Genomic DNA, 57,671 nt, shown 5'->3' with positions numbered 1-57,671 from the left:
GACGAGCCTATCACCTACAGCTCATCGGCGGACACAGCTTCGGGAAAGGCCGAAGAGGAGAATAGCGAATCGTGGTGGTAACCAAGTACGCCTTATGGAGGAAAAACAGCTGTATCCGATGACCCCCGAGATGGCGGACCTATTCGAAGAAGACGATGCAGAGGACATCTCAGACGGCGGGTTAGATCCGGAAGAGGACAGATACGAACATTTCAGGACTGTAGCGGATCCGGGGCAGACGCTTATTCGTATCGACAAATTCCTCGTCGACAGGATGAACAATGCCACACGCAGCCGTATCCAGCAGGCGGCCGAGGCCGGTGCCATATTCGTCAACGGGCGGCCTGTAAAGAGCAACTACCGGATCAAACCGGGCGACGTGGTCACGCTGGAACTCCTACGGCCGCGACGGGAATTGGAGATCATACCCGAAGAAATCCCACTCGATATAGTGTATGAGGACGATGTATTGCTCGTGATCAATAAGCCTGCCGGATTAGTGGTACACCCCGGCCATGGCAATTATACGGGCACGCTGGTCAATGCACTGGCCTACTACCTCCGAGAGGATCCCGAATACGACCCCATGGATCCAAGTCTGGGACTCGTACACCGTATAGACAAGGACACGAGCGGCCTTCTGGTCGTTGCCAAGAGAGCCGAAGCCAAATCGGATTTGTGCAAGCAATTCTATTATAAGACGACGCATCGCTCCTATCGTGCACTGGTATGGGGGCGTTTCGACTACCCGATCGGGACCATTACCGGCAATATAGGACGCGACCTGAAAGACCGCCTGCAAATGGCTGTATTCCCTCCCAATGGAGATATTGGCAAACCGGCCGTAACGCATTATCAGGTCTTGGAAGAGCTGGCATACGTCAGCTGGATAGAATGCCGTCTGGAGACGGGACGTACTCATCAGATCAGGGCACATATGAAGCACATAGGCCATACGCTGTTTGCTGACGAGCGTTATGGTGGCGATCAAATCCTGAGAGGAAACAATACGGCCAATTACCGCCGATTCGTGCAGAACTGTCTGGCTATCTGCCCGCGACAGGCACTGCATGCCAAGACATTAGGCTTCCGCCATCCTGTAACAGGTGTAGAAATGCTGTTCGACTCCGATCTGCCTGCCGATCTTACTGCTTTGCTTGAGCGTTGGCGTACGTTTATCACCTGCATATCCGCAGGACAGGATTATATCTGAACCGATTCGACTGATCCCCCATTACTAATAGTACAATAGCTTTTCCCCTACATATTAAATAAACAGAATGATGAAAAAACCAATTGTAGCTGTCGTTGCTGGCGGTTATTCGGGCGAACATTCCGTTTCGCTCAAGAGTGCTGCCGGCATTCTTTCCTGGCTTGGAAGCGAGCCTTTCTCCACCTTTCTTGTGCTGATCGAGCGCGATCGCTGGTCGGTGCGGGTATCGGAGCAAAGAGCGGTTCCCTTGGACAAGAATGATTTCAGCTTTGATCTTGACGGCGAACGAGTACGGTTTGACTATGCTTTTATCACCATACACGGGACTCCGGGCGAGAACGGTCTGCTTCAAGGGTATCTCGATATGATCGGCATTCCGTACAATACGGGCGACACGCTTGTCGAATCGCTGACGTTCAACAAATACGTCTGCAATCGTTTTCTCTCCGGCTTCGGTATACGCATTGCCGATTCTGTCCGACTGACTCGGCGGGATCCTCTGCCCGATGTAGCGAGTCTGACAGCACGTATGGGGCTTCCTCTTTTCGTGAAACCCAATGTGGGAGGGTCCAGCATCGCCACTACCAAGGTGGTGGAAGCAGCACAGCTCCATCCGGCAATAGAACAAGCCTTCTCTGAGGGTGAAGAAGTGATGATAGAGCGTCTGATATGCGGTACCGAAGTTACCTGCGGAACATTCCTCAGAGGCAAAGAAGTCGTTTCATTGCCTGTTACGGAAGTTGTCGCACATAATGAGTTTTTCGACTTCGATGCCAAATACAACGGTGCCGTCGAAGAAATCACACCGGCAAGAATCAGTGATGAAGCCACTCAGTTGATACAAACCATGACAGCGCGCATATACGAACTTCTCAACGCTCGGGGCATCATACGCGTGGACTATATCATCGAAGCAGACGGTATCCCTACGCTGCTGGAAGTAAACACGACACCGGGCATGACCCCTACAAGTTTTATTCCCCAGCAGATTCGGGCTGCCGGAATGGATATGAAAGAGGTGCTTTGCACTATCATTCGGGATGGACTGAACGACAGCAGTAACGGACAACTTCACAACCAATAACTATGGATACGACACTATTTGAGGACATCAGGCCATACTGCGATCAGGAGGTACCGGCCGTAATAGAACGTCTGCTGAGCTCGGCCGAATATCGGTATGTGTTCGGCAAAATGATGCCGGACGTAAAGCCGCAGGAGTTCGAACAAATGATGTTGGGCTGCAAATCGGCCGGCGAATTCAAACACATCTTCGGCTATACAGCCGTTAAGGCGGTGGGTGAGAAAACGACCTTCAGCCTCTCGCTGAGTGGCAGGAGTCGTATCCCTGACAATGGAGCCTACGTTTTTATCTCCAACCACCGCGACATCGTATTGGACTCGGCTTTCCTCAACCTGCTGCTTGCTGAGATCAACTACAATATGCCGCAGATAGCCATCGGGGACAATCTGCTCGTGAAGCCTTGGATAGAAGACTTCGTACGGCTCAACGGGAGCTTTATCGTACGCCGTGGGATCAATATGCGCGAGCTGATAGCACAGTCGCAGAGACTATCGGCATACATCCGGCATACGATCACCCATACGAAAGACTCCATCTGGATAGCCCAACGCGAAGGACGGGCCAAAGATGCCGACGATCGCACACAGAGCAGTGTGCTCAAAATGCTTGCCATGAGTGGTGAGGACGGAGGGATCAAGAGTCTGCTCGACCTCAACATCGTGCCGCTCTCTTTGAGCTATGAGTATGATCCCTGCGATTACCTGAAAGCACGCGAAATGCTCTGCAAGCAACGCGATCCGTCATATAAGAAACCCGTCGGGGAGGATCTGCTCAATATGCAGACAGGTATTTTCGGCTACAAAGGACGTGTTCACTTTGCCATAGGTACTCCTCTGAGAGAATTGGCCGAAAGCATCCCAACAGACATACCGCACGCCCGGCAGTTCACAGAAGCAGGAAAACTGATCGATGCAGAAATCCATCGTCGCTACCGTCTCTATCCGGGCAATTATGTAGCATGGGATCTTCTGGACGGATGCGACCACGCCGGTACGCATTATAGCGAGGAAGAAAAAGAAACCTTTGTAAACTATCTGTCTGCACAAATCGCCAAAGTGGAGATGCAGGATAAGGACGAAGAGGAATTGAAACGACTGATCCTGACCATGTATGCCAATCCGGCAAAGGCCTATTATGCCGCTCGTGAGCCACAGAATACATAATTCGAGATCGACACCCTCCTCTCGCCCGAACCCCCGTACTATCATTTTAGCAGGCAGATGGTATCGATTTGGAGTTTATGCTACTTTTGCTTTCTAAAAAAATTGACATTCTCCTTTCTGAGTTGTCAAAAGAAAAAAATATCATTCAGTATGAGAAAGATGTCTACGCCTCCATCGTCTTTCCATACAGATCTAACCATGGGGGCAGAAAAGCAATAAAAAAACAAGACAATGAAAAAAGCATTACTATGCTTAGCGTGCGGTGCCATATGCTTGACTGCGATCACCGGCTGCGCCACTCTTTTCGGCAAACAGACGCATGCAGTGGAAATGGTTTCCAACCCACAGGGTGCCGAAGTTTATGTCAATGGGGACAGGATGGGACAAACGCCTTTGCAGCTCTCGCTCAAGGCTGACAAATCCTACACCGTGGAGTTTCGTATTCCGGGCAAACAACCGATCATACGTGTAATCAACAACCGCGTAGAAGCTAAGTGGGTGGTATTGGATGTACTGGGCGGTCTTCTTCCCGTGGCTATCGATGCCATTACAGGCAACTGGTACGGGCTGGATCAGAATAAGCTGAACGTGGACTTCACCATGCAAGAGCCTACAAAATAAGCAAACGTTTTTTCTATACGAAAAGGGCTGTACAGAGCGAAAAGATTCGCGGTACAGCCCTTCTTTATTTCTGTTCGTGGAGGAGTTGGCGAACGGCAGGAATCCAATCTTCCCCATTATCGGGGCAAAAGGTATGGAAGCCGAGACGCTTACCCATGGCTACGTTGGCCGGTCCATCGTCGATGAAAAGAGTTTCCTCAGGCTTCATACCGCTGTCGGCTATCATTTCGAGGAAAATATCTTCGTTGGGTTTGCACTTGCCCATCCGACAACTGGCATACACCTTATCAAAGAAGCTATCCAACGTTCGTCCCGAGGGGAGAAAACAGGGACTCATAGCCAGATCGAGGACATAAGGATTGGTATTGGAGAGGAGGAAGAGCCGATAATCGGATCGTAGCGAAGCGATATAGTCGAACTTCTCGGCCGAAACTTCCTCAAGGAAGCCCAGAAGGGCGTCGTACACCTCCTGATAAGTCAATTCTTTGCCGATGTGTCGGGAAAGCTCGGCCCGAAATTCCTCCTCACTCTTGCGCCCAGACTCCAAATCGAGGAAGAGCCCCTTTTGCAGATAAGGGTCGAGCATCTCTTCTATGTGTGCTACGCCAATGGCTTTGAATCGTCGGATACATTCTCCGCGGTTGAGATGGATAAGAACTCCGCCGAGATCGAATACGATGTTTCTAATCATAAATGTGCGCTATTATTGAAATGGAGAGGGCGGGCTGACGTTATCGTGTCTGCCCGCCCCCTTCGTTGTATGACGGGAATGTAATTACTTCTTCAGCCAACGATCCAGCCAGCCGAAGAATGTACGATGGAATAGCAGTGCATTCTGCGGTTGGAGTACCCAATGGTTTTCATCCGGATAGATCAGCATCTCGCTCGGGACACCCCGAAGCTGTGCCGCATCGAAAGCAGCCATAGCCTGTGAAGCAAGAATGCGGAAGTCCAGTTCGCCATGGATCATGAGAATGGGCGTATTCCAATTCTGCACAAACTTGTGCGGCGAAGTTGCATAGGTACGCTGAGCCACTACGTTATCTTTCTCCCAGAAAGGACCGCCTATGTCCCAATTAGCAAACCACATCTCTTCCGTCGTGGCGTACTGCATCTCCAGATTGAAGATACCGGCATGAGCGATAAAAGCAGCAAATCGCTTGTCATGATGGCCGGCCAACCAATAGACGGAGAAGCCTCCGTAGCTGGCCCCCACTGCTCCGATACGATCGCCATCGACGTACGGCTCTTTCTTCATTTCATCCACGGCCGTCAGATAGTCACGCATATTCTGGCCACCATAGTCGCCACTGATCTGCTCGTTCCATTTCTGTCCGAATCCAGGTACGCCATGACGGTTGGGAGCAATGACAATGTAACCCTGCTCAGCCATCAGTCGGAGATTCCAACGGAAGGACCAGAACTGGCTAACAGTGTTCTGCGGACCACCCTGACAATAGAGTATAGCAGGATATTTCTTGTTCTTGTCGAAGTTGGGCGGCAGCACTACCCACGTGAGCATATTGCCACCGTCGGTAGTCTTCATCCAGCGTTTTTCGCAGGTGATCGGAATGAGACGATCGAGGATAGCTTTGTTCTCTGCGGTGATCGCCTGTGCCGCGCCGTTCTTCAGATTTACGCAATAGAGATCGTCGGGAAGTTCGAAGGAGTGGCGTTTGGCCAGCATAACGTTGTTCCGCACGGAGAAGTCCGCATAGTCGTGCTGTCCTTGTGTGATCTGACGGATCTTACCGGTTCGGAGCGTAATCTCCCACAGATTGGTCTCCGCCTCCTTACAGGCAAGGAAATAGATACCCTTGCTGTCAGGCGTCCACTGGATCATATCCACATTGTAATCGAATGTGGGGTTTACGTAGTTGCGCTTTCCTGTGGCAAGATCCGCCACGAAAAGACGCTTCAGATCGCTTTCATATCCATCGCGCTCCATACTGATCCATGCGATGCTCTTGCCGTCGGGGCTGAACTTCGGATATGTGTCGTAGCCCATCATCCCCTCGGAAATATTGTGTGTGCGGCCGGAAGCCAGATTGTAGATATATATGTCTGAGTTGGTAGATAGAGAATATGCCATGCCCGTTTTCTTGCGACTGGCGTATGCTATGTTCTGTCCGTCAGGACTCCAACTGAAATCTTCGATACCCGACCATGGCTTCATCGGAGCTTCGTAGGGTTCGCCCTCCATAATGTCCTTGCCGGTAGTAATCATTCCATCCGTCACGTTCGCGATGAAGGGATGCGGTATGGTCTCCACCCATTCGTCCCAATGCTTGTACATCAGATCGGTGATGATACGTCCGGTAGCTTTGTCCAAATCGGGATAAATGTCTTTGGTACGCTTCCCGAATTTGATGTCCTTGGTGAAAAGCACCTGTTTCTCATCCGGAGAAAAAAGAAAACCGGTAATACCTCCTTCGATATTGCTAAGTTGGCGACGTTCTGTACCATCGGCATTCATGACCCAGAGCTGCATGCTGCTGCCCTCGTTGCTCATAAAAGCGATGCGCTTACCGTCGGCCATCCAGACCGGAGCGTATTCGTTGGACTCCGTGTCGGTTATCTGCTTGCGTCCCGAACCATCGAGATTGACAGTAAATAGCTCGCGAGTAGCCTTATTCGTTTTGACATCGGGGAAACTGACGGCATAAACAGCCGTTTTGCCATCGGGCGACAAAGCCATTTCGCTCACTCGCGACAGGGTCATAAATAGCTCCGGCGTCAGATGCTCTCCGGTGCCGGCTCCGGCTGATGGGGTCATAGCAGCCGAACCAATGATGCTTGCGGCCATCATCGAAAAGATTTTTTTGTTCATTGTGGTGATTTATTACTTGTATTACATTTTATTGTGGAACGAAAATACGAAAGAAACTCGTTATCCTCCCTTTTAACGAGAATTTGATCTATGAAGGGAGGCATGTTCGTCGGACAGAGCATACGGCCTGCATGTCGCCATTGATACAATCGCTATCGGTGCGGCAAGCCAATGGCTCAACATGCTACTATCTCTACGATACGGACCAAAAATGTTCTGATCGTGGTGCGTGTTTTCCTGAAAAGACGCGCGAGAAGTTTTTCGTTTTGGCTCCAAAAATTTTCACTTCCCGCACCAAAAGAAAAACTTTCCCGCGCCACGTTTTTTCAAACCACTTCCATCTAATTTTATGAACGATAAATCTTTTTGCCGGCAAGCCTCAGCTCGATCGTTTTTTTACATTCTCGAATAGAGGGAAATAAGAACTGGAACGTATACCGCGCTTTTCTCCTCTTTGGCTACCTCGCCATAGCTCTCCTTCCAAGCCCATCGGGCTGTATGAGAAAAGGGCTGTGCACAAATCCGGTGATTGCTGCACAGCCCCATGGGGGGATAGCCCCTATAGTCGTTTGAGTATGGTCCGATCAACTTTTTCGCGGAGTTGTTTTCCGTTCTCCGGGTACCCTGCCATAGCCGACCAATCGGCGGGAGAAGTAGGCACTGCGACTGAGCTTCTCTATTACGATCCCTCTCGAATTGCGACTGTGCATCATGGTAATATCATCACCATCGACGGATACGACCAAAGCGACATGCCCTACACGGCTGCTGCGCGCATTGCGACCCTTGAAAAAGATGAGGTCGCCCGGCTGCAGATCTTCGCGTCTGATACGGTCCGTGTACAAGCTTTGTGCAGCTGCACTGCGAGGGAGCTTGACATCGAACTTGGAGTAGAGGTAGGATACATAGCCGGAGCAGTCCATCGGCCATGGAGAGGGTCCACGATAGCGGTATGGCTTGCCAAGAAAGGTGCGACCGAGATTGATGAGTTTGTCTATAAAGGGAAATGCAGCCTTGTCCGCTGTTTGAGCTGCGAGGGAGTCTGCCGGGGACTCTCCTCTGAGAATCTTGTTATATAGCTGCAGGATATGTTCGGTACAGAACGGACTCTGCGCCTGAATATGCGAAGGGGAGAAAAAAAGGATGCCGATCAGCGTGAGAAGTGCTATTCGCACTGCGCGCTTTATTGTCATAACTATCTGTTTTTAAGTGACTAAAAGACTTTATTTGCCAAGATTCCGGCAAATCGCTTTCAAACAAAGATATATAAAAAGTAAAAAAAGATTAGCGCCACGCGCCAAAACGCAGTCGTAAAATATCCGCACATCACAGGACTGCAGGGCGAGAGAGGCTATTTCAGAAAAAATTCAGTTTTACCATGTTATATTTGTAAAAGAAGATCAATCGAAACAGGGCTATCCAGATGAAAATCCTCATTATCGAAGACGAACCGGAACTGCGCGAAACGATCCAAAAGTTTCTGCTCGGGGAGAGGTACGTGGTAGAGACAGCTGCAACGATGAACGAAGGCTTGGACAAGGTACTCGTGTACGACTACGACTGTATCCTGCTGGACATCATGCTGCCGGACGGTAATGGGCTTACTCTCTTGAAAGAACTCAAAAAAAGGGGGAAAACGGAGAATCTGATCATTATCTCTGCCAAAGATTCCATCGAAGACAAGGTAGAAGGAATAGATCTGGGAGCCGATGACTACCTGACCAAACCTTTCCACCTCTTAGAGTTGAATGCCAGAATTAAAGGACTTATCCGACGCAAGACAGCTCATGGAGCTATGGAAATCAAACTCGGAAATGTATCTTTGGTACCGGACAAGTTCGAAGTCTTGGTCGATGGCCATCCACTGGAATTGAAACGCAAAGAATACGACATCCTGCACCACCTGATGACCCGCCCTAACCGATTGGTGGACAAAGCGGCTCTGGCCGAGGCTGTCTGGGGAGACTATATAGACCAAGCGGATAATTATGACTTCGTCTATGCTCAAATCAAAAATCTGCGCAAGCAGATGAACGATGCAGGGGCCACTATCGAGATCAAATCTGTATATGGGTTCGGTTATAAACTCATAGAAAGGGACGAAGAGCGTTGAAACTATCTTATCGAATAGTACTGCGTTTGTCTGCTGTCTTCCTCGTGGTATTTACCGCTTGGGTGATAGCTTTCTATTATGTAATCGTCGATGAAATAAACGACGAGACGAATGATTCGTTGGAGAACTACTCCGAACACGTCATCCGCAACATTCTCTCCGACAACCCTCTTCCACCGGCCGAAAACGACCTCAACAACTCCTACTCGATTCGGGAGATTACCCCACAGGAAGCTATGCGCTTCGCTCACGACATTTACTACGATGAGATGGTGTACGTGAAGGCTCGCCGTGAAATGGAGCCCTGCCGTACGATGCATACGGTATTCGGCGACGGCCATGGCAAATACTATGAACTCAAGGTTTCCATGCCAACCATCGAAAAGAGGGATTTGCGCGAAACGCTGTTAGAGTTTATCATTTATCTCTATATCCTTCTTCTGATCGTTACCATCAGCGTCACCATGTGGATCATATCGCGTAGTTTCCGGCCACTGTACCGACTGATCAGCTGGATAGATCGCTTCCGCGTGAACGAATCTGTTCAAGAATTGGTAATGGCAAAAACGGATGTGACCGAATTCCGCAAGCTCAGTGAAGCCATGCTGCGTACTGCTCACCATAATGTGGAGGTTTTCGAGCAGCAGAAAGAATTTATCTCGCATGCCTCACACGAGCTGCAAACGCCTCTGGCCATAAGCCGTAACAAATTGGAAATGCTACTGCAAGATCCTTCTTTGAACGAACAGCAGCTCGAGCAGATTTATAAGGCCATACAGTCTATCAACCATATTGTACAGCTCAATAAAACCCTCCTTCTCTATAGCAAAATCGAAAACCATCAGTTCCCTGAGGTGGAGAGCATAGATGTGAATGAGCTGCTACGCAATTTGGTGGAGGAGTATGAAGCGATTTTTGCCAATCGAGGTATTCGCATCGTGTGGGGCAACAGTGAAGCGATGGTTCTATCGATGAACCCGACCTTGGCCAAAGTCTTGCTAAGCAACCTGCTCAAGAATGCATACCTACACAATCTTGAAAGAGACGGAGAGATCCATATCGATCTTACCTCTAAGCATTGCAGCATAGCGAATACGGGAGTGAAGGACGCTTTGGACGAGACCTTGATATTCGAGCGTTTCTATCACGATATGAAACAGGCTCATTCTTCCGGCTTAGGGCTTCCCATTGCACGCTCTATATGCCAACTGTACGGACTCCGGCTGTCTTATCGCTTCGAGAACGGCAAACACACTTTTTCCATCGACAAGGAAGTATAAGAAGGTGCTTGACGGGCCGGTCAGGAAAAATTTTTCTCAAAATCTTTCGTCATTTCAGTTTCTTTTCAGATTCATATAAGTTCTTTGTTATACACAACCAAGGATAATAAAGAATTTAGAGCAATGAAAAGACTGAAAATTTTTCTTCTAATAATTGTACTGGCTGGAATAAAGGCATTTGCGGCCGGCGATCGTATCATCCCTCTCAATCGCATTCCCCAAAAGGCACAGGCAGTCGTGGCAAAACACTTTGCAAGTGCTAAGGTAGCATACGTAAAGATGGACAACGACTTGTTCAGCAAGACCTATGATGTTGTCTTTGCCGATGGCAATAAAATCGAATTCGACAAAAAAGGAAATTGGAAAGAAATAGACTGCAAGTACTCGCGCGTACCCAGCGATTTGGTCCCTGTCCCGATATTGCGCCATATATCATCTCAGCATCCCGATCTCTATATCGTTCAAATCGATCGGGATAGCAGAGATTATGAAGTGGAACTAAACAACGGCATGGAACTCGTATTCTCTCTCAAAGGGGTTTTCAAGCGGTTTCATGATTGACAAGCATTCTATTCAATAATCAAATCAAAAATTTAGAGAAATGAAAGTATTCAAGTTTTTAGCATCGATGGTGCTGTTTGCAGGCTTATTTGCTGCATGTAACAAGGAAGACAACGATCTCATCAATTCAACTTCGGATGAAGCGGCAGTTTTAGCTACGATGTATCCCAATGCTCAGAATGTAAGATGGGAACAAGAAGGCGAATTTCGTGTGGCAGAATTCATGAACGAAGGCGTTCAGTCTGAAGCGTGGTTCTTGCGAAGAATCTGGCAATACACGGAGACAGACATTCCCTATAGTGCTCTACCTAAAGCAGTCCGAACTGCTTTTGAGGCAAGTGAATATGCCAAGTGGAAGGTAGAAGACGTAGATATGGTGGAGCGCAATGGCACCGAAGTATTCTATGTCATAGAAGTCGAAAAGGGCGAACAGGAGGTTGATCTGTATTATATGCCTAATGGCAAACTGATCAAAACGGTAAAGGCTCCTCATTCCGTATCGCCGAGCCAATATGCCAATCCGACTATTCCGACCGGAGTATTGAACACCATCAAGGCATATATAGCAGCCAATTATCCCAATGCCACCATTCTGGAATATGAAATAGAAGATGGCTACATAGAGGTGGATATTCTGGATGGTACGGTACATCGAGTTCTTATTTTCACGCTTCAGGGCGAGTGGGTAAATAGCCATGTGGATGATGGAGATGACGACTATGACTACGATGATGATGCATACGAAAACAACATTCCTGCCAACATCAAGGCTCTGATCATCAGCTATGTCAATCAGAATTACCCGGGAGCTATCATTCACAGTATCGAGCGTAACTCCAATGGTACTTATGATGTAGAAATTTATTACAACAATAAGGAGTACGACTTGCTGTTCGATGCTCAGGGCAATTTTGTAAGCGGAAACGTCGATGATCAGGATGATGATGACAATATCCCTGCTCATATCAAGGCTAAGATCGTAAATTACATCAAGCAGAACTATCCCGGTGCCTTTATCAAAGACATAGAAAGAATCGTAAATTACATCAAGCAGAACTATCCCGGTGCCTTTATCAAAGACATAGAAAGAAAGTCCAACGGCATGTACAAGGCAGAGATCGTCTACAACAATACTGAGTACGACCTGCTGTTCAATGCTCAGGGTAACTTTGTAAGCGCACACATCGATGGTTATGAGGATGATGATGACAACATTCCTGCTCACATCAAGGCTAAGATCATCAATTACATCAACCAGAACTATCCCGGTGCCATTATTAAGGACATCGAAAGAAAGTCCAATGGCAGATACGAGGCAGAGATTGTCTACAACAACAGGGAGTATGACCTGCTGTTCAACGCACAAGGCAATTTCATCAGTGCGAGTCTGGATGACAAAAAATAAAGTTATATGATCTCTGACGACGCTTCTTTCAGTGGCCGACAGCCCTGAACGAGGTTAGCATAAAGAACAGAGGGTGATCCAAATTATTCTTGGGTCGCCCTCTTCTTTTTGGCAGGATGAGTACACTTGCCGATAGCTTCAGCGCAAAAACAGTGGTCTCTGAAGGCAAAGCATCTTTTTCGTTTGCGTGATAATCTTACCTTTGTGGAGTCATTTTTTCCGGCATTACCGATCGGTTGGCCGGATTTTAATTTCATCAAATCATAGTCAATGGAAGACCCATTCCCTCCGTCGAGCCGTAGAAAGATTAACTGACAGGCATTGCTGTGCTACCCGATAGACGGAGGAGGTACGGCGCAATGCCGTAACACATAAAGAAGAGGAAGTACAGCAATGAGAAAATACCTTTTCGCCGAACAGGGTTTTGTGGAAAAGCCCGATTTCGGAACAGACTGCTGGGTATGTGTCGAAACTCCCGATGCAGAGGATATGAAGTTTCTGATCGACACGCTCAATGTTCCCGAAGATTTTTTGTCCGATATAGCCGATGCTGATGAACGCCCTCGCGTAGAGCATGATGGCGACTGGCATCTGACGATCTTGCGGATTCCGGTCGAAAGTCGCCTGAGCGGTGTACCCTACGTAACCGTACCGATGGGGATAGCTACCCGATCGGATGTAACGGTGAGCGTATGTTACCATCGTGCTCCCATGCTTGCCGACTTTCTGCTTCATACCCGACGCAAACGAATCAAAGTCCTCAACCGGACAGAACTGGTCCTAAGGCTCATCTATTCTTCTGCCGTTTGGTTCCTCAAGTACCTGAAACAGATCAACAATGAGGTGACTATTTCCGAGCGAGAACTCGAACGCAGTATTCGCAATGAAGACCTCATTCACCTGATGATGCTTCAGAAGACTCTCGTATACTTCAGCACTTCCATTCGCGGCAATGAAGCCGTACTCGGCAAAATAAGGACTTCGGGAGAAAATCGGATCGACGAAGAGCTGGTGGAAGATGTACGAATAGAGCTGCGACAGGCCTATAATACGGTGAATATCTATAGCGACATCCTTTCCGGAACGACGGAAGCTCTGAGCGGAGTGATTTCGAATAACCTGAATACAATCATGAAGCGCATGACTACGATTTCCATCGTACTGATGCTTCCTACGCTGATCGCCAGTTTCTATGGGATGAATGTGCCCATTGCCGGCAGTGAGTTTCAGTATTCTTTCTTCATCATTGTGGGCGTGTCCGTCCTGCTTTCGATAATAGCCTTTGTCGTTTTCAGAAAAATAAAATGGTTCTAACAATATGGCGATGCAATTAGAAATTTGTGCCAATTCGGCTGCCAGCTGTCGGCAGGCTGAGTTGGGTGGGGCTACTCGTGTAGAGCTTTGTGCCGGTATTCCTGAGGGCGGTACTACGCCTTCGGCCGGAGAGATGGCCGTAGCTCGCAGTCTGATAGCCATTCCTATCCATGTCATAATACGTCCGCGTGCAGGGGATTTTGTTTACTCTTCGGAGGAAATAGAAGCCATGTGCTACGACATTCGTGTAGCTCGTAGTCTCGGTATGGAAGGCGTTGTCTTTGGATGTCTCACACCGGAGGGGGACTATGATGAGGAAGCAAATTCACGTCTTTTGAAAGAGGCGCAAGGGATGCAGCTCACTTTTCACCGGGCTTTCGATGTCTGTGCTGCTCCGTTTGAGATGCTCGAAAAGCTGATTGCCGCCGGCTTCCACCGTGTACTTACGTCCGGCTGTGCCCCTACGGCATTGGAGGGTAAAGACATGATCGGAGCACTAAACAGACAAGCTGCCGGTCGAATCGGCATCATGGCCGGCTGCGGTATACGATTGGGCAATATAGAAGCGTTGGCTCGCCATACCGGAATCACCCAATTCCACAGCTCCTTGCGCCATGATATTCCGAGTAGCATGCGATTTCGGCGGCCTGAAGTCAGTATGGGCGGTATGGTGAAAATAGATGAATACAGCCGTCCCGAGACATCGGCCGACATGGTTCGTCAGGCAGTGGAGATATTACACGGAATATAAATACCTTATAAAAGAGAAATACCCCCTCTCAAGCCTGTAAAAAGGGTCAAAAAAGAATTCGGACGTCGTTTGCGCTGTGTAAATCAAACCAAAAACGGATTTTGAGCCTGCGCAGTTGGCCAAAGCCTTATCCTTGGGATGTCTCTGCAAGGACAAATGAATACCTTTGCCCCCGATGTTACGAGTATTAGTTCTTGACAACCGCGATTCGTTCGTTTACAATCTGGTACAGCTGCTTCGAGAATCTCCGAACTGTCGGTTCGATGTAGTCCGAGGAGACGCTATCCCTTGGGACAATTTGTCGGATTATCAAGGTATCCTGTTAAGCCCCGGGCCGGGGTTGCCTTCCGAAGCTTGCGGCCAAATGGAGCTGATCCAATCCGCAGCAAGCACCCACTCCATCTTGGGTGTCTGCTTGGGACATCAGGCTCTGGCAGAGTTCTTCGGCGGCCGACTACGGCGAATCGAACATCCTTTCCATGGGCATGACTCTCGAATACGACTGACCGAGCCGGACGAGCCTTTTTGGAAAGGTGTACCGAACAATGCCGTTGTCGGGCGTTATCATAGCTGGGCGGTGCAGGATACCGACTTGCCGGACTGCCTGATCCCCACGGCTTGGAGCGATGATGACGGTGTGCTGATGGCCATGCGCCACAAGCTACTGCCGCACTATGGCGTTCAGTTCCATCCCGAAAGCATTATATCCGATTGTGGAGAACGACTGATCCGGAACTGGCTGGACATAGTGGCAGAAATCCGAAAAACATAATCCTATCACATAATCCGAAAAATGAAGTATTTCCAAGAGGCAGATATTGCCGTGACCGTTTGTGACAAAACGGGCAAAATCATTGATATGAACGAACAGTCCCGTCAGGTAAACCTCAAGCCAGGTCAGGAGCTGATCGGCTCGAATGTATTGGACTGTCATCCCGAACCGGCTCGCTCCATGCTCGAAGAGATGATGCGTCAGGAGCGAAAGCACGTCTATACGATAGAGAAGAATGGGCGAAAGAAGCTGATCTATCAGATCCCCTGGTATGAAAAGGGGGAATATATGGGCTTCTTGGAGCTGTCGATGGTGATCCCTTTCGAAATGGATCACAAGATTCGTACACCGAAGCCGGCAAATGATTGAGATCCCTTATTTATAGAGAGCATTACTCATTTCCGATAAAAGCCAAGAGGGTGTTGCAACTTTTGTCTTGCAACACCCTCTTCATTTCCTATGGATCATGGCCATAGGCCAAACAGATGAGCCACTACTCTTTCACGACTTTCTTTACTACTTCTCCTGCATTGGTTTTCACTCTTAAGAAGTAAATTCCGGCCGGCAGGTGAGACAGGTTGATCACTCTCTCGAGTGCGGGGCCGTTAGGCTTTGAAGCATTAGCTCCTGCATCTTTACCGGAGAAATCGAAAAGCTCAAGAGTTTTGCCATGGACATCGAGAAGTTCAGCCCGATTTACACTCAGGTCGCCACTCTTAATTTTCAATTCGCCGTTCGTCGGATTAGGATAGAGGGCTATACTTTGCGCCAATACTTCTGCTATGCCGGTGTCTTCTGCTGTGCTGAATACAGCCTCAGGGCTTGCCGGCGAAGCAAAATGGGTGGACGTTTCGGCTTTACGCTGCCTGAAAGTGTACGATGTATTTGCCGTCAGGCCTTCAAACGTTGGAGACGCCTGCCATGCCCCTCCGTTGATATTGTATTCGCATCCTGCCAAGGCTGCAAGGGTAATACTGGAAACAGTATTGCTCTCCATGACAGGAGGAGCAGGTGCTGTTTGGTCGGCTTTTACAACCGGTTGCGTATCAGGAGAAGTGATCGTACCCGTACAGTTGGTAGCCGTTACTTGGACATTGATCACCTGATTGATGTCAGCTTCTACCAAAGAATAAGTGGCGGAAACGGCTCCTTCGATATTTGCGGTACCGCGTCTCCATTGATAGCTAAGCTGTCCCAAGTCCGAGACAACCGGTGTAGAGGTCAATCCCGTAGTATTAGCCGTTAATGTCTGTCCGAAGACGGCATTACCTTCGATCTGGACAGTACCGCCCAATACGGGTTTCGGATTATTCTCGAGCACTGTTTTTATCGCGCCATAGGCATTCAATCTTCTGCCCGAAGCCACGAGGCCATTGAGAGAAGAGAGATTGTCCGCACCATCGAGCAAAGATTTTTTCACCATCAAAGCAAATTCGGCGGGGTCTTCCTTGCAAGACTGTATCATCTCCTTAGGCATAGAGGCATACATCAGTGCAATGACGCCTGCCACCTGAGGCGTTGCCATGGACGTGCCGGTCATATACTGATAGGTGTTGTTCGGCGTCGTAGAATAAATAGCTGTACCGGGTGCACCGATATCTATATTATTGATGCCATAGCCCGCGCCCGGATTTTTTATGTCCGCCTGTGTAGTGTTGGTGACGCCGATCAAATAGTTGCTCGGACAGGTGGAAGGAACATCTCCTACGTTGTCCACATTTACATTCATATTGGGGCCGGCTCCGCAACTCAGGATCCCCACCTTGCCCATCTCATCGTACATCGAACACCAGATGGGATAGTTGTTGGGATTGCCATAATCAATACCGAAGGACGAATTGGTAGCTACGACAAAAGCTCCTTTCGCTCCATTCGTTTCGTTGTAAAGTGCCCGCATCTCCATAGCGTAGGAATAGGCTTCTACGACTATCGCTTCAGATCCGGAGCTGCCACGAATGGGCATTACTTTGACATTCCAGTTCACCCCACATACTCCTTTGGCATTATTCCCGACTGCGCCTACTATGCCACTGACGTGAGTCCCATGCGGATCCGAGTTGATATTGCCGTTATGCAAGAACGCATTCCAACCATTGTAATCGTCTTTATAGCCATTACCGTCATCATCTATTCCATTGTTTGGGATTTCGTGAGTGTTTTTGAAAAAACTTAGATCTTCATGGTTCAGGAAAGCTCCGCCGTCGATAACGGCCACCACAATAGCATCGTTCATTGCAGTATTGCCGCCGGTGGAGTACTCGTCCCATGCTTTCGGAAGCGATATTTTGGCCGGCGCCCACTGCTTATTATAATGAGTGTCATTGGGTGTAATGTCTCGCAACGTAACGTTGGTATGGTTGTTTTGGATATGCCTGATATCTCCATTCCGGGAGAGATTGGCCATGATCATAGACCTTTTCTCTACATTGTCCTTGATCTCGAAGAGCCAGATATTCAATCTCTTGGACAAAAGGCGTTTCGGCACGACAGGCTCGTTACAATCGACTGCAAATACTGCGGCATCTACCCCTTGATTCAACCATATTATAAATTCATTTTCCACATAAGAGGCCTGTTTTTCGGCAGGTACATTTCCTGTTTCCCCTTTTGGTTCTTGACCATAGGCGAGCATTGTAAAGAAGAACAATGCCAAAATAATTCTTACTGTTTTAGCTAACTCTTTCATCTTGATTCTTTTTTGATTGTTGTTTTATATATTGGACTACAGCCTTTCAGATCCGGCCGCATCTCTTGCTCGCCAATAAAATCCGTCCTAAATATACAAAACAATCAATCCGACAACAAAAACATATTAACAATTTGCAGGTTTGGCCGGCTGAATAGATAAAACAGAACCACGAGACTTCATAAACATCTCTTGACCCGATACTATCGGGAAACGGCTCCTCAAACGACAGTTAGTATTCAGATACAACTGTATCCATTACGCATGATCAGATATTTACAGGCAGAAACCACGACGAAAATCACAAATAAAATTTGATTGGGATTGAGGGATACCGGCATAAAGGGGAAGGAGTATGATCACGAGTCTATACACCCTTGAGATAGCAAGCATTAAGGTTCGACCGATGTACTTTGGGATAAAAGAAAGTTTGTAACCCAATCTTGCGTATTCAACAAAGACTTCTCCGGAAGGCTTGCCGTGATAGAGATTTTGTAAGGTTTACAAAGGGCAAAACCAAAGTATATAGTTTGGTTTCATCAAAGTATATAGTTTGGTTCGACCAAAGTATATAGTTTAGTTTGACCAAACTATATAGTTTAGTTTGACCAAAGTATATAGTTTAGTTTGACCAAACTATATAGTTTAGTTTGACCAAAGTATATAGTTTGGTTCGGGGGTTGTTTTGCCTCTTTTTTGAAAAATATAACTACCTGTAAATAAGCGCATTGAATTGATACTGCCATTCGTGTGATTAGGGTGCAGATATGATACGGAAGGCTTGGAAATAAAAAAACTGTTCGGGAGCAGCCCCAAACAGTTTTTTATTTTCCATCCTTTCGTTTTCAATGATTCGGAAGCATCCTTTGTACAGGCCTCTCTTCCGAAAAACAGAGCTTCGGGGTCAGCGTTTTTCGACTTTTAGTACGAATCGGCCTACTCTGAGGAGATAGGTACCCACAGGAACTGTGCCGATATGGATACAATCCGTCGTCGCCTGTAGCCGGTGAGATAGGATGACCTTTCCGGCCAAATCGCATAGTCGGGCCGTCTGTCCGACCATTTCCTCCGGTACTTCTATCGTCAGTCCGGATGTCGTGGGATTAGGATAGACTTTGTATGATGCCGCAGAAGGTACTGCGCAGCAGTGACCGGCTTTTACTTTCATCAGTGCACTGACCACACTTTGGGCCTCCAGCATGAAGATATACGGCTCGCTCAGTTCGTGCCCGTTTACGGTTACCCGATCTACCTCGTAGCCGGTATCCGGCAAGGGTACTACTGTGATGGAAGTGCCGTAGCCCAGTTCTTCGCCGCTGCTTATGTTCTGTCCGTTAGCGGTGAGCGAAAGGCTTCCGTTGGCCGGCTGATCGAATGTGACGGTATAGGCTACAGGGGTCATGGAGGCTGCCACGGTCGTATTGTCATCCAAAGAGAAGTATGCTTCGATCGGGATGCTTTCTCCATTGACCGTCAGTTCATTTAGTTGATAATTTTCGTGAGGTTGGACTTTTATTCGCAGGATCGTTCCCTGCCGGAGCGTTGTGTTCGAGGCCACGGGTGTGCCCTCGGGCGTGAATATGCTCAGACTGCCGTTGGCCGGTTGTTCATACTTTAACGTATAGGTGATGTGTTCCGCTTTTTCGGTATAAGCGCGGATATAGAAATTGTAATTTACATCTACGAGATTGACAAGGGATTCGAATGCCTGATCATTATAACCAACCAAATTCCCCTTACCGGCATTGGCCGGCCCATCGTCGCATCCGAGTGGATGGCCGTACTGAGCATCCTCTACTTTGTAACCGATATAGAGATCCTCTCCGAATGGGATTGTGAACGGTTCGTCCAAGACAATACGATTAGGAATACCCGGTTGGAAATTCGCCACAGCCTGCTGCATCAGCAGATGCTTTCGCTCTTTGTCCCTCCAAATACAGAGCGTGTACTTGCCTTGTTCGGCACCGGGAGCAAATTCTATGCTACGGATACTATTGCCTCCCATCAATGAGAGTTCGCTTGGGGCGAAATGATGTGCCGCATACAATACGGCAGAGCCATTGATCCCAACGAAATGCGTGGGCGATGGAGTACCGCTCCACGTAAGGATGTCTTCGGGCAGGAAGGTGTCGTATGGTTCTATGCCTACGAGCATCATGTGCTCGAAGTTGAACCCATCGGGACTGATCTCTTCATCATCGGGGTTAAAAGCACCGAAAGCAAAGAAGCCGTCGCAGTAGCCATCCCATCCCCAGTTGATATGCACCATCCCTGCTTCGTCATTGCCGTCGAGCAGGAAGAAATGTCCTCCGTTGTCGGCACTCTGAGCTAAATAGAGGATCGGGCGAAGAGCCTGCAATTCTTCGTAAATCCGAGACATCCATTCCTCATTGTCGTAAGGGTCCCAATAATCATCCTTGACGATCAGCTCACAATCGTACTGAAAATGCCGGTGAAGAGCTATTTTCACGTCGTCTATATATGCACCGCTTCCATCTAATCCGTAGTCCATCTTCATGGCCAAGCCGCAGGCTCGCATCAGTTCGGCTACAGCGGTGGCTTCCTCCGCGGTGTAAGATAAGGTGTAGTCATCTTTGAGATGGTCATAGTCCAACGTAATATTGGCCAGATTCTCCTCCAAATGCAGGTTTGTGGTGTAGGTGGTGTAAGAGACGCTACCTGTTGCTCTTTTCGGATGCCGGTAGTACTTTACCAGCTGTGCCATAGCTGTAGCTCCGCATCCGGTCCATGTGGGCTGGCCGTCTATTTGCGGTATTGTCTGGTTGTAAGGTTTCCCTTGCCCCCACTTGGTGGTCAGGATCGGGGCTACGGTTTTATAGGTTCCGGGAAGCAACGGAGCCGTTTCGGAGGCATTGGACTTGAGAGTCAGAAGCAATGCTTTCAGGGCAGGAGGCATACGATTATAATCGAATCTGCCGCTCGTACTATATCCTATGACAGGTATATCGGCTCCTTCACTTTTGGAGACGAGCACAAAACCGTTATCCTCTCCTATATTAAATACATGAACACCATATTCCTCAGGCATATCGGTTCGATAGAGTCCGGGCAAAGGCCGGTCACTAAAACGCGAAACAAGAAAATCCCAAGCCAACCGTTCGGCCTTTTGGGGGGAAATTTGTGCATGCGCCAACATGGGAATCAGCCATACAATAAACGAAAGGATAAACCGGAGACACGTCCGATGTCTGTAATAAGCTGTATCGATATTCATATTTTTGAGTATTGAAAAAGGTGGGTTTCATTTAAGCCTTATAAAAGTAAGAAGAATCCAAAATTCGGCAAACGGATCTCAATTTAAGTGGGCAAATTTCGACACCTGTTGGAATCGGGACTATTCGCTTTGCATGTTTTCAAGGACGTATCAAGAGAGTGTAAGGAGGAAAAGTTTCGGTTCGATGCACTTCAGATTATCTTTCAAGATAAACATCTGGCAAACCTCTCCCCAAAGGCAAAAGATATGCGGTACGGTTGTATGAGGAATCGGAGTAAAATTTATATTTTTGCGCGCATATTAAGAACTAAGTAAGAGTTACATGGACAAAGTAAGCTATGCTCTGGGATTGAGCATCGGTAATAATTTTAAGTCTTCGGGCATCGACAGCGTCGTTATGGATGATTTCATGCAAGGTCTGTCTGATGTGCTGGAAGAAAAAGCCCCTCAGCTCTCGTATGACGAGGCCAAGCGCGAAATAGAGGCGTATTTCATGGATTTGCAGCAGAGAGCTGTCAAACTGAACAAAGAGGCCGGCGAAGAGTTTCTCAAGATAAATGCGCACAAGGAAGGCGTAATAACCTTACCGAGTGGCTTGCAATACGAAGTCATTAAGATGGGAGAGGGCCCGAAACCTACCCTTTCGGACACGGTGACCTGTCATTATCATGGTACGCTCATCAACGGTGTCGTCTTCGATAGCTCTATGGACAGGGGAGAACCGGCCAGCTTCCCTCTAAAAGGAGTTATAGCCGGCTGGACGGAGATTCTCCAACTGATGCCGGTAGGATCCAAGTGGAAAGTAACCATACCGAGCGATCTGGCGTATGGAGATCGTGGTGCCGGCGAGCATATCAAACCGGGTAGTACGCTCATTTTTATAATCGAATTATTGGGTATCAACAAATAATCAGAAGACAAATCACTATGAAGAGAGTAATGATCATTGCCGGCTTGGCTTTTTTAGTGGCCGGATTATCTGCCTTTGCAAAAAAACCACCCAAAAAGGGTGAGGTGCAAACCGTGAAGCCTATCGTGACTTCTGCTGACTCTGTGGCATACGCTTTCGGTATAAGCGGTGCAGTAAATTTCAATGACTATACCGGACGGATGCCGGGCGATTCGCTGGATCGTGCGCTGATTCTCCGAGCATTCGAAGAGATACTCACCGGAAAAAGCACAGCGATCTCTCCCCAAGATGCGGACGAAATGATCAAGAAATACTTCAAGGAAGTACAGGACAGACTCAAAGCCGAGAACTTGGCAGCAGGCAGGACCTATCAGGAAGAATACCGCAAGCAGCCGGGCGTTAAGGCTACCGAAAGCGGCTTGTTGTATCGTGTCTTGAAGGAAGGGGAAGGACCTCGTCCGACAGTTCAGGATACGGTCGTTGTTCATTATGTAGGAAAGAACATCGAAGGGAAAGAGTTCGACAGTTCTTATTCTCGCAACGAGCCGGCGAAATTCAGTCTCCTGCAAGTGATCCCGGGATGGACTGAGGGAGTTTGTCTGATGCAAAAGGGTGCCAAGTACGAATTTGTTATCCCGACCGAACTGGGATATGGCGAGCGCAGTATGGGCGAACTTCTCAAGCCGAACTCTACGCTCTTCTTCGAAGTAGAACTACTCGAAATCAAACCTTTCGTAGAGAAGCAGGCAAAACCAGTTCCGGCAAAGCCTGCTCCAAAGAAGAAAAACTAACGACAAAAAAATAAGGTAAACTCCAATGAAAAAAACAATTGCAATTATCGCCTCAGCCCTCTTGGCTTTAGGAGCTGTCGGCTGTAAGAAAAGTGCTGACACTACCGCTGTCAGTGAAAAGGATAGCTTATCCTTGTCCATGGGTATTCTGTATGGACAGGATTTTGCCAATCAGTTCGAGATGTCCCGCTTGCAAGGTCAGCCTATCGACTCAGTAGCCTTCCTGGATGGCTTCAAATATGGTATGGACACTACGCGCTTCTCATACAACCTTGGTGCTATCTATGCTTCCAATATAGCTCGTCAGTTGGCTCATGACACCATAGCGATGGACAAATTCTATGCCGCTATGCGTGCCTCTTTGCTGAAGGATACTATGTCAGTATCCTTGAAACTTGCAGAAGCTCAGGCTTTCATGCAACGCTTCCAAGCCAAGAAACAGCGTGAAAACAATATGAAGCAGTTCGGCAAGAATATAGAAAAGGGTAACGAATACATCGATACCTTTAAGAAAGAAGACGGCGTGACTGTTACGACAAGTGGCCTGGCATACAAAACTCTTCAGGAAGGTACGGGAGCTACTCCCTCTTTGACCGATACCGTACGTGTCAAGTATGTGGGGACTCTGGTCGATGGTAAGGAGTTCGACAAAAACGAAGAAGGAATCGAATTTGCCGTTACCGGTGTGATTAAAGGTTGGACAGAGATGCTCCAACTCATGAAAGTCGGTCAGAAAGTTCGTGTTGTAATCCCACAGGAATTGGCTTATGGAGAGACCGGTAACTATAGCATCGAACCGTTCTCTACCCTGACATTCGAGATGGAACTTATCGGGATCAAGCCCGGCAAAAAGTAAGAGAAAATACGAAAGAATAAACTAAGAATACAAAGAGAGGCGAACAATATGAGTGTCGCCTCTCTTTTATATGATGAGCAGATTCTATTCGAGATCCTCTTTTCCTTTTTGACGGAATCGGAAGAAACGCTTTAGGGAAACTATTCCCACCTTATACAATAAAAACATGATCAGTAAAAAATTCTTTTTCGCCCTGCTTGCGCTCATTGCGTTTAGCGGGCTGAACGCAGCGACAGACACTGAGTTCAAGTACCCGACCGATGCCAATATCATTGGTCACGTCAAAGACAGCAAGACGGGTGAACACCTTGTCGGTATCACTATTGCTATCAAAGGTACTACCTTCGGCACTTCTACAGATGCAACCGGACACTATTATCTTCGCAACCTGCGTCCGGGTGAGATCACTTTGATTATGCGTGGCATGGGCTATAAGAGCCAAGAGCGCGTAGTTCGCGTAGAAAAGGACAAGACTATCGAAGTGAATTTCGAAGCGGAAGAGGATGCCATCAATCTGGACGAAGTCGTGATTTCGGCTAACCGCGAACTGACGCTTCGCCGCCTTGCTCCTACTCTTGTAAATGTACTGAACGAAAAGGTCTTCTCGCAAGTCAATGCTTCTAACCTCGCTCAGGGCTTGTCATTCCAGCCGGGAGTTCGTGTAGAGAACAACTGTCAGAACTGTGGTTTCAATCAGGTTCGTATCAATGGCTTGGATGGTCGTTATGCACAGATCCTCATCGACAGCCGCCCCATTATGAGTGCTCTTGCCGGTGTCTACGGTCTGGAGCAGATCCCTGCCAATATGATCGAACGCGTGGAGGTAGTACGTGGTGGAGGATCGGCCTTGTACGGTTCTTCTGCTATTGCCGGAGTGGTGAATATCATTACCAAGGAACCTTCTCGCAATTCCTTTACTTTCAATGAGTCCCTGAGTTTTACAGACTTCAGTAAGATAGACAACAACACGAACTTCAATGCCTCCATCGTCAGCGATGACAACCGTGCCGGTGCCATGGTATTCGGACAGGCTCGCTATCGCAACCCTTGGGATGCTAACGATGACGGCTATTCTGAATTGGGCAAAATAGATGCTCGCTCGCTGGGAGCCCATTCTTATTTGCGCTTGAGCGACTACAGCAAGCTGACGGGAGAGTTTCACACGATCAATGAATTCCGCCGCGGTGGTGATCGTATCGATTTGCCTCCTCATGTAGTAGGTGTAGCTGAACAGACTGACCATAGCGTATTTAGCGGAAACTTGAAATACGATCTCTTCTCTTCCAACTATAAACACCACTTCCAGGCTTATACCTCCGGACAGATCGTAAATCGCAAGAGCTATTATGGAGGTATCGGAGAGATTGACATCAATGGCCACCCCGGTGGTACGGAAGGCTACCCTATTCCTCAAGACCAGTACGGCAATAATTATGGTGTGACCAAAGGCAAGACATACATGGGCGGTATCCAGTACAGCTACGACTTGGACAAATTCCTCTTCATGCCTTCGCAGCTTTTGTTCGGTGCCGAATATACGCGTGACGAACTCAATGACGTGATGCCCATCCTTTCATGGCAGACCGGCGAGGATGCCAATGGGAATACCATTCCCCTTTATCCAGAATTGGATCAGAACATCAACAACTACAGCCTGTTTGGTCAGAACGAATGGAAAAATGACAAATGGAGCATCTTGCTTGGTGCCCGTCTGGACAAGCATAGCGAAGTTAAGGACATGATCCTCAGCCCGCGTACTACACTGCGTTTCAATGTGAATCCGGACATCAACCTGCGCGCCACCTATGCAAAAGGGTTCCGTGCACCGCAGGTATTCGATGAAGACTTACACGTAGGAGTTGTAGGCGGTGAGGCGCAGAAAGTATTCAACGATCCGAACCTGAAGCCTGAAATTTCTCATGCATTCAGTTTGAGTGCTGATATGTATCATCGTTTCGGTAGCGTCCAGACCAACTTCCTTGTGGAAGGTTTCTATACTCGTTTGCTGGATGTATTCACCAACGAGGAGCAGCCAGATCAACACGATGGCATCAAACGTTACACGCGTATCAACGGTAGTGGAGCCAAAGTATTCGGTCTCAATCTGGAAGGTAAAGTCGCATACAAGTCTTTCCAGCTCCAAGCCGGTCTTACTCTGGCCAGCAACAAATACGATGAAGCACAGGAGTGGGGTCTGAATACGGTGAAAGATACGAACGGAGCTTTCGTTACCGAGGCCAATGCAGATGGACAACAGGAGTACAAGAACGAATCCATGACGGATACGCAGATCACCCGTACCCCCAGCGTATACGGTTACTTCACGCTGGCTTACAACCCCACACACTCATGGAGCGTAGCTCTTACGGGAGCATATACCGGTCAGATGTATGTACCTCACGCCATCGAATATGGGGTGAAGTCAGCCGAACTGGATATTATGCAGAACAACCCTGAGATCACCGACGAAACAGGCATGGCTCCTCGTATTGATGAGCTGAAGAAGACACCCGCATTCTTCGACTTGGGCTTGAAGGTGGGTTATGACTTCCACGTATTCCAGGCTACCGAGGTTCAACTCTATGTAGGTATGAACAATGTCTTCAACTCCTTCCAAAAGGACTTCGATCGCGGTGCTGCACGTGACAGCGGATATATCTATGGTCCTACGCAGCCGCGTACAGGCTATATGGGCTTGGTGGTGAAGTTCTAATCAAATAGCAGGAACTCTTTAACCAAGATATTTCCAAGAGAGAGGCCGAATGGCTCTTCATCCGTTTTGGGTGAGAAGCATTCGGCCTCTTCGTTTTTCCTTCACCATATCCTTTCGTCCTTCAGGTAAGCAATATCAGGGTACATCAGTGTCCGACAAACAGACGCGGAGGCTATATCGACCGAATGTGTCAGATATAGCCTCCGCCATTTAAGAAAAGAATAACGAAAATGTTTGTCTTACGTCTATCGACGAATGAGGATGAGGAGAGGTATCTCTCCTTCTTCTCCATAGAGATAGCACTTGCCGTCTTTCATTTGGAAACGCCTAACCTCGGGAAGACGATCGAACAATGCCCTCTCATAAGCCATATTGTCACAGGCAGCAAGCGTGGACGTAACATCGCTGAGGCGTATCTTTCCTTCGGCTGAATTCAGAGCTTCAATATCCCCTCCATACATATTACAGATGCCTTTGCCCCCGAACCGTTTTTCGGAAAGATTAAAATCCAATGTCATTTTCAAATCTTCAGCCGAAGCATTGTCTTCTGATTCTGAAAGCTTCACCTCCCACTTACCGTCAAGATTCTCCTGATGTTCTTGGGTATTGTTTTTGACGCCACAAGCCGAAAAGATGGCGGCTATGACTAATGCTATAAGATACTGTCCTCTATTCATAATGTTGCTGTTATGGTTTAATCGATGGTTACATGCTCGGCCTCCACTTCTTCCCTGAGGAAAAGAGAAGCCAATTCTCCAAATTTGTCCGGACTCTCCGTCGTATAATAGGACATTTTGCCGTCTTTATCAATGCGTCTGTCCATTTCGGGGTGGCGTCTGAGATAGTCCTTCAAAGAATGCGCCACGAGTTCGCCCTGTGCTATCAACTTGATAGTAGGAGTAAGCAAACGTTTCATCTTGGGACGCAATAGAGGATAGTGTGTACACGCCAATATAATCGTATCGATGGTATCGTCCTTGGCAATGATACTATCCAGATGCTTGCGGATGAAATAGTCAGCCCCCGGGCTATCGCTTTCACCCGTTTCTACGAGTGGCACCCACATCGGACAGGCCTCTTCAGTAACTGATATTTCGGGGAACAACTTCGCTATTTCAAGCTGGTAGCTATGCGAACTGACCGTACCCTGTGTAGCCAAAACTCCTACGTGCTTGGTGCGTGTAATCTCATCTACGGCTTCAACCGTAGGACGAATGATACCGAGCACACGACGAGTGGGATCCTCCATATTGGGCAGATCACGCTGCTGAATGGTTCGCAAGGCTTTGGCTGATGCCGTATTACAAGCGAGAATGACCAGCGGACAGCCGAGTTCGAAGAGCTTCCTCACTGCCTGAAGCGTGAATTTGTAGACCACTTCATAAGAGCGGTTGCCATAGGGAGAGCGGGCATTATCGCCCAAGTAAACAAAGTTATACTCCGGCATGAGTTTGCGGATCTCACTCAGGATGGTAAGTCCTCCATAACCGGAGTCGAATATGCCGATGGATGTGTTCATGTTGATGCTTTTACTGGAGGTAAAGGTACCAATAATTGGGCCACCAGTACATTCCACTCCGTTATTTTTTATCAGAAACGACCAGCGTAACGACACCTCCGTACGGAGTTTGGTGCTCGAAGCAAGTCTCAAGCTCGTATAAGCCCGCATGAACCTGAGCACAGAGAATAGTACCCCCATGCGTGAAGATGGCTAAATGCCCGAACGGCATGGCCGTTACTTCTTCCAGAAAATTGCTTACACGTTCCAGCTGCATGACGAAACTCTCGCCTCCCGTTGCAGGCGTTCGCAAATAATCCGCGTAATAATCTTGAAGACGAGGATCTACTATATTTTCATATCGCTGCATCTCCCACACCCCGAAATTGATCTCCATCAGCCGTTTGTCCTGTATGGCATCCGGATAACCGCAAAAATGTGCCAAACGTGCACAGCGGCTGAGCGGACTCGTATAGACAGCATCGAAGTCCATGCCCGATAGCTGCCGGCGTACGACCTCGGCTTCTTCTTCGAAGGAAGCCCGCAGGGGCACATCGGATTGCCCGTAGCATGTGCCGACAGGAACATCCGGAGTCGTGTGGCGGACGAGAGTAATCTGCATCTTACGATCCTATAATCCTATCCACAATAAGTATCCCTACCCAGAAAGACAGCTCGCACAAGAGGAAAGTAGCTCCGCAGCAATCCCCCGTATAGCCACCTATTTTCCACTTCATCAGGCTGTGCAACAGGAGAAATGCCAAAATCGGAAGCGAAACAGCCGGCCAATAAGAGAGTGGAAGAAAGAGGACTAAGGGCAAAGCTCCGGCAGCCAGTGAGATCATGAAGGTCAAGGCACCCATCGGACTGTATATGGCCTGCACCTTGCTGTCGCCTTCGGAACGCGCATACGGGAGTGTATTGATGAGTTGGGAGGCCACCATTTTGCACAGGGGATCGCCCACAGCCAATGCAAGAAGCGTCAGGCTCGGCGGGAGAGAAGACAGAGAATAGATCCCTATCATGAAGTAAAAGATGAAGGAGAGAATACCATAGGTACCTACATGCGAATCCTTCATAATAGCCAAAATGCGCTCCTTGGTTCGTCCGGCCCCGAATCCATCGATAAAGTCCCCCAGCCCGTCCTCATGGAAAGCCCCGGTCAGGAGAATGCGCGAGAGCAATGCAAAAGAAACGGCAATAACAGCAGGAAGATCAATCAACAGACACAACCAATAGATCAAGGCCATCAGTCCTGCCGTGATCCACCCAACCAGACTCCAATAATCGGTGGCACGCTTAAAGGCCATATTGGGCACGCAGACTACGCGCCATAGCGGCAAACGTGTCAGCAACATGAATGCCGCCAATACGCGCTGGTATGCTTTAGTCTGCTCTTTACCCATACACTTTCAGAAATATTTGGTTACTGCTGCTTGAGCAAATGTATGCATTTCGTTGATCATGCTGACGGCCGATACGATGATAGGATATGAGCATACCGCTCCGGAGCCTTCACCCAAGCGAAGTCCCAAGTTCAGGAGGGGCTTGGCCTGCATATACTTCAGCAAGCGAGCATGCCCGGCTTCATCGCCGCAATGTCCGAATACAGCATAGTCGCGAACTTCGGGATAGAATTGCGATGCCGCGAGGAGACAATTGGTCATGATGAATCCGTCCACGATGATCAGCATCCCTAACTCTGCCGCCTGAAGCATTCCCCCGACGGCCATGAGCATCTCCAGCCCCCCGAAATAAGTGATGATGTCCTCGGCCGATCCATTGCCGGTATAGTTTTCCTTGGCACGTCGCAGGACGTTGTACTTATGTCTGACTCCCTCCGAATCCAATCCGCTGCCGGCACCCACACAATCCTTCAGGTCGATTCCCGTGAAGAAGCTCATCCACATGGAAGAGGTAGAAGTATTGGCCACGCCCATCTCACCGAAGCTCACCACATTGCAGCCTCGGTGGTGACAGTCGCGAACGACTTCCGCTCCGGCTGTCACAGCTTGCTCCATCTCTTCTTCGGTCAGTGCCGCTTCGTACAGGTAGTTCCGCGTACCTTTCCGCACCTTACGATCGATGATATCCAATCCTTGGGGAAAATCGAAGTCAATACCTCCATCCACCAGCACCAGTTCGAATCCATGCTGACGGCACAGGAAGTTGATACCGGCACCGCCACCCAGAAAATTATTGATTACCTGCCAGGTGACTTCCTTGGGGGAGAAGCTGACACCTTGGTCCGCAATGCCATGATCGGCAGCAAAGATTATGTTGTGAGGATTATGAAGCTGCGGAGAGAGGGTTTGCTGTATAAGCCCTATCTGTAGGGCAAGTTCTTCGAGCATCCCCAACGAACCTTTAGGCTTCGCGAGATTGTTGATCCGATCGATCAGGTCTTGGCCAATTGCTTGATCGGGGCGTTTGATATTGAATGTTTTCATCCGGCAGTATCGTTTCCTTTCTTTCTTAAATTATTCTCGGCAGACACAGCTTTTTAGTCTCCTTTGATGACCATGGGAATACCGCTGATCATCAAGACTACACGATCGGCTCGCGCAGCTACATACTGATTGAGCCGTCCCAGCAGATCGGCAAAATGTCTCTGGACAGTATTCTCCGCCACTCCGCCCAGTCCGATCTCGTTGGTAACGAAGATGAACGTACCCGAATACGATGTGAAGGAGTCGAACTCCGCACAGAGAGCCGCATATGCAAGCTCCACATCGGAGTCGTTGTCAAAGAAAAAATTGGTAGCCCACAGCGTCAGACAATCGATCAGGATCACTTCGCCCTGCGGATCGTGGCGGCTCAGCACCTTCTCTTCCTCTATATTGATCCACTCCGAGCCACGTCTCTCACGGTGCACAGCCACTCGCCGAGCGAACTCATCATCCCAAATCCGCGCCGTAGCCAAATAGATAGGATGAGCAGAGAGCGCAAGTGCCATCTGCTCGGAATAGAGACTTTTGCCTGAGCGTTGTCCGCCGGTAATGAGGATGATTCTCCGATCATTTGTCGATTTTTGGCTCATATCTCTGTCCGAAAATAGTTTCGTAATAAGAACAAAAGTAAAGTATATGGTTCAAACTTGCTGACCCAGTCGATTGCCCGATGGATATAGATTGGCGAGACTGACAGGAAAATCGGCGGAGTGCTCTGTGCCAACGCTGGATTTCTGCAATAAGATAGGAAGACACAGATAGACGAATCTTCTAATTCGAAGGAGTCTGGGAAAAATAGATTTACGAACCAAAAATGATGAAATTGTCGTTCCTAAAAACAGAAAAAGTCAGGCGTATTTTTTTTCGTTTTGGTTCGAAAAAAAATAATTTTCCGAACCAAAACAAAAACTTTCTCACGCCACGTTTTGCAGACTGCAAAACGAGAAAATTCCGGAACCACACAACCGAATAGAACTTCCTTCCCCCACACTATTAAGCTACAATTGGTCATCAGAGAGATCCATTACACTTGTGATTGGAATTTGGACACCAAGAAAGAAACTTGAATATCCCCCCTTTCGAACGCTTCTTGCTAAATTTGCCTTAGTGCTGCACTTATAACCGGAATCTGCATATGGATAAAATAGCATACTGCAATATAATTCATCATTCGACGACATCGTCCGAATATATAGAAAGCGATGATGCCAAAGAACAAATCGAAGTTTGGTTTGCTCGCGAACTGCAAACGATATCGGGTTATGCCCGTTGGGAGAATTTTCTCATTGCCATACATCGGGCGGTCACTTCCTGCAAGTCGCAGGGTATCAACGTGGATGACCATTTTCGTGAGGTCACGAAAATGGTCGAATTAGGTAGCGGAGCCAAGCGTGAAATTCCTGACTTTATGCTTACTCGTTATCCTTGCTATCTTATCGCCCAAAACGGAGATCCGAAGAAAGAAGAAATTGCCTTTGCTCAAAGCTATTTTGCCGTACAGACACGGAAAGCGGAGTTAATAGAAGAGCGACTGAACGTACTTTCTGGCTTGGAGACTCGGGATAAATTGAGAGCAGCAGAAAAACAATTGTCACAAAACATTTACGAACGAGGTGTCGATGACAAAGGTTCCGGGCGCATACGCTCCAAAGGCGACACGGCTCTTTTCGGAGGGCATACCACAGAGGATATGAAAAACGGTTGGGCGTGAAATCCAATGGACCATTGGCGGACTTTCTACTCACTCTTACCATTGCGGCCAAGAACCTTGCCACGAAGATGACCAACTACAACGTAGAGAATAAAGACTTGCATGGAGAACCATCCATTACCCGGGAGCACATACAAAATAATCAGAGTGTGCGTGCTATGTTGGGAGATCGTGGCATCAAACGGGAAGAATTGCCGCAGGCCGAGGACATCAAGAAGGTCGAACGCAAGGTTGTCCAAGATGAGAAAAAGATAGAACAAGCCTCGCAAAAACTTCCGAACAGCAAGAAATAAAAAGACGATAAACTAATTGAACTTCATTAGAAAACAAATCTTAATGACCAATCAGGCATAAAAGTGACAAAGGCTCCCCCGGTGGCCATCTTCGTCAATGGATCGAAGTTATAGTCGAGCGAAGCTCGTTGAACAATGTTTCGGGCGGAAAGATTATCTTTGCTCCCATTCTTATAGATACTCTGTTAGCGAAGTTGAAATTTATGAGTCGCAGATTTGCCGAATACGAGAGCTTGGATTTGTCCCGTGTCAATGAGGAGGTGTTGGCCGATTGGATGCAACACCGTCTTTTTGAAGAAAGTTTGAAAAGTCGCGAGGGTGCCCCCTCGTTCGTTTTTTATGAGGGACCTCCCTCTGCCAACGGGATGCCCGGCATCCACCACGTAATGGCTCGTGCCATCAAGGACACTATTTGTCGCTACAAGACGATGAAAGGTTTCCGAGTGGACAGGAAAGCCGGCTGGGATACCCATGGTCTGCCCGTAGAGCTGGGAGTGGAAAAAAGTCTGGGCATAACGAAAGAGGACATCGGCAAATCGATCTCCGTGGAGGAGTACAATGCTGCCTGCCGGCGCGATGTGATGAAGTTCACCAAAGAGTGGGAAGACCTCACGCACAAGATGGGCTACTGGGTAGATATGGAGCACCCCTACATCACGTACGACAACCGCTATATCGAGACGCTTTGGTGGCTACTGGCCGAGCTATACAAGAAAGGCCTGCTCTACAAAGGCTATACGATCCAGCCCTATTCGCCTGCAGCAGGTACCGGTCTGAGCACGCACGAGCTGAATCAGCCGGGTTGCTATCGCGATGTGAAAGATACGACCTGCGTAGCCCAGTTCAAGATCGTGGATCCTAAGCCGGAAATGCAGTTGCACGGCGATGCCTTCTTCCTTGCATGGACCACCACGCCGTGGACACTTCCCTCCAATACAGCCCTTTGCGTGGGACCTGAAATCGAGTACTTGGCTGTACAGACATTCAATCCTTATAACGGTATTCCCATCACAGTCGTATTGGGCAAGCCACTACTCCACACCCTCTTCAACCCGAAGGGCGAATGCGAGGAGATACCCGCTTCTTACGATCCGGCGCAGAAGCTGCTCCCCTACAAGGTGATTGCATCATGGAAAGGGAAGGAGTTGGAAGGTATGCAGTACGAACAGCTGATACCGTGGGTGAATCCGGGCGAAGGTGCTTTCCGGGTGATCACGGGCGATTTCGTGACCACAGAAGACGGTACCGGCATCGTGCACATAGCACCTACGTTCGGTGCGGACGACGACCGCGTGGCCAAGAAAAACGGTGTGCCTCCCTTGATGCTTCGTGACAAAGAGGGGAATATGCGCCCTATGGTGGATCTGGCCGGCCGCTATTTCCCAACGACGGATTTGGATCCTGTCTTTGTAGAGAAGCACATGGATCTGCCTCTCTATGACGTATATGCCGGCCGCTACGTGAAGAATGCGTACGATGCCGGAAAGACCGAGAAAGACGAGACTCTCGACGTCGAACTCTGCGTGATGCTGAAGATGCAGAATCGCGTTTTCCGCATCGAAAAGATGACACACAACTACCCACACTGTTGGAGGACGGACAAGCCCGTTCTTTACTATCCGCTCGATAGCTGGTTTATCCGCACGACAGCCTGCAAAGAGGAGATGATAGCCAACAATGGTAAGATATATTGGAAACCCGAAAGCACCGGCACGGGACGCTTCGGCAAATGGCTGGAGAATCTTCAAGATTGGAACCTTTCTCGCAGTCGCTACTGGGGAACGCCATTGCCCATTTGGCGCACGGAGGATGGTTCCGAAGAGATCTGTATCGGCTCGGTCGAAGAGCTGTACAACGAGATCGAGAAGGCCGTCAAAGCCGGTATGATGGAGCGTAATCCCTGGGCCGGCTTCAAGCCCGGTGTCTACACTGAGGAGAACTATGCCAAGATCGATCTGCACAGGCCTTTCGTGGACGACATCACGCTCTGCTCACCTTCGGGTCAGCCCATGCACCGCGAACTGGATTTGATCGATGTGTGGTTCGACTCAGGGGCTATGCCTTATGCCCAGATGCACTATCCTTTCGAGAATCGCGAGCGAGTGGAGGACGGTTCCGTCTTCCCGGCCGACTTCATAGCCGAAGGGGTAGATCAGACGCGTGGATGGTTCTTCACCCTTCACGCCATAGCCACGATGATATCGGGAACGAGTTCGTTCAAAGCTGTAGTATCCAATGGCTTGGTACTGGACAAGAAAGGCAATAAGATGAGCAAGCGTCTCGGCAATGCCATAGATCCTTTCGAGACCATCAAGAAATACGGGTCCGATCCTCTTCGCTGGTATATGATCACCAATTCTTCACCGTGGGACAATCTCAAATTCGACACGGACGGAGTGGAAGAGGTACGCAGGAAATTCTTCGGCACCTTATATAATACGTATCAGTTCTTTGCCCTTTATGCCAATTTGGACGGCTTTACGGGAACAGAGGAGCATGTACCTTTCAGCAAAAGACCGGAGATAGACCGCTGGATACTTTCCGAACTGAATACATTGATCCACGAGGTGGACGAGCAACTGACCGACTACGAGCCTACGCGTGCCGGTCGTGCTATCAGCGATTTTGTCTCTGAGAATCTGAGCAACTGGTATGTGCGCCTCAGCCGCCGTCGCTTCTGGGCAGGAGATATGACCGAAGATAAGCTCTCAGCCTACCAGACGCTTTATACCTGCTTGCTTACCGTGGCCCGGCTGATGGCTCCGATCAGTCCTTTCTATGCTGACCGACTATACCGAGATCTGACGGGCAAAGACGAAAGCGTGCACTTGGCTCTCTTCCCCCAGCCGGATGAAAGTCAGGTGGACCGCGCACTGGAACAGAGCATGCAGATGGCTCAGCATATTTCGTCAATGGTACTGGCACTTCGCCGCAGAGTGAATCTGAAAGTACGTCAGCCATTGGCTGCACTGATGATACCCGCTATAGACGATGAGCAACGCAGATGTATCGAATCCGTGCAGCCGCTGATCCTTAGTGAAGTGAATGTGAAGGAGCTTCGGTTTGTGGATGACAGCATGGGTATTCTGGTAAAACGAATCAAACCCGACTTCAAGCGACTCGGCCCACGCTACGGCAAAGTAATGAAGGCTTTGGCAGAAGCTGTAACGGCTATGACGCAGGAAGAGATACGCTCTCTCGAGAAGGCCGGCACTTTCCGGATGGAAGTGGCAGGGACTTCGGTAGAGCTTGAATTGGCCGATGTGGAGATCGTCTCGGAAGATATTCCGGGATGGCTCGTAGCCAACGAAGGCAATCTGACCGTAGCCCTCGATATTACAGTGACGGATGAGCTTCGCTCCGAAGGATTGGCTCGCGAACTTGTGAATCGTGTGCAGAATATCCGCAAGCAAAGCGGTTTCGAAGTGTCGGACAAGGTGGATGTCCTCCTCTTGTCTAACGATATTATGGATAAAGTGGTGGCAGAACACCATGACTATATCGCCCAACAAATCCAGGCCGAATCGTTGGAAATCAGCGACGCTGTCAGCGATGGAGCGGAGCTGGATTTCGATGATTTTGTCCTTAGCATACAAGTTGTTAAACATCAGGGATAGAGTTCCGAGGCAGAGATGAATTTTCTATCTGCCGAGAAATCTGTTCCGCTAACGATTATTTAGATACAAATGGTAGAAAAAACACGCTACACCGACGAGGAGTTGGAAGAATTCAAGCAAATAATTCTGGCCAAATTGGATCAGGCTCGCAAGGACTACGAGCAGTTGCGTGCGGGCGTCAGCAATTCAGAGGGTAATGATGTGTCGGATACCTCTCCTACGTTCAAGGTACTGGAGGAGGGTGCAGCCACACTGTCGAAAGAGGAATCCGGACGTTTGGCACAGCGACTGATGAAGTTTATCCAGAACTTGCAGGCTGCTCTGATACGTATCGAGAATAAGACTTACGGTGTTTGCCGCGAAACGGGCAAACTTATTCCCAAAGAACGACTTCGCGCCGTACCTCATGCTACGCTGAGCATAGAGGCCAAAATGAACGAGAAGAAATAGTAGATGGCTTCTTTTCTCTCCCGTCTGTCTCAGGGAAAAGTAGTCGCAGCTCTCATTGTCTTGCTTCTGGTCGTAGATCAGGTGATCAAGATATGGGTGAAGACGACTATGGTACTGGGGCAGTCGCACGTTGTCGCCCCGTGGTTTCAGATTCATTTCGTCGAAAACCCGGGGATGGCTTTCGGAATAGAGTTGGGGAGCAAACTCTTCCTGAGTCTCTTTCGCATCGTTGCCATGGGCTTTTGTATCTATTTATTAGCCAAATTGGTACGAAAGCGAGAGCATACACTCGCATTTCTCTCTTGTTTGTCTCTGATCATCGCCGGCGGTATCGGGAATATTATCGATTCTATTTTCTATGGAGTCATCTTTTCCGACAGCCACGGCCAGATTGCACAGCTATTTCCTTCAGGAGGTGGCTATGAGACGTGGTTTCACGGTCGAGTAGTGGATATGTTTTACTTCCCTTTGATAGAGGGAGTCTTTCCTTCGTGGCTTCCTTTCTGGGGTGGCGAAGATTTTGTCTTTTTCCATCCGGTCTTCAACTTTGCCGATTCCTGCATTTCCGTCGGGTTGATACTGCTGCTGGCGTGTTATCCGCGTACGTTGAGCGTCCTACTCGATGGGAAAAAGACGCGAGCTGACGGTGCCACTGACGATTCCGAGCCAACCAAAAGCGAATGAGACGTTTGCACGTCATATTGATTGTCGGCTTGGCCTCCCTTGCACTACTGGGAGGCTGTAGCCGAAACGACTATAAAAAGATCCCCAAAAAGCGATTGAGAGATCTGATGGTCGAGCTTTATGTGGCTGATGGTTACTTCGCCAATATATATGATCCGACCTTGACCGACAGCGTTCGTGAAGCCGTTTACACCAATCTGTTTGCCAAGTACGGCACCACTCGCAAGGATTACGACAGCACGCTGATATGGTATGGCCGCCATGATTTGGAAGAATATATCACCATCTGCCAAAGCGTTCGGGACGAACTGGAAAAGCAGCGAATCGATCTGGACAAGCAGATTACGATGGAGCGTGAGAAGAAAGGGATGGCTATGCTCGATGGTTCCTTCTACGAGTTGGATTCGATCAATATGCTGGCCGGAGATAGTGCCTGCTTCTACCGACCGGATATACCATTCCTGAACAGGTCTTTCGTCATCACACCAGGTACAGCTTATAACGGAGGCACCCGATTGGAATTTGTTACGAGGCTGAGAGGTCTACAGCTTCGTCCTAATGCAACGATGGAGATGTACCTCCAATTGGTTTGCACCGACAATACCATCCTTACGGTCAGCCGACCTGTGAATCCGGGGATAAACATGCTGACGACTTCGGTGCCGGACTCTGCAAGCGTGAGCCGTGTCTACGGCTATTTGCGAGGTCTCCCCGATTCGACGGGAATCATGTCGTCAAGTCCGTTCGTTATCGACAGTTTTTCCCTTCGCAAGTTCGAACACTAGCTTTCTTTCCTTCTGGCGCAGTTCCTCTGCGCCTGCTTACAATCCGACCAACGGCTTCAGTGAAACCGGAAGCTTCCTGTCCAAGAACTTGGACAGGTAGAGTGGTATGAACAAACCGGCTATGAAACTGACTGCAATGGCTCCATTGATCATCATGGTGTTCAGCTCATAGCGGTCATAAAGGACTATTCTCAATGCGACCAGAACGAACCAGGAAAAAATGAATATGGGATAGCTGTACAACCCTATACCGTGAAGCAATGGAGCGGGCATCACCTTGTCTCCGATTTTTACCGATACACCATAAAGTACAACGATGAAGAGGGTATAATATGTCCAGTTCAACACCCCCAAGAACGACGACTGCTCGGGCATAAAGAAACGAGAGAAAAGTACCACATGGAAGGCGATAAGCAGAATTACCGATACCCATCGGGAAACTATATGATCGGAATAGCGGTATAGCACCATACCCAGGACAAAGTAGTGAAGATTGTTAAGGGCTGCTATAATACAGAAAGGATCATCCTCGAATGCCACAGGGACGTATTCGGTGATTATATACAGAAGGCAGGCGATGAGGTAAGCCCCGAAAATCTTCGGGCCCTCCATCCACTTCCGAGGATAAAAAACAATCAGGCAAAAGAGACTGAACAAGCAGGGCAAAAACCACAGAAAGCGAATAGCATTCGTTGCCGGAAAAAGAAAGCTGCTGACATATCCGGAGAGGGAGGCCTCCATCGGATGGTATGTGTAGGCACTCAGTAGGACTTTAGGCAGGAACGCCACCGTCCCCATGAAGAAGTATGGAAGGAGCAGACGCTTGGCTTTTTTTCTGATCACCTGAAAAGCGGTTTTCCCGACCCTCTTTCTTTCTCCCAAAGCCCACAGAAAACCGGAAATAAAAAAGAAGAGGGGAACTCTCATATAGAAATGCTCTATGTAGAAAGGGAACCACGACGGTAAGTTGTCCAGCTGGCGAGGAGCTGCATGGCACAACACGAGAGAGGTAACAGCTACGAGTTGGAGAAAGAGTATGTCGAGACGATCGGATTTTCTCATAAGGAAGTCAGAAACAGGTAATGGGAAATCTAATCAACAAAGGATATAGGCAATTTCTTTGAAAGCATATGAGGACTTTCGGCCATCGGCACGCACCAATAACAGCTCTCCCGAAGCCAATACATCGGCAATCATGGCATCGAAACGCCCTTCCTTGTCTTGGAAGGGGTGGTACCCTACCCTCCTGTAAAGACACTGCATATAACGAGAGTGAAGCCGGTCGGCAGTATGCTCCTCAATGTGCCTGTAGAGCAAACGCATCTCCTGCATGAAAGAGCGGAATATCTCCATAGGATCTACCGGATGCCCCAGAATGATCCGAACTGATGTAGGATTGGGGAGATAGCTCGGATAGTCGCTTTCGTTGATATTGAGACCGACTCCCAAAATACTGTAGTCGAGACTGCTGCCCGTCAGGCTATGTTCGATCAGTATGCCTGCTATTTTCCTGTCTCCATAGTATATATCGTTCGGCCATTTGATGCTGAGCTTCTCGGCAGAGGGAAGTATGTCGGCGAGTGTATGGAGTGCGGAGAGCGCACACAGTCGGGAGAGATCGAATTGCTGCTGTGCATGGACCATGGTCGGCCTCAGCAGAACGGAAAAGGTCAGGTTCAAGCCCGGAGAAGCGAACCAGTTATTACCCTGCTGTCCTCGTCCCGCAGTCTGATTGTCTGTCATGACCACCGTCCACGCAGGCAGGTCGGGATCCTGCACCAAAAGATCGGACAGATAGGAGTTGGTGCTGGCCGTTTCGGGCAGATGGATCAGATACTCTTCAGACCAGCTGTTCTTCTTGGACTCCATCGAAAGGCGGTTGTGTGCGGATGTATTTGGGCAGTTTGGATACGACCAGAGCATACGAATGCCGGATGAGCCGTGCAATCAGATCGGCAGGGACATCCGAATCCAAAGCTACGCTGTTCCAATGACGTTTGTTCATATGGAAAGCCCCCATGATACCCTCATAGTGCATCCTCAAATGTTCGGACTTATCGGGATCGCATTTGAGCGCGATGATTTTCTTTTCGGAATCAAGGGGTAACAGAGCGAACATTTTGCCGGCTACTTTCATAACCAACGTAACATCATCGAACGGGAAACTCTCCTCCACCTGTGGCAGTGACAAGCATAGCTCTCGAGCTTGCTCTATGTCCATATATTATTTTATTTTTGCTACGTTATGAATTTCGCTCCACTTTTGCTTGGGGCACGGTCTAACAAAAATAATGGAAAAACTCATTTTTGCCACAAACAATCCACATAAGCTCAACGAGATTCGTCATATTCTTGAGGGAAAGGTGGAGATTGTCGGATTGGATGAAATAGGTTGTCGGGAGGATATTCCCGAAACGGCCGACACACTACAGGGAAATGCTTTGCTCAAAGCAGAATTTGTTCACAAACGATATGGTTTACCTTGCTTTGCCGACGATACGGGATTGGAAGTAGAAGCTCTCGACGGAGCACCCGGCGTGCACTCTGCACGGTACGCAGGAGAACCGACCAATGCCGATGCCAATGTAAGGAAACTACTCGAAGCATTGAGCAGTGTACCACATCCCAGAAAAGCATGCTTCCGTACGGTGATCGTCCTGATCGATGATCATGGAAAACACTTTTTCGAAGGTAAGATCGATGGCACCATAGCATCCGAACGCCGAGGATCGGGTGGCTTCGGCTATGACCCCATTTTCATCCCGGAGGGACACACGCTCAGCTTTGCAGAAATGGGAGAAGAAACCAAAAATCAAATCAGCCATCGTGCTTTGGCAGTGGCACAGCTCCGCGACTTTTTATTATGTGCAAAATAAGGTTCAGCTTCTTGCAGGCCCTTTTCGCCTGCTTATTATTCACCTCTTTTTCTCTCCAAGCCCAAGAGGAAGGCATTTGGAATACCCTCTTGGCTATCCACAAGACAGAAAAAGCCGTAGAAACGCCCAAGAAAGTCTTTGCCGTAGCCAACGGAGTACTTTACTCGGTGGGCAAAGAAGCTCCCCATGAGGTAAAGATCTTCGACCGTATCAGCGGACTCAGTGACACATCGGTGAGCAGCATAGCCTACTCCGAGCAGCTGAGATCCTTGGTCATATACTATGCATCGGGCAATATCGACATCATGGACGAAGCAGGCCGTGTGACCAACATACCTGCACTGAAAGACAATATCGATCTGATAGACAAAACGCTCAATCGCCTTTTGATCGTAGGCAACAGGGCTTATTTGGCAGGAGGATTCGGGCTTTCCGTTTTGGATATTGCGGAAGGTCGCATACCAGCTACCTATGCCAAGGGGACGAAGGTGACCGATGTGGCTAAGTTGGACAACGATCGGTTGCTGATGCTGAAAGAAGGACAACTCTTCATCGGAAAAGAGACCGATAACCTGCAAGATCCGGCCGCATGGACAGCCTTGTCTTTGAATTTGCCGATGGCTTCGGTCACCGGTTTGGGCATTGTCGGGGAAGACATCTGTTTCCTGTTTGCCGATGGCCGAGTATATGTCACTGCAAACCAGTCGTTAGAGCCGGAGCTATTGTTCTCCTCCTCTGCCGATTCGCGACTGCATGTGACGGATCGCGGTCTGTTCGTCTCTGCTGAAAATCGGATTTATTTCATAGAAAAAGGTCGTAAAACGACACAATTTCCTATAGCCAACGTCCTGGGTGTCGGTGCCATGGGCGAAAGCAATACGGCATACATAGCATTGGGAGAAGAAGGCTTGGCTTCACTTCTTCTCACAGAAGGAAGCACAGCCGAAGCTATGCCTGTAACATTCGACGGACCGGGGGACAATGACTTCTACGAGATGCGGTTTCGTCATGGACGCCTGTACGCGGCTAGCGGACTATGGGGGACGAACCTGATGGGACATGCCGGTATGGTGAAGTTATACGACGGCAACCGATGGACCAACTTCGACAAGGAGACCGTACAGGAGCAGTTGGGTGGCGGATTCAATTTCAATGATGCCGTCGATATAGCTGTTTCCAGCGGAGATCTTGATCACTTTTTTGTCGGTACATGGGGAAACGGTCTGTTCGAATTCAAGGATGGCAAAGTGATAGCTCGCTATTCGGGAAACGAAACCGCTATCGCAGAATGTAATCCCGGAGATGCCCGTGTGAAAGCGATTGCCTTCGACAACAAGGGCAACCTCTGGGGGACACTCGGTGCCGTAGGCAAGAACATCTTCATGTACGATCCGCAGAGTAGCACGTGGCATTCTTTCAGCTATCCGGATGTAGCCAATTTGGCCTCATTCGGCAATATGATTATCCTTCCCAACGGAGACAAATGGGTAAACATCCTCCACCGCAGTGGCGGATCCACGCGCAAAGGTGTCCTCATCTTCAACGATCGGGGTACGCCGGAAACGACTTCGGACGACAGCCATCTTTACGTCGAGCAGTTTGTCAATCGCCTCGGGGCTGCCATAGGACATAAGACCATCTATGCAATGGCCGTCGATCATAACGGCTCTGTCTGGATGGGATCGGATATAGGTATTTTCGGCATCTACAATGCAGCCGGAGCCTTATCTTCGAATTCTACCCCTATCGCTGTTCGACCAGTCGGAGGAGAAGAACCCAATTTGTACTATGTCCTGGACAAGGTGACGGTGACGGACATCGTCGTGGACAAACTCAATCACAAATGGGTCGCCACCCAAGGGACAGGACTCTATCTCCTTTCGGAAGATTGTAGTAAGATCCTCGCGCAATATACCGTAGAAAACAGTCCTTTGCTTTCTAACAATATCCTCTCTATCGCCCTGAATGACGATAACGGACTGCTGTACATCGGTACGGCGGACGGACTGATGACGTTCCAAACCGGAACAGGAAGCGGATCAGCTTCCGAACTGGACGGCGTCTATGTATACCCCAATCCGCTAAGACCGGAATATCCCGATGGCGTCACCATTGCCGGACTGCAAGCCGGCTGTAGTGTCAAAATCACCGATACCACCGGCAGACTGCTATACCAGACTGAGAGTGTAACTACCGAAGTCAAATGGAATGCTCGAGGTGCTGATGGCAACAGAGTGGCTTCGGGCATATATGCCGTTGCAGTATACGATCCGGCATCGAAGAAGTCCAAGCTGATCCGCTTTGCCGTGATTAGCTAACACACAGCCTTTTTCACTCGCAAACAACATTTTAATCCAAACTAATAGGTAATGAACAAAAAGATTTTTGTTGCATCGCTTGCGTTTGCTGCTTCCGTAGCAGGATCGATGCAGGCTCAGAATGCAAAAGGAGCTCTCACGCCCAAAGTGCTCGAAGAGATCCGCTCATCTTATGCCGGCACACCGGCCGATAGAGCTTTGCGCAATGCGGTCATCGCTAACGGTATGACCTTTACAAACAGTGCCAAGACGGATTTTCCCGATGCTCAGTTTAGCCATCGCGTCCAAAGCAAAGGCATATCCGATCAGCAGCAAAGCGGCCGTTGCTGGCTCTTCACCGGTATGAACGTACTGCGTGCAAGGATGATAACGGACAACAATATGGGTTCTTTCTTCTTCTCCCACAACTATTCGTTCTTTTGGGATCAATTGGAGAAATCCAACCTCTTCTTGCAAGGAATCATCGACACCAGAAACAAACCGATGGACGACAAAATGGTGGAATGGCTCTTCAAAAATCCGATCGGCGACGGCGGACAATACACCGGCGTATCGGAGAATCTGATGAAGTACGGCCTCGTACCTGCCGAAGTGATGCCTGAGACTCGCAATAGCAACAACACTACAGCCCTCAACCGCATCCTCACCAAAGTACTGCGCCAAGGCGGTATTCGCTTGCGTCAGGCAGCCGAAAAGGGAGCCAACGAAGCCAAGCTGGAAGCACAGAAGAAAGACATCCTCAAGCGTGTCTATCGCCTGCTCGTCATGAACCTCGGAGAGCCTCCTACGGAATTTACCTGGAGCATGCGCGATGCATCCGGCAAGGTGATCTCTACACAGAAATATACACCGCAGAGCTTCTTCAAACAGTTTGTGCACGAAGATATGCGCGAGGATTACGTCATGATCATGAACGATCCCAGTCGTCCTTTCTACAAACTCTTTGAGATCGACTATGACCGCCACAACTACGACGGCAAGAACTGGACATACGTGAATGTACCGATGGAAGACCTCAAGCAGATGGCTATCGCATCCATCAAGGACAGCACCATGATGTACTACTCTTGCGATGTTGGTAAGGAGTTGGATCGTACTCGTGGCATACTGGCTATGGACAATAACGACTATGCCTCACTGCTCGGCGAAGAGTTCACGCTCAACAAGAAGGAACGCATACAGACATTCGATAGCGGTTCTACGCATGCCATGACACTTATGGCTGTGGATCTGGATGCAAACGGCAAGCCCACCAAGTGGATGGTAGAGAACAGTTGGGGAGCCAACAACGGTGCACAGGGTCACCTGATCATCACCGACGAATGGTTCGATGCCTATACATTCCGTTTGGTTGTAAACAAGAGGTACGTACCGGCCAAGGTGCTCGACATCCTGAAGACCACGCCCATACGCCTACCCGCATGGGATCCCATGTTTGCCCCCGAGCAATAAGCTCTCCCCCTACAAAAGCATTCTTGTCCTTAGGACAATTAAAACAAATCCCTCAGCAAGGCCGGCCTGCTGAGGGATTTGTTTATCCACTAATATCGCTTAACTTATGCTTGCAACGACCCACTACACGTGGATCTTCTACCTTAGAAAAATAACCTTGTACATCCATAACCCGAAGATAACTCTATTTTGATGCGATTGCCCTGATTTTTTCTCTCAAAGCGAATCGGGGATAAAAAAACTTTGTATTTTTGCCCCAAAGCAAGAAATCAAAAACAATACTATCGAATATGGAAATCAAAAAATCGCCTAAGGCCGACTTGGAAAAAGGAAAAGGCTTAAACTTCCTTTTGGGCCTTGTCGTAGCACTCGCGATCGTGTATGTTGCTTTGGAATATCGTACCTACGATAAGATAGAGACTTATACACGTGATAAAGTGGATATTGCAGACATGGAGGAAACCATCCTGCTGGAAGAAAATGAACCGGAGCCCGAACAACCGGAACCGGAACAGCCACAACAACAGGAAGTGCAGCTGCCTGAAGAATTCAAAGTAGTGGACAATACACAGAAAGTAGAGAAAATTGCTTTGGTTTCTGTCGATGAAAGCAAGCCTTTGCCTCCGCCTACGCAAGTTGCCCCTGTAAAGGTTGAAGAAGAAGAAGACAAAATCCACGAAGTGGTAGAAAGTCCGGCAGAGTTTCCGGGTGGTAGTTCAGCTCTTTATAAATGGCTTGGCAAGAATTTGGTCTATCCCGAGCAGGCTGCCGAAATGGGCGTCCAAGGTAAGGTGATCGTTCGTTTCGTAGTCGAAAAGGATGGTTCTATTAGTCAGGCTACTGTCGTTAAGGGCATCGACCCCGCACTTGACAAGGAAGCCCTTCGCGTGATACAGGCTATGCCCAAGTGGAAGCCCGGTATGCAGCAGGGGCGAGCAGTCCGTATGCGCTGTACCCAGCCCGTCCAATTCAAGCTGCAATAAGCACGCTCCGATCTTTCTGTGCTCAAGCGAAGAAGACGTAAAAGTGGGCTTTTATCCTTGTAGCCAAATCATTTCTTAGAGAATACAAAAGGCTCCCTGTCCTTGCTCTTAGGACAGGAAGTTTTTTTTATTTTTGTTCTCCCATAATCATCCTACTAATTTACAGCACTATGCATACTTTCGAAGACCTGAGAGAAATAATCGAACAGGAGATAGCGTCACAACCCTATGATCAGAGAAAACCCGATGGCCTCTTCCAACCTATATCCTATATTTTGAGGCTCGGAGGCAAGCGAGTCCGCCCTACCCTCGCATGTATCGCCTGCGAGATGTTCGGTGGTGATTATAAGCCTGCCCTCGAAGTGGCCATGGCTATTGAAACTTACCATAACTTCACCTTACTGCATGACGATCTCATGGACAAATCTTCCATGAGAAGAGGCAAAGAAACCGTTCATCATCGGTGGGGGGATAATACAGCTATTCTCTCCGGCGATGCCATGACCATTGCCGCCTACGAGCATTTGGCCAAAGTAGATAGTCGGCTACTGCCTGTCCTTTTGCCCTTGTTCAATCGTATGGCTATGGAGATTTGCCAAGGACAACAGTACGATATGGACTTCGAACGGCGGGACTTTGTAGCCGAGGACGAGTACCTGGAGATGATTCGTTTGAAGACGGCAGTTCTCTTGGCTACAGCTCTCAAGATGGGGGCTATAGCAGGAGGAGCAGATATCGAGAAAGCAGATATTCTCTATCGCTATGGCATACATATCGGCTTGTCTTTCCAATTGGAGGACGACCTCCTCGATGTGTATGGCGATCCCATTATCCTCGGCAAGAAAATCGGCGATGATATAGCTTGTAATAAAAAGACGATGCTTCTGATCAAAACCCTTGAGATGGCTCAGGGAGAGGAGCTGAATCTCCTCAGAGAATCTCTTTTGATGCCGGATGCGCAACGAGAAGAAAAGATCCGGGCCGTGACAGGTATTTATAATCGTTTGGGGATTCGCCCGATCGTGGAAGACCTGATTGATTATCACAACTGTTTGGCCGAAAAAGCTCTTGACGAACTGGGTCTTGATGAGAGCACAACCAAGCCATTGAGAGAACTGATCGGTACCCTCCGTAACAGAAAATCATAAGAAATAGCCCCCTTTGTAACAATACATCGGAGTATGTAAAGAAGATTGCTTCTTATTCGCTCTTGCTCTATGATGCTCATCGATACCCATACGCATGTCTATGAACCCCAGTTCGACGATGATGTCGAGCAAGTAATTCTTGCTGCCAAGGAAGCCGGTCTCATTCATCTCATCATGCCGAATATCGATGTAGAAAGTATCGCGCGTATGCAGGGAGTCCTCTCTCGGCATCCAGGTTATGTATCCGAGGCCATGGGCCTACATCCAACTTCGGTGCGAGATGATTTTCGGGAACAACTCACCCTCATTCGGCGCGAACTGCATACCCGTTCATTTGTAGCTATAGGAGAAATCGGTATCGATTTGTATTGGGATAAGACATTCGAAGCGGAGCAGGTCGAGGCCTTTCTTGCTCAGATGGAGTGGAGTATGGCTTATGACTTGCCTATTATTATACATTCTCGCGAGGCATGGGATGTGGTATTTGCCTGTTTGGACAGATTTCCATCCGATAAGATCCGAGGTGTTTTTCATAGTTTTTCGGGTGATGAAGTCGATCTTCGACGAGCATTGTCATATCCTCATTTCTATATAGGTATCAATGGCACTGTAACATTCAAAAAAAATACACTCCCGGTCTTATTGCCTCAGATACCTCTCGATCGGCTTCTGCTCGAAACGGATTCGCCTTACTTGGCACCCATCCCGAAAAGAGGTCGCCGCAATGAACCTGCTTATTTGGTGCATACAGCTACTTTCATTGCGCATATCCTCGGATTGGATCCGGATATTTTGGCTGAAAAAACGACCCGAAATGCATGTCGTTTTTTCGGGTTTCGGCTTGAAGAGGGAAAAGTTATTCGTCCGATTTAAGTGTTCCGACAGAAAAATGTGCTCGAAAATAGGGATGGAATGATGAAAAAAACATAGTTTTGCGGATGAATCCGATAACTACATTGTAGTGATCGATAATCCTCCCACCCATAATTCGAGGTTATGAGGCTGATGCATAAGGCTATAGCCACGCCCAAGTTCATGGGGAGGGAGTTTTTGCTGGAATGACAAGGAGAGGTGCTCGAGTGGTTGAAGAGGCACGCCTGGAAAGTGTGTAAACGCCGAAAGCGTTTCGCGGGTTCGAATCCCGCTCTCTCCGCACAGAAGATCAATAAGTAACAAACAATAAAAACGAAAAGTACTAATCTAAACAAAGACTCGCGATGAAAAAGTTATTTGCAACAATTGCATGTGTGGCCTTTATGTCAGTAGGCTTCATGACTCAAGCTTTCGCTCAAGATGCAGCAGCTGATTCGGTCACTTCAGCAGCTATAGAGACTGCTGCAGTAGAAGAGGAAGCTCCTGCAGTTGAAACACTCCCTGCAGCTGAAGAAGCTTCTTTCCACCAAGCATTGAAGAAAAAATTTATCGAAGGTGGCCCCGAGTTTATGTCCACTGTAGCAATTGCTCTTATTCTTGGTTTGGCTATTTGCCTTGAGCGTATCATCTATCTGAATTTGGCTGATACCAACAACGAAAAACTGCTTGCTGATATTGACAAAGCTCTTGAGCGCGGTGATGTAGAAGGAGCCAAGACGATTGCTCGTGATACTCGCGGTCCTGTAGCATCAATCGCTTACCAAGGTCTGATGCGTATCGATCAGGGAGTAGATATTGTAGAACGCTCTATCGTTTCTTATGGTGGTGTTCAGAGTGGTTTGCTCGAAAAGAATCTCTCTTGGATTACTCTCTTTATCGCCATGGCTCCTTCACTTGGATTCTTGGGTACGGTAGTAGGTATGGTGATGGCATTCGACAAGATCGAGCGCGTAGGTGATATCAGCCCGACGGTTGTAGCCGGTGGTATGAAAGTGGCTTTGATCACTACTATCGGTGGTCTTATCGTAGCTTTGATCCTTCAAGTATTCTACAACTATATCCTTTCTAAGGTAGAAACTATCCTCAACAAGATGGAAGATGCATCTATCACATTGCTCGACTCCATCATCAAGTACAACGTGAAATTCAAAAAATAATAACAGATATGGCTGTTACTAAAATAAGAAAAGTATCCAGCTGGACTCTCATTTCCATTGTGACCATCAGCGTTATCGTTGTTTTGGCATTCTTCTTCGGAGGAAATCACGTGGAGGGAGAGAGGACGATCTATCACCAGACCGGCATGCTGCTTACTTGGTCATATATTCTATTCGGGGCTGCCGTATTGGCCACTTTGTTCTTTTCCTTTGGCTCTTTTGCCAAGGGCTTCAAGAACAACCCCAAGAGAGCTATGATGTCACTTGCATCTTTCATTCTCTTGGTTGTCGTGTTGCTTATCGGCTATGCAGCGGGTAGTACTGAGGCTATGACCAGCCTCAATGCAGATTCTGCCCAATACAACACACCGGGTTGGTTGAAGGTTACGGATATGTGGCTTTACACCATCTACACCTTAGGTATTCTTGTAATTTTGGCAACAATTTGGGGTGCAGCCCGCAAGTCACTGAAGCGTTGATCGTGTAATCAATTATAAAAGAAAACAGAAAGCACTATGGCAAGAAAGAAAAGAAAAACGCCCGGCATTAACGGATCATCATCGGCCGATATCGCTTTTATGTTGCTTATCTTCTTTTTGATTACCACATCAATGGATACGGATATGGGGCTTACTCGTCGTTTGCCACCGCTCTCTCCCAACAAAGAAAAACAACCCGACATCGAGATCAATGACCGCAATATCATGCGTATATTGGTCAATAAGAATGACGAGATCATATTGTTGAAAAAGGGAGCTACGGGATCACAGGATCAGATTATCCCCGTAAAGCTGAATGATTTAAGACGGATTACCAAAGAGTTCATTGCCAACCCTTCTAACCGTGCCGATCTTCCTGAAAAGGAAATGCGCGAAGTGACAGGACTTGGAACAATGGAGCTGGTTACTTCATCTTATGCTATTTCAATCAAAAACCAGATTGAAACTAGCTATCAGATGTACATCAGTGTACAAAACGAACTCATTGCTGCATATAATGAGGTATGGGACGAATTTGCGCAGAAGCATTTCCGCAAGCCATACAAGGAGCTTACTCCTTCCAAGCAGAAAGCTGTTTTAGAAGCATATCCGTTGCACATTTCAGAAATGCCGTTGTCTAATCTCAAGTAAAGAATAAGGAACAAAATGGGAAAGTTTAATAAGTCCGGCGGGCGCGAGATGCCCGAACTCAATACCTCGTCACTACCTGACTTGGTGTTCGCGTTCCTCTTCTTTATCATGATGGTAACGACGATTCGTGAGGTGACGCCCAAGGTGTCGTACAGCAACCTCCCCAAAGCGACTGAATTGACAAAGCTCGAAGAAAAGTCATTGGTTACATTCGTATATATCGGTAAACCTAATGAGGCCTATCAGGCTATGTACGGAACCAAGCCTTGTATTCAGCTGAATGATCAGATTACGCAGGATCCAGGTGCTGTGTACACATACGTTAAGCAAGAGGAAAGCAAGATTAAAGATGAGCGCAAGAAACTTATGACGATATCCATCAAGGGAGACAGAGATACCAAGATGCATATCTTCGAACAAGTAAAATATGAGCTTCGCCGCGCTGATGCTTTGAATATCAACTATTCGGCTCGTAAGGATACCAAATAGGACCTTCGTAGAAGAATAAACACCTTTATAAAAAGGCTGTGTCATGTGAGGAAACTTACGACACAGCCTTTTTCTTTACCTCTCTGTCATAAAGTTTCTTAGCAAGTGTAAGAATGTTTTTCAGACTCTGGCGAACAAAAAAATACACGAAAACGGGTTTTTTGTGCAAAAATCAGCCCGAAAATTTGTTGTGTAACGCAAAAGCGGATAACTTTGGCACAGAAAAAGGCTTATGACAGATATCCATCCGCCCCTCCTCCTCATCGATACCTCCACGCGTGTTTGCTCAGTGGCGGTCGCTGCCACAGGTGCTATCATCTCACAACGGGTTAGCCATGTGGGGAATGCGCACGCTGCTAATATCGGTGTATTCGTACAGGAGGTTTTGACAGAGGCAGCAGGCTTAGGTGTAAAGCCTTCCATAGTGGCCCTAAGTTCGGGCCCGGGATCCTACACCGGCCTACGCATAGGATCGTCCATTGCCAAGGGAATATGCTTCGGCATGGGAATACCCCTCGTCTCTGTTCCTACTCTGGAGTTGATAGCAGAGGCTGCGCGCCCAGTATCTCAATCCGATTGGTTGATTTGCCCAATGATCGATGCCAGACGCATGGAGGTTTACACGGCTCTTTTCGACTCGAGTGGCAAAGCACTTACCGATACCCAGCCTCTGGTGATAGATAAAAACTCTTTTTCCCAAGAACTCCAACAGCGCAATATCCTATTCGTCGGAGATGGAGCAGAAAAGTGTCGTCCTATTCTTTCACATCCTAACGCTCATTTCACGGAAGAGGTCATCCATCCTCTCGCCTCACATATGCTTCGTCCGGCATTATTACGTATCGGGGCATCGGCTTATGAGGATGTAGCCTATTGGCAGCCCTTCTACTTGAAAGAGTTTGTGGCCACCGTAGCTAAAAACAAAGTAATCCCGACTACTGAAACATTATAAAGCCTATCAAGAAAGATCATACAGAATAGCGAAAGGCTACAATCAAACTAGATAATACTCAAACTCAAAACGAAAATAAACACTCATGAAGATTATCGTTCTTGCTAAACAGGTGCCTGATACCCGTAATGTGGGTAAGGATGCCATGAAAGCCGACGGTACCGTAAATCGTTCCGTCTTGCCGGCTATCTTCAATCCCGAAGACCTCAATGCTTTGGAACAGGCTCTGCGTGTCAAGGAAGCCATGCCTGGTACGACCGTTCATATTCTCACGATGGGACCTCCTCGTGCAGCAGACATCATACGCGAAGCCATGTATCGTGGTACCGATGGTGGCTACTTGCTTACAGACAGAGCTTTTGCCGGTGCCGATACTTTGGCTACCAGCTATGCCCTTGCTACAGCTATTCGCCATATCGGATCACCCGATCTGATCATCTCCGGCCGTCAGGCTATCGATGGCGATACAGCCCAAGTGGGACCACAGGTGGCAGAGAAGCTCGGACTTCCGCAAGTGACCTATGCTGAAGATATTCTGAAAGTAGACGCCAAGAGCATCGAAATCAAGCGCCGTCTTGAGCGTGGTGTAGAGACCGTTGTCGCTTCAATGCCTTTGGTCGTAACGGTAAACGGCTCCTCAGCTCCGTGTCGTCCGCGCAATGCCAAGTTGCTCCAACGATATAAATATGCGCGTACAGCCTCCGAATCCAAAGATGCGACAGAGGAAATCAAAGCTCTCTTAGACAAACGTGCAGGCTTGCATATTGTAGAGTTGAGTGCAGCGGAAGTAGGGGCAGACCTTTCTCAATGCGGTCTGTCAGGTTCGCCCACGAAGGTGAAACATATTGAGAGTGTTGTGTTCCAAGCCAAAGAGGCCAAACGAATGCTCCCCGAAGATGGAGAGATCGAGGCCCTGATGCAGGAACTTATTGCTAATCATACAATCGGATAAGATAGATCATGAACAATCTTTTTGTATATCTCGAAATAGAGGCAGGCATCGTTCAAGACGTAAGCCTCGAATTGCTGACCAAAGGCCGCTCATTGGCTTCTACCTTAGGCCGCCAACTGGAAGCCATTGCTATCGGCCAGTGTGTCGATGGCGTTGCCGAACAGGTATTTCCTTACGGAGTGGACAAACTGCATGTGTTCGAAGATGATCGTTTGGAACATTATATGACACTCCCTTTTACTTCTATCGTAACGAAGTTCTTCGAAGAGGAAAAACCTCAAATCGCTTTGATGGGTGCCACTTCCGTTGGACGTGACCTCGGACCCCGTGTTTCATCTGCGTTGGGTAGCGGTCTGACAGCCGACTGTACCTCCCTTGAAATAGGCGATCACGAAGACAAGAAAGAAGGAAAGGTCTACAAAAACCTGCTCTATCAAATCCGTCCCGCATTCGGTGGAAATATCGTAGCCACTATCATCAATCCCGATTGCCGTCCTCAGATGGCTACGGTACGGGAAGGTGTAATGAAGAAAGAAATTCTTTCGGCAGACTACAAAGGCGAAGTTGTTCGCCATTCTGTAGCTGATTATGTCAAAGCCGAAGACTTCGCTGTAAGCATCATCGAGCGTCATATAGAAGCAAGCAAATCCAACCTCAAGGCTTCACCCATTGTCGTTGCCGGTGGTTACGGAGTGGGAAGCAAAGAAAACTTTGCTCTTTTACAGGATCTGGCAGCCGTTTTAGGAGGTGAAGTAGGAGCCTCACGTGCAGCTGTAGATGCCGGTTTTGCCGATCATGACATGCAAATCGGACAAACGGGTATTACCGTACGTCCCAAACTCTATATCGCTTGCGGCATCAGTGGACAGATCCAGCACATCGCCGGTATGCAGGAAAGTTCTATCATCATTGCGATCAACAATGACCCCAATGCTCCTATCAACGCTATTGCCGACTACGTGATTACGGGAAGCATCGAAGAAGTGATTCCCAAAATGATTACTTATTACAAGAAGAACAGCAAGTAACAGAGAAGATTATGGCTAATTATTATACAGACACCCCGCAGCTCAGGTACCACCTGAATCACCCGCTGATGCGTCGCATCGTGGAGTTGAAAGAGAGAGGCTATACGCAGAAAGAAGAGTTCGACTACGCTCCGCTCAATTTCGAAGATGCCATGGACAGCTACGAGCAGGTGCTCGAAATCGTTGGCGAGATATGTGGCGATATCATCGCGCCCAACGCTGAAAGCGTAGATCGCGAAGGCCCTACGCTCCATGATGGCCGCGTTACATATGCAGCCGGCACAAAGCAGAATCTCAAGGCCATCACAGATGCGGGCCTCATGGGTATCTCCATGCCTCGCCGTTATGGCGGTCTCAATTTCCCCATCACCCCTTATATCATGGCTGCAGACATCGTATCACGTGCCGACGCAGGCTTTGAAAATATCTGGGGATTGCAGGACTGTGCTGAGACACTCTACGAATTCGGCAATGAAGATCAGCGCAAGCGTTTCATTCCTCGTGTTTGTGCCGGTGAGACCATGTCAATGGACCTGACCGAGCCGGATGCCGGATCCGACCTGCAAGCCGTCATGCTGAAAGCCACCTATTCCGAAGCAGACGGATGCTGGTATCTGAATGGGGTAAAGCGCTTCATCACAAATGGCGACTCACATATCCACCTCGTATTGGCACGAAGCGAAGACGGTACCACTGACGCCCGTGGTCTCTCTATGTTCATTTATGATCATCGTGATGGCGGAGTGACGGTACGTCGTACGGAAAACAAAATGGGTATTAAAGGTGCTCCTACTTGCGAGCTGGTCTTCAAGAATGCCAAGGCAGAACTTTGCGGAGACCGTAAGATGGGGCTAATCAAGTACGTAATGGCTTTGATGAATGGTGCCCGTCTGGGTATCATGGCACAGTCGGTAGGCCTGTCGGAAGCAGCTTTCCGTGAAGCTCACTCCTATGCTCTCGATCGTAAGCAATTCGGTAAGCCTATTATTGCTTTTGCTCCCGTTTATGAGATGCTCTCTCTCATTCGCGCCAAGGCAGATGCTTCGCGTGCCATGCTGTACGAAACCAGTCGCTTTGTCGATATGTACAAGGTGCTGGAAGACATCAGCCGCGAGCGCAAATTGACACCCGAAGAGCGTACGGAAATGAAGCATTTCAGCCGTTTGGCTGATGCCTATACCCCTATGGGAAAGGGAATGACCTCTGAGTTTGCCAATCAGAATGTCTATGACTGTGTTCAGATCCATGGCGGTAGCGGCTTCATGAAGGACTACACCTGCGAGCGTCTCTACCGCGATGTACGTATCACGAACATCTACGAAGGTACCACACAGTTGCAGGTTGTAGCAGCTATTCGCCATATTACGACAGGCACTTACATCGCTCGTATCCGTGAAGAGTACCAGCAGACAGAGGTTAAGCCCGAATTGCAACCGATGAAAGAAGCTCTGGCTCGTATGACCGACCGTGCCGAAGCACTGATAGCATTCGTAACAGAACAGAAAGATCAGGAGCTGCTCGATTTCCAGGCACGTCGGCTTGTAGAGATGACTGCCCACGCAGTCTTCGGTCATCTGCTGATGTTGGCTGCCAATGACGATGATTCATTCCGTCAGTCAGCAGAGGTATATCTTCGTTATGGTCAGGCTGAGCAAGAGAAGATCGATAGCTACGTGCGCGCTTTCCGTCCGGAAGAACTCACGTTCTATAGCCGTTGCTCTCGTCCCGAATAATCAGAAACACAATATACTGAGCCTAAAGAGGCTGCCCCCTAACTCTATGGGGACAGCCTCTTTTGTTTATACTCCGAGGATTTTGAGTATAAAAGGATCCTTCATACAGTTTCCTCTCTCCTATACAGAGACTCTCGCACGGTATTCCCCCGACGAGACCTTTGCAAAACACTGTAATTTGAATCTCGATCCAAACCTATCCCTGTATCAACTTTTTCAGTACACGTCACGACGATTTACCGCCCCGAAAAACGTGGGGCGTAAAAGTTTTTCTTTTGGTTCGGGAGAAAAAAAAATATCGAGCCAGAACGAAAAAGTTCTCACTCCACTTTTCACAAAAACACGAACCACAATCGCAGCTTTTATCGTTCCAAAATTCCTGAAAGCAACCTTACGGAAAGAGACGAACAGTGGGCTTATTATTCGTATTTTCGTGCATGAATTTCGTGTGCTCTGTCGGGACATGATCCGAGGGATAGACCGCAGACCCTTAATTGGACAAAGGAAGTAGCAATAGGAATAGGAAAAGAAAGATGAAAGAAGAGCTGCAGCATTTGCCTCAGGACGAAGATCTCCACCCGTTCCTCCCTGACGATACGGAGGGAACATCCGAACGTTATTGGCAAGGGGAGGTATACGACCATGAGTGTAGCTACGAAATCCAAGAAGGCGACGATGAAGTTCTCCTTCCTCCGATGCCGGAGGATCTTTCTAATGAGACCGATATACCATCCCTACATACACCGGAGGCGATCCTACAGCACTATTGGGGCTATGCTTCGTTCAGACCGATGCAGCTCCCGATCATCGAATCCGTTCTGGCAGGGCAAGACACTCTGGGACTACTACCCACGGGGGGCGGCAAGAGCATTACGTTTCAGGTACCCGGGCTGCTACTGCCGGGGCTGGCTCTCGTGGTAACTCCTCTGATCGCACTGATGTGGGATCAGGTCATGGGACTGCGCCAAAAGGGTATCAAGGCAGCGGCCGTGCATGCAGGAATGACACGGGAGAAGATCATCACTACGCTCGACAATTGTATTTATGGTCGCTACAAGTTCCTATACGTATCACCCGAACGTCTGAGCTCGGATCTTTTCCTCAGTCGACTGCATGCTCTCAGAGTGAGTCTGCTGGTTGTAGATGAATGCCACTGCATATCACAGTGGGGATACGACTTCCGTCCGGCTTACCTCACGATAGCGGATATCAGGACGGCTTTGCCGGAAGTTCCCGTTTTGGCACTGACTGCCACAGCGACACTGCCGGTGATCGAGGATATACAGCGCATCCTTCAATTTCCGGAGTCGAATGTGCTGAGGAAAAGTTTTTTCCGTCCCAACCTCTCATACTCCATCCGCAGGACAGCCGACAAAGAGACAATGCTCCTCCATATCCTGAGCCGCGTGGACGGTTCGGCTATTGTCTACTGTCGGAATCGCGACAAAACGCGCGATTTAGCTCGCTTCCTCTGTGAAAACGGATTTTCGGCTGACTTCTATCACGCCGGTCTGAACCACGTAACACGAGAGATCCGGCAAAAGAGTTGGATGGAGGGAGAAACGCGCATCATCGTCTGCACGAATGCTTTCGGGATGGGTATAGACAAGCCCGATGTCAGATTGGTAGTTCACACAGAGATGCCTTCTTCTCTCGAAGAGTATTTCCAAGAGGCAGGCCGAGCCGGTCGCGATGGGGAGAGGGCTTATGCCGTGTTATTGGCCGGGGATGACGATTTGTTCAACCTGAAAAGACGAGTGAGCAACGAGTTTCCTCCGAGGGAATATATCTCCACTGTGTATAATCGGATTTGCAACTATCTGCATGTGGGAGAAGGGGAAGGCTTCGAGCGGTCTTTCGACTTCGACATCGATGCTTTTTGTAGGAATTTCAAGATGTTTCCGACACAGGTTTTGGCTGCGATTCGTATCCTCGATGTAGCCGGAATTTGGGAATATAAGGAGGAAAAATCGCGCTCACGCCTGACCATGCAGGTTCGGCGCGATGAACTGTACCGAATGAGAAGCGAACAGGTGTCGGACAGCATACTGGCAGCCCTGATGAGGACATACGACGGGCTGTTTGCAGATTATGTTTCCATAGTGGAAAGCGAATTGGCCGAGAAGACTGGGCTTAGTGTGGATCAGGTCTACCAGCAACTCCTCATTCTGAACAAAGCCGGTATAGTGAACTATATTCCACAGAAGAATCTGCCACGGATTTATTTCCTCACAAGACGTGAGGATGCAGAATTGCTTCGAATACCTCGTTCGGCTTACGAAGAGCGTCGCGATCGGCTCAAAGCGCGGATCGATCAATCGCTCCGCTACATAGAGGAAGAAAACACTTGCCGCAGCCGAATGCTTTTGGCCTACTTCGGAGAGGAGCAATCTCACAACTGCAAGCTATGCGACGTATGTCTAAGGAGGAAAGAGGGGGAACTACACCACCACGAAGTGGACGACTTACTACACTTCCTCGAGGAACGCCTGACAGAAAGCAACCCCTATGTACTAATTGCAGACATCTGCCAAAAGCTGCAGCACCATCCGGATGTAATACTGAAGGCAATACGTTTCATCATGAAAGAGTCCTGGCAATACTCCACCGACGGCGATGCCGTCTTCCTAACTCACAAGCTCCCAGGCGGCCTCAAGCTCTAAACTCTGCCGCACACTTCTTCGCCAGGAGAAAAATAATCAGTCGAAAACAGGGAACCAAAAAAGGAGAGAGTCTCTGTATGTTAGAGACTCTCTCCTTGACTCGGGGAAATAATACCCCTCTTCTTCTTAAA

The 57,671-nt window shown here is 48.5% G+C and carries 53 protein-coding genes, 1 tRNA gene and 1 pseudogene (1 of these 55 running past the window's edge); 40 read left to right on the top strand and 15 right to left on the bottom strand.

Annotated elements, in window-relative coordinates; genetic code table 11:
- The 5 genes from HQ49_RS06570 to HQ49_RS06550 form a co-directional block, all read left to right on the top strand.
- On the top strand, positions 1-81 hold the 3' portion of the coding sequence (locus HQ49_RS06570) for a PASTA domain-containing protein (RefSeq protein ID WP_026292253.1). It extends 576 nt beyond the left edge of the window; 81 of the gene's 657 nt are visible here — the last part of the coding sequence; the start codon falls outside the window, past its left edge; its stop codon occupies positions 79-81.
- Between the two features lie 49 nt (positions 82-130).
- Positions 131-1,213 carry an RluA family pseudouridine synthase gene (locus HQ49_RS06565; protein ID WP_033317155.1) on the top strand — a complete coding sequence of 361 codons (1,083 nt, stop codon included), beginning with the start codon at positions 131-133 and terminating at the stop codon, positions 1,211-1,213.
- A 70-nt stretch (positions 1,214-1,283) separates the two neighbouring features.
- A complete protein-coding gene (locus HQ49_RS06560; protein ID WP_039419162.1) occupies positions 1,284-2,297 on the top strand; it encodes a D-alanine--D-alanine ligase in 1,014 nt (337 codons plus the stop codon).
- Between the two features lie 2 nt (positions 2,298-2,299).
- Positions 2,300-3,460, top strand: coding sequence for a 1-acyl-sn-glycerol-3-phosphate acyltransferase (locus HQ49_RS06555; protein ID WP_039419098.1), 1,161 nt, complete (start codon positions 2,300-2,302; stop codon positions 3,458-3,460).
- A gap of 231 nt (positions 3,461-3,691) precedes the next feature.
- The gene (locus tag HQ49_RS06550; RefSeq protein WP_039419096.1) at positions 3,692-4,081 is read left to right on the top strand and encodes a PEGA domain-containing protein; all 390 of its coding nucleotides are present in this window, start codon (positions 3,692-3,694) and stop codon (positions 4,079-4,081) included.
- A gap of 64 nt (positions 4,082-4,145) precedes the next feature.
- Here HQ49_RS06550 and HQ49_RS06545 read toward each other — a convergent pair whose 3' ends face one another.
- The 4 genes from HQ49_RS06545 to HQ49_RS06535 all read right to left on the bottom strand — a co-directional run bounded on the left by HQ49_RS06545 (position 4,146) and on the right by HQ49_RS06535 (position 8,104).
- Positions 4,146-4,772, bottom strand: coding sequence for an HAD family hydrolase (locus HQ49_RS06545; protein ID WP_039419095.1), 627 nt, complete (start codon positions 4,770-4,772; stop codon positions 4,146-4,148).
- Between the two features lie 84 nt (positions 4,773-4,856).
- Positions 4,857-6,911: a S9 family peptidase gene (locus HQ49_RS06540; RefSeq protein WP_039419094.1), complete on the bottom strand. Its 2,055-nt coding sequence runs from the start codon at positions 6,909-6,911 to the stop codon at positions 4,857-4,859.
- Between the two features lie 193 nt (positions 6,912-7,104).
- Positions 7,105-7,197, bottom strand: a complete 93-nt coding sequence (locus tag HQ49_RS11375; protein ID WP_230587866.1) for a DUF1661 domain-containing protein — start codon at positions 7,195-7,197, stop codon at positions 7,105-7,107.
- A gap of 298 nt (positions 7,198-7,495) precedes the next feature.
- Positions 7,496-8,104 (bottom strand): C40 family peptidase, encoded by a 609-nt coding sequence (locus tag HQ49_RS06535; RefSeq protein ID WP_018965362.1) that lies wholly within the window; start codon positions 8,102-8,104, stop codon positions 7,496-7,498.
- 230 nt (positions 8,105-8,334) lie between these two features.
- Between HQ49_RS06535 and HQ49_RS06530 the strand changes: the two genes are divergently transcribed.
- From HQ49_RS06530 to HQ49_RS06495, 8 genes are all read left to right on the top strand, one after another.
- The gene (locus tag HQ49_RS06530) at positions 8,335-9,024 is read left to right on the top strand and encodes a response regulator transcription factor (RefSeq protein ID WP_018965361.1); all 690 of its coding nucleotides are present in this window, start codon (positions 8,335-8,337) and stop codon (positions 9,022-9,024) included.
- On the top strand, positions 9,021-10,304 hold the full coding sequence (locus tag HQ49_RS06525) for a sensor histidine kinase (protein ID WP_039419092.1): 1,284 nt from the start codon (positions 9,021-9,023) through the stop codon (positions 10,302-10,304). Before HQ49_RS06530 ends, HQ49_RS06525 begins: the two co-directional genes overlap by 4 nt.
- 123 nt (positions 10,305-10,427) lie before the next feature.
- Positions 10,428-10,865 carry a PepSY-like domain-containing protein gene (locus HQ49_RS06520; protein ID WP_018965359.1) on the top strand — a complete coding sequence of 146 codons (438 nt, stop codon included), beginning with the start codon at positions 10,428-10,430 and terminating at the stop codon, positions 10,863-10,865.
- A 40-nt stretch (positions 10,866-10,905) separates the two neighbouring features.
- Entirely contained in the window at positions 10,906-12,270 is a 1,365-nt protein-coding gene (locus tag HQ49_RS06515; RefSeq protein WP_039419090.1) for a PepSY-like domain-containing protein, read from the top strand.
- A 393-nt stretch (positions 12,271-12,663) separates the two neighbouring features.
- Positions 12,664-13,584: a magnesium transporter CorA family protein gene (locus HQ49_RS06510; protein ID WP_039419089.1), complete on the top strand. Its 921-nt coding sequence runs from the start codon at positions 12,664-12,666 to the stop codon at positions 13,582-13,584.
- A gap of 4 nt (positions 13,585-13,588) precedes the next feature.
- Positions 13,589-14,335 (top strand): copper homeostasis protein CutC, encoded by a 747-nt coding sequence (locus HQ49_RS06505; RefSeq protein WP_039419087.1) that lies wholly within the window; start codon positions 13,589-13,591, stop codon positions 14,333-14,335.
- Between the two features lie 175 nt (positions 14,336-14,510).
- A complete protein-coding gene (locus tag HQ49_RS06500) occupies positions 14,511-15,107 on the top strand; it encodes an anthranilate synthase component II (RefSeq protein WP_039419086.1) in 597 nt (198 codons plus the stop codon).
- Positions 15,108-15,128: 21 nt separating this feature from the next.
- Positions 15,129-15,476, top strand: coding sequence for a PAS domain-containing protein (locus tag HQ49_RS06495; RefSeq protein ID WP_018965572.1), 348 nt, complete (start codon positions 15,129-15,131; stop codon positions 15,474-15,476).
- A gap of 124 nt (positions 15,477-15,600) precedes the next feature.
- Here HQ49_RS06495 and HQ49_RS10365 read toward each other — a convergent pair whose 3' ends face one another.
- Together HQ49_RS10365 and HQ49_RS06485 are read right to left on the bottom strand one after the other, a co-directional pair.
- Positions 15,601-17,793, bottom strand: coding sequence for a S8 family serine peptidase (locus tag HQ49_RS10365; protein WP_080745569.1), 2,193 nt, complete (start codon positions 17,791-17,793; stop codon positions 15,601-15,603).
- Positions 17,794-18,697: 904 nt separating this feature from the next.
- Complete coding sequence (locus HQ49_RS06485; RefSeq protein ID WP_039419084.1) at positions 18,698-21,028, bottom strand: thiol protease/hemagglutinin PrtT; 2,331 nt, start codon at positions 21,026-21,028, stop codon at positions 18,698-18,700.
- A gap of 322 nt (positions 21,029-21,350) precedes the next feature.
- Here HQ49_RS06485 and HQ49_RS06475 point away from each other — a divergent pair, with 322 nt between their 5' ends.
- From HQ49_RS06475 to HQ49_RS06460, 4 genes are all read left to right on the top strand, one after another.
- Positions 21,351-21,938 carry an FKBP-type peptidyl-prolyl cis-trans isomerase gene (locus tag HQ49_RS06475; protein ID WP_039419081.1) on the top strand — a complete coding sequence of 196 codons (588 nt, stop codon included), beginning with the start codon at positions 21,351-21,353 and terminating at the stop codon, positions 21,936-21,938.
- A 17-nt stretch (positions 21,939-21,955) separates the two neighbouring features.
- Positions 21,956-22,729, top strand: coding sequence for an FKBP-type peptidyl-prolyl cis-trans isomerase (locus HQ49_RS06470; protein ID WP_018965576.1), 774 nt, complete (start codon positions 21,956-21,958; stop codon positions 22,727-22,729).
- A 25-nt stretch (positions 22,730-22,754) separates the two neighbouring features.
- Positions 22,755-23,585 carry an FKBP-type peptidyl-prolyl cis-trans isomerase gene (locus HQ49_RS06465; protein ID WP_026292289.1) on the top strand — a complete coding sequence of 277 codons (831 nt, stop codon included), beginning with the start codon at positions 22,755-22,757 and terminating at the stop codon, positions 23,583-23,585.
- Positions 23,586-23,751: 166 nt separating this feature from the next.
- Positions 23,752-26,298 (top strand): TonB-dependent receptor, encoded by a 2,547-nt coding sequence (locus tag HQ49_RS06460; RefSeq protein ID WP_039419080.1) that lies wholly within the window; start codon positions 23,752-23,754, stop codon positions 26,296-26,298.
- Positions 26,299-26,543: 245 nt separating this feature from the next.
- On the opposite strand, the gene HQ49_RS06455 is transcribed toward HQ49_RS06460, so the two are convergent.
- The 6 genes from HQ49_RS06455 to HQ49_RS06430 form a co-directional block, all read right to left on the bottom strand.
- Positions 26,544-26,975 carry an META domain-containing protein gene (locus HQ49_RS06455; RefSeq protein WP_039419077.1) on the bottom strand — a complete coding sequence of 144 codons (432 nt, stop codon included), beginning with the start codon at positions 26,973-26,975 and terminating at the stop codon, positions 26,544-26,546.
- A gap of 17 nt (positions 26,976-26,992) precedes the next feature.
- Positions 26,993-27,817, bottom strand: coding sequence for a glutamate racemase (gene murI, locus HQ49_RS06450; protein ID WP_018965580.1), 825 nt, complete (start codon positions 27,815-27,817; stop codon positions 26,993-26,995).
- A gap of 61 nt (positions 27,818-27,878) precedes the next feature.
- The gene (cobC, locus tag HQ49_RS06445; protein ID WP_039419075.1) at positions 27,879-28,418 is read right to left on the bottom strand and encodes an alpha-ribazole phosphatase; all 540 of its coding nucleotides are present in this window, start codon (positions 28,416-28,418) and stop codon (positions 27,879-27,881) included.
- 1 nt (position 28,419) lies between these two features.
- Positions 28,420-29,202 carry an adenosylcobinamide-GDP ribazoletransferase gene (locus HQ49_RS06440; RefSeq protein WP_039419074.1) on the bottom strand — a complete coding sequence of 261 codons (783 nt, stop codon included), beginning with the start codon at positions 29,200-29,202 and terminating at the stop codon, positions 28,420-28,422.
- 6 nt (positions 29,203-29,208) lie between these two features.
- On the bottom strand, positions 29,209-30,246 hold the full coding sequence (gene cobT / locus HQ49_RS06435) for a nicotinate-nucleotide--dimethylbenzimidazole phosphoribosyltransferase (RefSeq protein WP_039419073.1): 1,038 nt from the start codon (positions 30,244-30,246) through the stop codon (positions 29,209-29,211).
- Between the two features lie 53 nt (positions 30,247-30,299).
- Positions 30,300-30,836, bottom strand: coding sequence for a bifunctional adenosylcobinamide kinase/adenosylcobinamide-phosphate guanylyltransferase (locus HQ49_RS06430; protein WP_039419072.1), 537 nt, complete (start codon positions 30,834-30,836; stop codon positions 30,300-30,302).
- Positions 30,837-31,115: 279 nt separating this feature from the next.
- Here HQ49_RS06430 and HQ49_RS12720 point away from each other — a divergent pair, with 279 nt between their 5' ends.
- The 6 genes and pseudogenes from HQ49_RS12720 to HQ49_RS06405 all read left to right on the top strand — a co-directional run bounded on the left by HQ49_RS12720 (position 31,116) and on the right by HQ49_RS06405 (position 37,786).
- Positions 31,116-31,313: a DUF1661 domain-containing protein gene (locus HQ49_RS12720; protein ID WP_152567105.1), complete on the top strand. Its 198-nt coding sequence runs from the start codon at positions 31,116-31,118 to the stop codon at positions 31,311-31,313.
- Between the two features lie 82 nt (positions 31,314-31,395).
- A pseudogene (gene dinD, locus HQ49_RS06425) lies at positions 31,396-32,250 on the top strand (DNA damage-inducible protein D).
- Positions 32,251-32,453: 203 nt separating this feature from the next.
- Entirely contained in the window at positions 32,454-35,867 is a 3,414-nt protein-coding gene (gene ileS, locus HQ49_RS06420; RefSeq protein ID WP_039419160.1) for an isoleucine--tRNA ligase, read from the top strand.
- A 69-nt stretch (positions 35,868-35,936) separates the two neighbouring features.
- Positions 35,937-36,317, top strand: coding sequence for a TraR/DksA family transcriptional regulator (locus tag HQ49_RS06415; RefSeq protein WP_004584055.1), 381 nt, complete (start codon positions 35,937-35,939; stop codon positions 36,315-36,317).
- Positions 36,318-36,320: 3 nt separating this feature from the next.
- Positions 36,321-37,001, top strand: a complete 681-nt coding sequence (locus HQ49_RS06410) for a lipoprotein signal peptidase (protein WP_018965586.1) — start codon at positions 36,321-36,323, stop codon at positions 36,999-37,001.
- The gene (locus tag HQ49_RS06405) at positions 36,998-37,786 is read left to right on the top strand and encodes a DUF4296 domain-containing protein (protein ID WP_039419070.1); all 789 of its coding nucleotides are present in this window, start codon (positions 36,998-37,000) and stop codon (positions 37,784-37,786) included. Before HQ49_RS06410 ends, HQ49_RS06405 begins: the two co-directional genes overlap by 4 nt.
- A gap of 36 nt (positions 37,787-37,822) precedes the next feature.
- Here the strand turns inward: HQ49_RS06405 and HQ49_RS06400 are convergent, their stop codons facing one another.
- The 3 genes from HQ49_RS06400 to HQ49_RS06390 are packed head-to-tail and all read right to left on the bottom strand — an operon-like array spanning position 37,823 to position 40,007.
- Positions 37,823-38,848, bottom strand: coding sequence for an acyltransferase family protein (locus HQ49_RS06400; protein ID WP_039419068.1), 1,026 nt, complete (start codon positions 38,846-38,848; stop codon positions 37,823-37,825).
- Positions 38,849-38,881: 33 nt separating this feature from the next.
- On the bottom strand, positions 38,882-39,655 hold the full coding sequence (locus HQ49_RS06395; protein WP_052073450.1) for a biotin--[acetyl-CoA-carboxylase] ligase: 774 nt from the start codon (positions 39,653-39,655) through the stop codon (positions 38,882-38,884).
- Complete coding sequence (locus HQ49_RS06390) at positions 39,627-40,007, bottom strand: MmcQ/YjbR family DNA-binding protein (protein WP_018965590.1); 381 nt, start codon at positions 40,005-40,007, stop codon at positions 39,627-39,629. Before HQ49_RS06390 ends, HQ49_RS06395 begins: the two co-directional genes overlap by 29 nt.
- A gap of 70 nt (positions 40,008-40,077) precedes the next feature.
- Between HQ49_RS06390 and HQ49_RS06385 the strand changes: the two genes are divergently transcribed.
- From HQ49_RS06385 to HQ49_RS06305, 17 genes are all read left to right on the top strand, one after another.
- Positions 40,078-40,662 (top strand): non-canonical purine NTP diphosphatase, encoded by a 585-nt coding sequence (locus HQ49_RS06385; RefSeq protein WP_039419066.1) that lies wholly within the window; start codon positions 40,078-40,080, stop codon positions 40,660-40,662.
- Positions 40,650-42,980: a type IX secretion system anionic LPS delivery protein PorZ gene (gene porZ, locus HQ49_RS06380; RefSeq protein WP_039419065.1), complete on the top strand. Its 2,331-nt coding sequence runs from the start codon at positions 40,650-40,652 to the stop codon at positions 42,978-42,980. The genes HQ49_RS06385 and porZ overlap by 13 nt, the downstream gene beginning before the upstream one ends.
- Before the next feature lie 51 nt (positions 42,981-43,031).
- Positions 43,032-44,432 carry a C1 family peptidase gene (locus tag HQ49_RS06375; protein WP_039419063.1) on the top strand — a complete coding sequence of 467 codons (1,401 nt, stop codon included), beginning with the start codon at positions 43,032-43,034 and terminating at the stop codon, positions 44,430-44,432.
- A 290-nt stretch (positions 44,433-44,722) separates the two neighbouring features.
- Entirely contained in the window at positions 44,723-45,415 is a 693-nt protein-coding gene (locus tag HQ49_RS06370) for an energy transducer TonB (protein WP_018965594.1), read from the top strand.
- A gap of 170 nt (positions 45,416-45,585) precedes the next feature.
- Positions 45,586-46,563, top strand: coding sequence for a polyprenyl synthetase family protein (locus HQ49_RS06365; RefSeq protein WP_018965595.1), 978 nt, complete (start codon positions 45,586-45,588; stop codon positions 46,561-46,563).
- Between the two features lie 69 nt (positions 46,564-46,632).
- A complete protein-coding gene (locus HQ49_RS06360; protein ID WP_033317166.1) occupies positions 46,633-47,436 on the top strand; it encodes a TatD family hydrolase in 804 nt (267 codons plus the stop codon).
- 192 nt (positions 47,437-47,628) lie between these two features.
- Positions 47,629-47,716 (top strand) — tRNA-Ser (locus HQ49_RS06355).
- Positions 47,717-47,780: 64 nt separating this feature from the next.
- The gene (locus HQ49_RS06350; RefSeq protein ID WP_026292290.1) at positions 47,781-48,593 is read left to right on the top strand and encodes a MotA/TolQ/ExbB proton channel family protein; all 813 of its coding nucleotides are present in this window, start codon (positions 47,781-47,783) and stop codon (positions 48,591-48,593) included.
- Between the two features lie 8 nt (positions 48,594-48,601).
- Positions 48,602-49,072, top strand: coding sequence for a hypothetical protein (locus tag HQ49_RS06345; protein WP_018965598.1), 471 nt, complete (start codon positions 48,602-48,604; stop codon positions 49,070-49,072).
- Positions 49,073-49,108: 36 nt separating this feature from the next.
- A complete protein-coding gene (locus tag HQ49_RS06340) occupies positions 49,109-49,723 on the top strand; it encodes an ExbD/TolR family protein (protein ID WP_026292291.1) in 615 nt (204 codons plus the stop codon).
- A gap of 15 nt (positions 49,724-49,738) precedes the next feature.
- Positions 49,739-50,212, top strand: coding sequence for an ExbD/TolR family protein (locus HQ49_RS06335; protein ID WP_026292292.1), 474 nt, complete (start codon positions 49,739-49,741; stop codon positions 50,210-50,212).
- Positions 50,213-50,444: 232 nt separating this feature from the next.
- Entirely contained in the window at positions 50,445-51,164 is a 720-nt protein-coding gene (gene tsaB / locus HQ49_RS06330) for a tRNA (adenosine(37)-N6)-threonylcarbamoyltransferase complex dimerization subunit type 1 TsaB (RefSeq protein WP_018965601.1), read from the top strand.
- Between the two features lie 85 nt (positions 51,165-51,249).
- Complete coding sequence (locus HQ49_RS06325; RefSeq protein ID WP_039419060.1) at positions 51,250-52,116, top strand: electron transfer flavoprotein subunit beta/FixA family protein; 867 nt, start codon at positions 51,250-51,252, stop codon at positions 52,114-52,116.
- Between the two features lie 8 nt (positions 52,117-52,124).
- Positions 52,125-53,144 (top strand): electron transfer flavoprotein subunit alpha/FixB family protein, encoded by a 1,020-nt coding sequence (locus tag HQ49_RS06320; RefSeq protein ID WP_018965603.1) that lies wholly within the window; start codon positions 52,125-52,127, stop codon positions 53,142-53,144.
- A gap of 11 nt (positions 53,145-53,155) precedes the next feature.
- The gene (locus HQ49_RS06315; protein WP_039419058.1) at positions 53,156-54,877 is read left to right on the top strand and encodes an acyl-CoA dehydrogenase family protein; all 1,722 of its coding nucleotides are present in this window, start codon (positions 53,156-53,158) and stop codon (positions 54,875-54,877) included.
- Between the two features lie 275 nt (positions 54,878-55,152).
- On the top strand, positions 55,153-55,260 hold the full coding sequence (locus tag HQ49_RS12155; protein WP_230587863.1) for a DUF1661 domain-containing protein: 108 nt from the start codon (positions 55,153-55,155) through the stop codon (positions 55,258-55,260).
- Between the two features lie 150 nt (positions 55,261-55,410).
- A complete protein-coding gene (locus HQ49_RS06305) occupies positions 55,411-57,540 on the top strand; it encodes a RecQ family ATP-dependent DNA helicase (protein WP_039419056.1) in 2,130 nt (709 codons plus the stop codon).
- The last annotated feature ends 131 nt before the right edge of the window (positions 57,541-57,671 follow it).

The sequence above is a fragment of the Porphyromonas gulae genome (genome assembly GCF_000765945.1).
Taxonomy (GTDB): domain Bacteria; phylum Bacteroidota; class Bacteroidia; order Bacteroidales; family Porphyromonadaceae; genus Porphyromonas; species Porphyromonas gulae.
This window is presented reverse-complemented; position numbering and strand designations above follow the sequence as displayed.

What these genes read in the sequence shown, in the direction of transcription:
- HQ49_RS06495 (WP_018965572.1), top strand. Translation starts at nt 15,129, where the DNA reads ATGAAGTATTTCCAAGAGGCAGATATTGCCGTGACCGTTTGTGACAAA.
- HQ49_RS06365 (WP_018965595.1), top strand. Translation starts at nt 45,586, where the DNA reads ATGCATACTTTCGAAGACCTGAGAGAAATAATCGAACAGGAGATAGCG.
- HQ49_RS06390 (WP_018965590.1), bottom strand. Translation starts at nt 40,007, where the DNA reads ATGGACATAGAGCAAGCTCGAGAGCTATGCTTGTCACTGCCACAGGTG.
- HQ49_RS06430 (WP_039419072.1), bottom strand. Translation starts at nt 30,836, where the DNA reads ATGAGCCAAAAATCGACAAATGATCGGAGAATCATCCTCATTACCGGC.
- murI (WP_018965580.1), bottom strand. Translation starts at nt 27,817, where the DNA reads ATGAACACATCCATCGGCATATTCGACTCCGGTTATGGAGGACTTACC.
- HQ49_RS06505 (WP_039419087.1), top strand. Translation starts at nt 13,589, where the DNA reads ATGGCGATGCAATTAGAAATTTGTGCCAATTCGGCTGCCAGCTGTCGG.
- HQ49_RS06400 (WP_039419068.1), bottom strand. Translation starts at nt 38,848, where the DNA reads ATGAGAAAATCCGATCGTCTCGACATACTCTTTCTCCAACTCGTAGCT.
- HQ49_RS06465 (WP_026292289.1), top strand. Translation starts at nt 22,755, where the DNA reads ATGAAAAAAACAATTGCAATTATCGCCTCAGCCCTCTTGGCTTTAGGA.
- HQ49_RS06375 (WP_039419063.1), top strand. Translation starts at nt 43,032, where the DNA reads ATGAACAAAAAGATTTTTGTTGCATCGCTTGCGTTTGCTGCTTCCGTA.
- HQ49_RS06325 (WP_039419060.1), top strand. Translation starts at nt 51,250, where the DNA reads ATGAAGATTATCGTTCTTGCTAAACAGGTGCCTGATACCCGTAATGTG.
- HQ49_RS06535 (WP_018965362.1), bottom strand. Translation starts at nt 8,104, where the DNA reads ATGACAATAAAGCGCGCAGTGCGAATAGCACTTCTCACGCTGATCGGC.
- HQ49_RS06565 (WP_033317155.1), top strand. Translation starts at nt 131, where the DNA reads ATGGCGGACCTATTCGAAGAAGACGATGCAGAGGACATCTCAGACGGC.
- porZ (WP_039419065.1), top strand. Translation starts at nt 40,650, where the DNA reads ATGTGCAAAATAAGGTTCAGCTTCTTGCAGGCCCTTTTCGCCTGCTTA.
- HQ49_RS06470 (WP_018965576.1), top strand. Translation starts at nt 21,956, where the DNA reads ATGAAGAGAGTAATGATCATTGCCGGCTTGGCTTTTTTAGTGGCCGGA.
- HQ49_RS06335 (WP_026292292.1), top strand. Translation starts at nt 49,739, where the DNA reads ATGGGAAAGTTTAATAAGTCCGGCGGGCGCGAGATGCCCGAACTCAAT.
- tsaB (WP_018965601.1), top strand. Translation starts at nt 50,445, where the DNA reads ATGACAGATATCCATCCGCCCCTCCTCCTCATCGATACCTCCACGCGT.
- HQ49_RS06530 (WP_018965361.1), top strand. Translation starts at nt 8,335, where the DNA reads ATGAAAATCCTCATTATCGAAGACGAACCGGAACTGCGCGAAACGATC.
- HQ49_RS10365 (WP_080745569.1), bottom strand. Translation starts at nt 17,793, where the DNA reads ATGAAAGAGTTAGCTAAAACAGTAAGAATTATTTTGGCATTGTTCTTC.
- HQ49_RS06315 (WP_039419058.1), top strand. Translation starts at nt 53,156, where the DNA reads ATGGCTAATTATTATACAGACACCCCGCAGCTCAGGTACCACCTGAAT.
- HQ49_RS06305 (WP_039419056.1), top strand. Translation starts at nt 55,411, where the DNA reads ATGAAAGAAGAGCTGCAGCATTTGCCTCAGGACGAAGATCTCCACCCG.
- HQ49_RS06485 (WP_039419084.1), bottom strand. Translation starts at nt 21,028, where the DNA reads ATGAATATCGATACAGCTTATTACAGACATCGGACGTGTCTCCGGTTT.
- HQ49_RS06395 (WP_052073450.1), bottom strand. Translation starts at nt 39,655, where the DNA reads ATGGAGTCCAAGAAGAACAGCTGGTCTGAAGAGTATCTGATCCATCTG.
- HQ49_RS06475 (WP_039419081.1), top strand. Translation starts at nt 21,351, where the DNA reads ATGGACAAAGTAAGCTATGCTCTGGGATTGAGCATCGGTAATAATTTT.
- HQ49_RS06540 (WP_039419094.1), bottom strand. Translation starts at nt 6,911, where the DNA reads ATGAACAAAAAAATCTTTTCGATGATGGCCGCAAGCATCATTGGTTCG.
- cobC (WP_039419075.1), bottom strand. Translation starts at nt 28,418, where the DNA reads ATGCAGATTACTCTCGTCCGCCACACGACTCCGGATGTTCCTGTCGGC.
- HQ49_RS06440 (WP_039419074.1), bottom strand. Translation starts at nt 29,202, where the DNA reads ATGGGTAAAGAGCAGACTAAAGCATACCAGCGCGTATTGGCGGCATTC.
- HQ49_RS06555 (WP_039419098.1), top strand. Translation starts at nt 2,300, where the DNA reads ATGGATACGACACTATTTGAGGACATCAGGCCATACTGCGATCAGGAG.
- HQ49_RS06370 (WP_018965594.1), top strand. Translation starts at nt 44,723, where the DNA reads ATGGAAATCAAAAAATCGCCTAAGGCCGACTTGGAAAAAGGAAAAGGC.
- HQ49_RS06320 (WP_018965603.1), top strand. Translation starts at nt 52,125, where the DNA reads ATGAACAATCTTTTTGTATATCTCGAAATAGAGGCAGGCATCGTTCAA.
- HQ49_RS06560 (WP_039419162.1), top strand. Translation starts at nt 1,284, where the DNA reads ATGAAAAAACCAATTGTAGCTGTCGTTGCTGGCGGTTATTCGGGCGAA.
- HQ49_RS06360 (WP_033317166.1), top strand. Translation starts at nt 46,633, where the DNA reads ATGATGCTCATCGATACCCATACGCATGTCTATGAACCCCAGTTCGAC.
- HQ49_RS06340 (WP_026292291.1), top strand. Translation starts at nt 49,109, where the DNA reads ATGGCAAGAAAGAAAAGAAAAACGCCCGGCATTAACGGATCATCATCG.
- HQ49_RS06405 (WP_039419070.1), top strand. Translation starts at nt 36,998, where the DNA reads ATGAGACGTTTGCACGTCATATTGATTGTCGGCTTGGCCTCCCTTGCA.
- HQ49_RS06520 (WP_018965359.1), top strand. Translation starts at nt 10,428, where the DNA reads ATGAAAAGACTGAAAATTTTTCTTCTAATAATTGTACTGGCTGGAATA.
- HQ49_RS06545 (WP_039419095.1), bottom strand. Translation starts at nt 4,772, where the DNA reads ATGATTAGAAACATCGTATTCGATCTCGGCGGAGTTCTTATCCATCTC.
- cobT (WP_039419073.1), bottom strand. Translation starts at nt 30,246, where the DNA reads ATGAAAACATTCAATATCAAACGCCCCGATCAAGCAATTGGCCAAGAC.
- HQ49_RS06455 (WP_039419077.1), bottom strand. Translation starts at nt 26,975, where the DNA reads ATGAATAGAGGACAGTATCTTATAGCATTAGTCATAGCCGCCATCTTT.
- HQ49_RS06515 (WP_039419090.1), top strand. Translation starts at nt 10,906, where the DNA reads ATGAAAGTATTCAAGTTTTTAGCATCGATGGTGCTGTTTGCAGGCTTA.
- ileS (WP_039419160.1), top strand. Translation starts at nt 32,454, where the DNA reads ATGAGTCGCAGATTTGCCGAATACGAGAGCTTGGATTTGTCCCGTGTC.
- HQ49_RS06550 (WP_039419096.1), top strand. Translation starts at nt 3,692, where the DNA reads ATGAAAAAAGCATTACTATGCTTAGCGTGCGGTGCCATATGCTTGACT.
- HQ49_RS06410 (WP_018965586.1), top strand. Translation starts at nt 36,321, where the DNA reads ATGGCTTCTTTTCTCTCCCGTCTGTCTCAGGGAAAAGTAGTCGCAGCT.
- HQ49_RS06350 (WP_026292290.1), top strand. Translation starts at nt 47,781, where the DNA reads ATGAAAAAGTTATTTGCAACAATTGCATGTGTGGCCTTTATGTCAGTA.
- HQ49_RS06460 (WP_039419080.1), top strand. Translation starts at nt 23,752, where the DNA reads ATGATCAGTAAAAAATTCTTTTTCGCCCTGCTTGCGCTCATTGCGTTT.
- HQ49_RS06345 (WP_018965598.1), top strand. Translation starts at nt 48,602, where the DNA reads ATGGCTGTTACTAAAATAAGAAAAGTATCCAGCTGGACTCTCATTTCC.
- HQ49_RS06415 (WP_004584055.1), top strand. Translation starts at nt 35,937, where the DNA reads ATGGTAGAAAAAACACGCTACACCGACGAGGAGTTGGAAGAATTCAAG.
- HQ49_RS06500 (WP_039419086.1), top strand. Translation starts at nt 14,511, where the DNA reads ATGTTACGAGTATTAGTTCTTGACAACCGCGATTCGTTCGTTTACAAT.
- HQ49_RS06510 (WP_039419089.1), top strand. Translation starts at nt 12,664, where the DNA reads ATGAGAAAATACCTTTTCGCCGAACAGGGTTTTGTGGAAAAGCCCGAT.
- HQ49_RS06385 (WP_039419066.1), top strand. Translation starts at nt 40,078, where the DNA reads ATGGAAAAACTCATTTTTGCCACAAACAATCCACATAAGCTCAACGAG.